A 57,671-nucleotide genomic window follows, 5' to 3' on the forward strand; every position below is an offset into this window, starting at 1 on the left:
TCATAAATGTTACGTTGGCTTCATTTCGAAAGAAATGAATGTTTTATTGTTGACGTTTTTGTTTGTTTAGTTTTCAAAGAACTATCTTGCGTTGCCGCTCAAAAGCGACTTTCTTAATATATCACAGGGTGTTCATTAATGTCAACACCTTTTTTCAAACCGTCGACTGCAGAAAGCTTTTTAAAGATGTTTCGCAGCGACGGTTATTAATATACCAAGTATCCGAGAAAAGGTCAATAGCTTTTTTTGTTTTTTTACGATAGTTTTTCACTAACGCGATAGCAGCGATGAAAAACCCCTTGCCCTTTGGTTTCGAGATTAACAATTTCTAATAAGTGTTTTTCGATTAGATATTCAAGAAGTACAGCCATATCCACTGAATAAGGTCGCAATTCATCCTCACTCATGATTTCACTGAACATCCAATATTTCTTTGTACTCAATACTTCTAATAAATGCGCTGAACCGATCTTAGTCCTAGAATAGATTAAAAATTCGCTGGCAAGGAATAAGAGTTCAAGCCGTTGTTCAAGCGTTTCCTCACTATTAACCAGTTCCACATATAATTTATAAATTTCCGGTTCGATTTGTTTTACTTGCTGCCAAACAGTCAGTTCCGGATGCAGGCCATTTTCGATGATCGCCAGCCGTGCCAAGTGATGAAGTGAATGTACCACATGATTGTAGGCATCAAGATACTGTTTATGCTCAAAAAGTGCCTTCCCGTCAACATAACGGCGAATTAGTTTGGCGAATTCCAAGCCCATCTTTATTTTTCGTCCATTAAACGGGAATTCTTGTAACTCTGTTTTCAAGTTGGCAATATATTCATTGCGGTCAAATAGAATCTTCGAATCATGCAACCATTCAAAAATTTTGCGATTCGTCCCTAATAATAACCATTGTTGCAGTTGTTCGATTGTTATAACATGCATCGCTGCTTTTTTTTCATCGTAGGAGTAAAGTTTGGTGTATACCGGCTGCTCCGCTTCCTTGACAATCACCAATAAAATCACGTCAAATGAATCGGTTGTTTGACTTGTTCTTTGCTTTTTTTCTACCAATAATATCCCTAAGGTATTTAACTGGCTTGCCCTTTCTTGATAGATGGGCCGAAGAATGTCTTCCATTCCATTTACCTCCAATATCCTCGTTAGCAATATATGTTCGACAGCAATAGGAAATATCCTGCTAAAATTTAAGACAAAATTCGACATTCTTCATTAGTTTCCTTTTTTCTCTTCTCGCTAAATTATGTTATAGTTGGTCTAGGAGGGAGACTCATGGCGAAATATTCAAGTAAAATAAATAAAATAAGGTCCTTTGCACTAGGTTTAATTTTTGCCGGCTTTATTGTTATGTACGCGGGTATTTATTTTCGTACATCACCAATTATTATGACCATTTTCATGATTCTTGGTCTACTATTTATAATTGCAAGTACAGTGGTTTATTTTTGGATTGGCATGCTGTCAACTAGAACGATACAGGTTAAATGTCCAAATTGCGGAAAACATACTAAAATGCTCGGCAGAGTCGATATGTGCATGTATTGCAACGAGCCGTTAACCCTTGATCCTACCCTCGAGGGGAAAGAATTTAACGAAGACTACAATACATCTAAAAGTAAAAAAGGATGACCTAAGCTCGAAAGCTTTGGTCACCCTTTTTATTAATACCAAAAAGGCCGATTCTGTTCAATCAGCCTTTACATAATTTAATGAACTTCTTTACTGGAACACTCCGGACAAGTACCGTAGATTTCCATACGGTGATTTGCCACCTTAAATCCAGTCACATGTGTTGCCAAGTGCTCGACCTCATCTAGTCCTGGATAATGAAAATCAACAATTTTCCCGCATTCCTCACAAATGACATGATAATGATGTGAGGTGACAAAATCAAAGCGGCTTGAGGAATCACCATAGGTTAATTCTTTTACAAGACCTACTTCACGAAATACCCGTAAATTATTGTAAACTGTTGCCACACTCATATTTGGAAATTTGCCTTCAAGAGCTTTATAAATCTCATCCGCAGTAGGATGTGACATCGAGTTTATTAAATATTCAAGTATCGCATGACGTTGTGGAGTAATACGAACTCCGGTATCCTTCAAGGTATCCAACGCTTCTTTTAATTGGTTCATCGCCATGCACCTTCCTTCTAAAAAAGATTCTTATTTTATAATTGTTATAATTAGTTTACTAGGTATTTTGTACTTTTGTCAACATTGTAATACCACTAACATAATGTTTTTAACTATTTCTATACATTTTTAGTGCCAATTTACAAACAGTTCATGACTTCTATATTAACTATGCAAGGTTTGTTCGTTCGCACCTAGTTTATGGTTCACATACCGCGCCGTTACAAACAATAAATCGGAAAGCCGGTTTAAATAAGCCAATACAAGCGGGTTCGCCTCTTCCCCCAAGCCGACTGCACATCTTTCCGCGCGTCTTGCAATGGTACGGGCTACATGAAACGCTGCCCCTGCTGGATGTCCACCAGGCAAAATAAAGTTTGTTAACGCTGGTAGCGTTCCATCCCATTCATCTATCATTTTTTCCATTTCTTCAATATCCGCCGCGGACAGCGACCACTTAACCTCTTTCCCCTTTGGTGTCGCTAGTTCTGCGCCAACATGGAATAGGTTCGTTTGTATTTTATGATAAACTTTTTCAATTATTTCTTTTCCTTGAAAATTTTCCTTACTTAAATGGCTAAGGGCAAGTCCGATCATTGAATTTGTTTCATCGCAGGTGCCATACGCTTCCACCCGCAGGTCGTTTTTTGCCACCCTTTGCCCGTAAATGAGCGAAGTCGTTCCCTTATCGCCCGTTTTCGTATAGATTTTCATCACCGCTCCCCCTTTAATCATCACAATTTTTTAACTTTATCATATCACCTATATTGTTTTTAAGAAAATGCAAACACTGTCGCCATTAAAAAAAGGGCCGCTCGCGACCCTAAAAAAATTATCTGAGGAGGTATGCCCTAATAAAATGATATTCAAAACCGGTATTCTTGCATTGGACAAATGCCTTTTTCGACGAAAATAGGCGTTAAAAAGACTTAAAGATTTTCCCTGATAAATGCCAACGCTTCCTCCACATGGCCTTTCACTTGGACCTTGCGCCATTCCTTGGCTACTCTTCCTTCTTTATCCACCACAAAGGTGGATCGTTCAATGCCCATGTACTCTTTACCAAAGTTTTTCTTTAGTTTCCAAACGCCATAAGCTTCTGCCACCTGGTGATCCGTATCCGCCAGCAACAGGAACGGCAAACTGTATTTCTCGACAAACTTTTGGTGCCGCGCGATCGGATCGGGGCTGATTCCCAATATGACCGCATTCAAATCGGCAAACTCCTGGTACTTGTCCCTGAAATCGCAGGCTTCTGTGGTACACCCTGGTGTCATATCTTTCGGATAAAAGTAGATGACAACATTTTTTCCGTGCAGGTCAGATAACGTTAATGTTTCTCCCGTTTGGGCTTCCAATGTAAAATCCGGCGCTTTGGTTCCGATTTCAACTGTCATGCCATTCACTCCTTTTGAAAAATATTCCTATTTATAGGCTACCGATTGTTTTATGATATTGCAACTTTCTTGTCCTATTTTTCGCGTTCAAACATTACTCTCGCAACAAACGCTGCCGGCAGCGTGTACCCAATCAGCGCCTCAATCGCTGCAATGAACCGGCCGATTCCATGCGGGATAACATCCCCGTTGCCAACCGAAAACAGCATCATCGAACTAAAATAAAAGCTCGTTTCAAAAATGCTATAATGCTTTTCATTATTTGCTTCCCTTAATACCGACATTCCCATTAACTCAAAAATTAAATAAATAAGACCAAACCCGATGATTAACGTCAGATAAACGGTCGCCAAATAGAAAAAGTTATCTAATGAAACTATTTTTCCTTTAATTGTATTTGGAATAAACAGCGTGCGAATACTCATAAAAATGCAAAATATTACGATTGGCAGCAGGAAAAAAACCACGGAGCGACCACCTCAAAAATAGAATAACAGCTACTCTATTCCTATGCGGGCTCGGCCGATAAAATATCAAAAACCGGACAAGTTGCCCGGTTTTTGATGTGGCGCTAATTCCCTGCACCGCGGTATTTTTTGACGCCCTGATTCCAAAGCAGGACGGAAAGCACAAAAAAGATGATCCCAATCAGCGGTGTTAAAAACGAATACCAATACCATTCTTTTTTTTCAAGAAAAAAAGCAGCAGGATAGACACCGGCAAAAGCAAACGGCAGGATCCAGGTGAGCACGAACCGAATCAGTTTGTTGTAAATGTTGACGGGGTAGCGCCCGTAGTTGCTGATGTTGTACATCATTGGCATCAGCGACGTTCTTGCATCCGCCCAAAAGCTGATGCAGGCCAGCATAATGAAAATGCCGCCGTAAACGAGCGCCCCGCCAATTACGAACACGATAAATAGGATTGGTTCATACCATTCAATGGTGAGCCCGAGCCTGCTGCCGGCATAAAGCATAACTGCTATGCCGGTAATTCCTCCTAAAAGTGATTCCAGTTCCAGCCGCTCCAGGATAATCTGAAACAGGCTGTGAATCGGCCTGGTCAGGATGCGGTCAAATTCCCCTTTGACAATGTAACGTTCATTAAAATCCCAGATGTTAAAAAACGCCGAGAACACCGCGAACGGTACGAGGAAAAACCCGTAAATAAAAATGATTTCATCCCTGCTCCAGCCACTCAACAAGTCCGTGTGTCCAAACACCACTAATATAAAAATAAGGTTGATGGCCTGCGACAGCAAATCCGAAAAAAATTCAACAAACAAATCGGTCCGATATTGTAGTCTTGTTTTGATATATTGTGACATGTATTGAAAAAACATTGATACGTAGAACACAGCTTACCCCCCTTGAATCACAAGCTGCTTTTTCGCGATGACCCATAACCACTGAATCGGGACATATAGAATAAGTACCCAAAGGAATTGCTGGCCAAGTGCTGCGATCGCTTGCTGATGTGTAAAGCCTTCAGTGTAAATCATGCTCGGGATATAGCTAATGCCCTGAAATGGCAGGTATTTCATGATTTCCTGGGCCCAGCCTGGGAAAAAGCTCATCGGCAAAATCAGCCCGGAGAACAGGTCAATCACCACGCGTTTGGCGCGAATCAGGCCTGTATTATTATATAAGAAGAAAGTCGTTATTCCTGTTAACAAGTTCAGTTCGGTATTGATGAAAAAGCTCAATAGAATCGAGATGGCAAACAACCCCCAGACACCGAGATCCCAGGTAAATTGTATCGGGAAAACGAAATAAACGATGATGAGTCCGGGCAGAGAGAAGAAGAACAACCGAAAAATCCCTTCCCCGAGCGCTTGCATTGTTTTCATCCCCATGTAGTTGTAGGGCCTGATTAACTCAACCGCCACTTTTCCCTCTTTGATTTCCATCGCCATTTCCCGATCGAGGTTGTTGAAATAAAACGCGCGCGCCATCCAGGAAATGGCCACGTAGGTTGTCATTTGGGCAATAGACAGCCCTTGAATATCCGCTTTTGCCCCATATATCGCCTTCCATAAAAAGTAATAAGCCCCAATGTTGATGCTGTAAATAAGGATTCCGGTATAATAATTCGTCCGGTACGCAAGCATCATTAAGAAACGGATGCGAATCATTTCCAAGTATTTATCCAACTTCTACTGCACCCTTTTCATAAATATTGCGGATAATTTCTTCCGTCGAGGTTTCGTTGATTTTGATGTCCTTGATTTTGTAATTTGCCACGATTTTGGCTATCAGCATCGAGACGAGTTCATCGTGATCTTCTACGTTAGCCGTAAAAATATGCTCTTTTTCATCAAGAGCCCATTTAACCGGAAGCCCGGTGGTGAGAGTTTTGACTGCTTGCAGGTCTACATTTTCAAGAAATTGAAATTGTAGCTCTTTGCCGTCTCCCAAATTTTCCTTGAGATGTTTTAGTGCCCCGTCGTAGATAATCTTTCCCTCATCGAGCATGATGACGCGGTCGCACAACGCCTCGATATCGGAAAGGTCATGCGTGGTTAATAGAATCGTTGTGTTATATTTCTCGTTGATTTCCTTTAAAAATTCACGGATTTTTAATTTTACGAGCACATCAAGGCCAATCGTCGGCTCGTCTAGGAATAAGAGCGGCGGGTTGTGAATTAGTGCGGCCGCGAGTTCACAGCGCATCCGCTGACCGAGCGATAATTTTCTGACCGGCTTGTCGAGTAGCGGTTCGATATCGAGCGTTTTGATGACATGGTTCATATGGTCGTCGTAATGCTCGTCGGTAACCTTATATACCTTTTTGAGCAGGCGGAACGATTCCTGGACTGCAATATCCCACCAGAGCTGCGAGCGCTGCCCAAAGACGACACCGATGGTTTGCACGAATTGTTCTCGCTGCTTGTGCGGGTTCATGCCGTTCACGATGATTTTGCCCGATGTTGGCGTTAAGATTCCCGTTAGCATTTTGATGGTCGTTGATTTACCTGCGCCGTTTTCGCCGATGTAACCGACCATTTCTCCTTGGTTAACAGTGAAGCTGATGTCGTTCACCGCTGGAACGACTTTATAATTTCTTGTGAAAAGGTCACGGAACGCCCCTGCCAAGCCGGAACGGCTGGAATAGGACTTGAATTCTTTTCGTAAGGTAGATACTTCAATTGCACGTTGTGTCATTTTTGAAACCTCCAGTTGCGGCTTGCTTACCCTAATGTTTTAGTTTAGCCAAATTGAGGTGGGAACACAACTTTGGAGCATTGGAGTGTTGGGGTGTGGCCAGGATAAGGATGATGGTATATTAGACAAATTGCGTTTGAATTTTGAGAAAGTGTCTTTTAGAAGTGGGCTATTAGACAGGTTGTGGTTGATTCTATCGCAAAGTGTCTTTTTAGAGGGCTTCTAATAGACAGGTTTGAGGCATAGTTCTGGAAAAGTGTCTTTTAGAGGGCTCCTATTAGACTGGTTGAGGCATGTTTCAGGCAAAGTGTCTTTTAGAGGGCTCCTATTAGACAGGTTGTGATTGATTTCATGGCAAAGTATCTATTAGAAGGCTTGTAAAAGACATTATTACCCCTTCTTCATGTTAAAGTGTCTTTCATCCAAATCATTGGCGACATTTCTGATGATTTTCCAAACGAAACTGTCGGCTATAAGCCTCATTGACGACAGTTTTTTAAATTTCTTATGCAAAAGTGTCGGCTATAGCACCTATTGACGACACTTTTCCAAATTTATCAAGCAATACTGTCAGCAAAAGCCCTATTGACAACACTTTTTCATATTTCTTAAGCAAACCTGTCGGCTATAGCACCTATTGACGACACTTTTTTAAATTTCTGAAGCAAAACTGTCGCCTATAGCCCTCATTGGCGACAGTTTTTTAAAACTCCCAAGCGGAACTGTCGTCAACAGAGGATCTTGAAGACAAAAATGGTAATTTTGCAGTTAAAATTGTTTTCAACAAAGTTGATGAAAGACATTTCTATCATAACCTCAGAGTGAAACGACCTTCATAAAGCCTATGAAAGACATTTCAACCTGTCCCCCGGACAAAACGTCCTTCATCAAGCCGATGAAAGACATTACCCACCCAGTCACCCCCCGAACTGTCCCTCATCACTCCTATGAAAGACATTACCTCCCAGCCAATAAAAAAATGTCCTTCGTCCTTGTCTCACCCAAATAGTCGAAACATTAATACAACAAAATCGTGATAGAATATGTAAGGAAACGAAAAAAGGAGGTAATTATTGTGCATTTTACCAATTCTGAACGATTACATAACGAAGCGCTCCAGCATATTGTCGGCGGTGTCAACAGCCCGTCACGTTCATATAAAGCTGTAGGTGGCGGTGCTCCGGTTGTGATGGAGCGGGCCCAGGGCGCTTATTTCTGGGATGTCGACGGCAACCAGTATATCGACTACCTGGCGGCATATGGCCCGATCATCACTGGCCATGCGCACCCGCATATTACCGAGGCCATTAAGCGTGCAGCGGAAACGGGGGTCCTATACGGCACGCCGACTCCGCATGAAGTGAAATTTGCCAAAATGCTGAAGGAAGCGATACCCTCATTAGACAAGGTTCGCTTCGTCAACTCCGGGACGGAGGCGGTCATGACAACCATCCGCGTGGCCCGTGCTTACACCGGCCGAGACAAAATCATCAAATTTGCCGGCTGTTATCACGGTCACTCTGACTTGGTCCTTGTTGCAGCAGGGTCCGGCCCTTCTACGCTTGGAACACCGGATTCCGCCGGGGTGCCGAAATCCATCGCCCAAGAAGTGATTACTGTCCCATTTAACGACATCGAACCATTCAAGCAAGCTCTAGAAAAATGGGGCGACCAAATCGCCGCTGTTCTCGTCGAGCCAATTGTCGGCAACTTCGGGATTGTCGAGCCAAACCCTGGTTTCCTTGAGCAAGTTAACAAGCTTACCCACGAAGCAGGTGCACTTGTCATTTACGACGAGGTCATCACCGCGTTCCGTTTCATGTACGGCGGTGCCCAGGACCTTCTCGGCATCAAGCCGGACTTAACCGCACTTGGAAAAATCATTGGCGGCGGACTCCCAATCGGCGCATACGGTGGCCGCAAAGAAATAATGGAAAAAGTGGCCCCGCTCGGCCCGGCTTACCAAGCCGGCACGATGGCCGGAAACCCTGCTTCCATGCTTGCTGGAATAGCCTGCCTTGAAGTGTTGAAACAGCCAGGAGTGTATGACTACGTGGACCGCCTTGGCGCGATGCTTGAAGAAGGAATCTTGGCGGCGGCAAAAGAATTCGATATCGAGATTACCATCAACCGCTTAAAAGGTGCGTTCACCGTTTATTTTACAAATGAAAAAATCGAGAACTATGAGCAAGCCGAAAACACCGATGGAGAAATGTTCGGTAAATTTTTCAAATTGATGCTTCACCAAGGAATTAACCTTGCGCCATCCAAATATGAAGCATGGTTCCTAACCATCGCCCATACAGAAGAAGACGTGGAAGCGACTCTCCATGCAGTCAGAAATGCATTTTCATCACTAAAACAGTAATAAATATACAAATTTTATGCAAAAAAGGAGAGCTGCCCAGGCTCTCTTTTTATTTCACGTAAATTTGAAAACGTTTACAATAACAGCTTTTCATCTGTTTTTTCGATTAAACTAATGCTAAATCTATATCCAAAATACTGAATATTTATTTGATGTCTGAAAATTCTTATGATAATATTAGACTATTATTTTTGCTTTTTTATCCATTTACAATTTTACCTCACTAAAGCACCAAATTATTTCTCAAATTTATCGTTTCATAGGAGGTGAAGCGGCTTCCTTTAGTACCACTAAAGAAGCCCGAATAAATGATACAAAGATGGACCCCTTCCCTATTTAAAGATTTCCACAAGCAGGAACACGATGCATGCGGAATCGTCGCCAGCCTTGAAAAAAGCAAAATTCCGACCAGGAAAAATATCTTCAACTGCATTAACGCGCTTGTGACCATGAATCACCGTGCTGGTTTTATCAACGATGAAGGGGACGGCGTGGGGATTCATGTCGATATCCCAACCGAGCTCTGGAAGGAAAAACTGCGCCAGGCCGACCTTGATCCATCACTTGTGGAAAAAGAAGAATTCTCAGTCGGACATGTGTTTATTAGCAAAAATGTAAACTGGGAATCTACGAGACAAGAATTAATCAACAAACTAACAAAACACCAGCTACAACTAGTTTTTGAAACCAACAAAGTGACCGACTCCACTAAATTAGGGCCAATTGCAATCCAAGAAAATCCTGTATTTTGGCAGTTTGCCTGCCTATCCGATAAAACCGGCGATGAATTAAACAAGGTTTTGTTTGAAGCTCTGGTAGATTTTGAGACAAACGAGAATGTTCACGTAGCCTCATTAAGTCAAAATCATGCCGTATACAAAGTTATGGGAGCCGGTGATATTCTGCCACGTTACTATCATGACCTTGCCAGCCCGCTTGTCGCTTCAACAATGACGCTCGGCCATAACCGCTACTCCACCAATACACTATCAAGCTTTTTCCGGGTCCAGCCGTTCAGCGTCCTTGGACATAACGGTGAAATCAATACGATTGCCAAGCTGCGCGACGAGGCCAAAATGATTGGCGTGCAGCTCGTGAAGGACGGCAGTGACTCGCAGGATTTAAGCCGGACAATGGAAACTTTAATCTGCCGTGAGGGCTATTCATTGTTTGAAGCGATGGACCTGCTGTTTCCGCCAATTAATAATGAAATCAAGGCATATCCAGAACATTTGCAAGATTTATATACTTATTTGCGCGAGGCATGGGGCCACTTCGCTCAGGGCCCTGCGGGGATCATCTCCCGCTATGGCGATGAAGCCGTGTTTAGTGTCGACGCTTTGGGCCTACGCCCGCTTTGGATGCTGGAAACCGATACATCCTACCTGTTCTCCTCTGAACCAGGAATTATTCCATCCAGTGAGTATGTGAGCGAGCCAAAGCCGCTCTCCCCTGGCGAGAAGGTAGGTTTTAAATGGATCGGTTCAGAGTTAGCACTTTATGACCATAGTGACTATCAAAATGAAGTTTATAACCGCTTTTCAAAACGGCTCCTGCTTAACGAAGCACGATTCCGGCTGCAGCCACCGTTGTTAAGCAAAACCGTTACGATGAGTTATCCGGACAAAATCCATAACGGCCAATATAAAGCGTTCGGCTGGGAACGGGACCATATCCAGTTGATTGAACAAATGGCGGAAAAAGGTGTCGAGCCGATTCGCTCGCTTGGTCATGATGCCCCTCTGGCGGCGCTTAATCCTGAACGCGTCAACATTGCGGATTATATCAAGGAAAGCGTAGCAGTCGTGACCAATCCAGCGATTGACCGGGACCGGGAAACCGAGCATTTTTCCACACGCGTCATCATTGGGAAACGTCCGGTTTTAAACGCTGCCCAAGAAACTGGGACTGTGATTGAACTGACAACTCCGATTCTGTTGGAAGGCAAAGCCGGCTTTAGTTGTTCAGAAACGATGGGACAGCCAAGCTTTGACCAAGTGGTTCAGTATTTCCAAGAACAAAAATTGGCTGCTTATATTTCGACCACTTTTTCAAAAAATGAAACAATCGGTGATGCACTTGATAGACTCGCCACTGAAGCTGTTCATGCTGTCAAGCAGGGAAAAACCTTGCTTATTCTCGATGATGCGAAAGCCCATCAGGACGATTCCTATTGGCTCGACCCTCATCTGGTCACATCAGCGATCGACCAGGCATTGGTCAAGGAGGACCTTCGCCGCGATTGCTCGCTGTTGCTGCGTTCGGCCGCGATTCGCTCCTTGCACGATTGTGTAACCGTGTTTGGCTTAGGTGCGGATTTAATCAGCCCATATTATATGTTCCTGACGGTTCTCGGCGAAACGACCGCACCGCTTGTTAACCTGTACATCGCTTTGAGCAAGGGTCTTGAAAAAGTGATTTCAACCATCGGCATTCATGAACTGCGTGGCTATGGACGCCTGTTCTCGAGCATCGGCCTGAACCAAGAAGTTGCTGAGGTATTAAATGTCGTGAACTTCTTTGGCTCCTCCGAGCTTGAGAGCAATTTTGAAGCGATGAAGCAGGATGCCTTTAAACGGGCTGAGGATTACCAAAACGAGAAAGAACGTGTCGGAAAAACATTCCACCTGTTCCCGCGGATTTGGAAGGCAATTGGGGAAGTGGCGGCAACCGGCGATTACAGTGTGTACCGTGAAAAAATTTACGAGCAAGAAACTGAAAATCCAACGACCATTCGCCATTTGGTCGGTTTAAAGAATAGCGAAAATCCTGTGTCACCTAGCGAAGTCAATATTACTGTCGGCGATCATGATCTGCCGTTTTTGATTTCTTCCATGTCCTTTGGCTCTCAAAACGAGATTGCCTTTAGGGCTTATGCAGAGGGGGCAGACCGCTTAAACATGGTCAGCTTGAACGGGGAAGGCGGCGAAATCAAGGATATGCTAGGGAAATATCCGAGAACCCGTGGGCAGCAAATTGCCTCGGGTCGATTTGGTGTCAACGCCGAACTGTTAAACTCTTCGAATTTATTGGAAATAAAAATTGGCCAGGGTGCGAAGCCTGGTGAAGGCGGCCATTTGCCTGGATCGAAGGTTACCGCCAAGGTCGCGGCGGCCCGTAATGCGACACTTGGTTCAGACCTGATTTCACCATCAAACAACCATGATATTTATTCAATTGAAGATTTGGCGCAAATGATTCAAGAATTAAAAACAGCCAATGACAAGGCAAAGATTGCCGTTAAAGTGCCGGTTGTTCCAAACATTGGCACCATTGCTGTCGGGATTGCCAAAGCGGGCGCTGATATCATTACCCTAAGCGGTTTTGACGGCGGGACCGGTGCCGCAAGAATCCATGCGCTGCAACATGTCGGCCTTCCGGTTGAAATCGGGGTTAAGGCGGCCCATAACGCCCTGCTAGAAAGCGGATTGCGCCATAAGGTGGAGCTTTGGGCAGACGGCGGGATGAAGAGTGCGATGGATGTTGTTAAAATCATGCTGCTTGGTGCGAACCGGGTTGGTTTTGGAACACTGGCGATGCTGTCAATCGGCTGTACCACCTGTCGCGGCTGTCATTTGGATACCTGTCATGTCGGGATTGCCACGCAAATTGAGTCGGAAGCACAGGCGAAAGAGCATGGACTGCGCCGCTTCGTCCCACGTCAGTTTGACTTGGCGGTTCAGGGCATCATGAATCTGTTTACCGCATTCGGCAACGAGGTAAAAGCACTTGCTGCTTCCCTAGGAATTCGCAACCTACAAGAGGCTGTCGGCCATTCCGAGTTTTTGGAACAGGTAAAGGGCCAGAATCAGCTTAATCTATCCTACTTGCTGAAACCGCTGGAAATTAGCCAGTTCACCAGAATCGAAGCTTCCAAGACAGCAGCCGAAACCCAAATGCAGGTCGCAGCCGGTGCAGAGTATCACGATGCAAGTGTCGAACAGCTTCATGCTTCAAGAGAGTTTGTCAGTGTCACTTCCGAACAGCGGGTATTGGGTAGCAGGGTGTCTTGCCACCGCGTACGCGGCAGACTCGATGGATCCTACAAGCAGTTGCCAAGTGTGCAGCTTAAGTATAAGGATGGCTCTATTCCAGGCAACGGCCTCGGGGCCTACAACAGCGAAGGCATTGACATTACTGTCAATGGCGGCGGCCAGGACGGTGTTGGGAAAACTTCCTTCGGCGGCAGCATTTATATATTGAAGTCAAAAGGGAAAAATGGCGAATATCTAAATGGCTCTGTCGGAAAAGGTTTTGGCTATGGGGCCCAAAAAGGCCTACTAGTTGCTCAAGGCAATGCCGATGCCCGTGCCGGAATCAGGCTTTCAGGGGCAGATTTGATCATCGCCGGAAAGCTGAAAAAGCCGCTTCCGGAAAAAGAGGCAGGCAATATCGGCGCCAATGCCAATATCAAGGGCTTTGCCTTTGAATATATGACCAACGGCCGCGGCCTTGTGCTTGGCGATCCAGGTCCATGGATTTGTGCAGGGATGACAGGCGGTGTCGTCTATATCCGCCATCAGCCGGAAATGGGACTGACCAAGGATGCGATTAAACGCCGAATTGCAAAAGGCGCGAAGGTCTCCGTTCTCGATCTATCCGAAAAAGGAATGCAGGATATCGAAGAACTGTTAACCAAATATCGTGATTTACTCGAGCAGAATGGACAGTCACATGAAGCAGACCAGCTTCGTCCATTGTTAGCCGCTCCGGAACAGCATTTCGTTCAGATCAGCCCGGTAAAAGAACAGGCCGACCCAGCTGTTTCAACCGAGTAAAATTCAAAAAAGCATCCGCACGTTTGTTGCTGCGGATGCTTTTTTTGGGATTCGCGGATATATTCGGATTTTCGCGGATAAAATGATTTTTTCGCGGATATATCGAAATTATCGCGGATATATTCATATAATCGCGGATATCCTCCATTTTTTCGCAGATATATTTCCATCCATGCCCCATTTGCATAAATATGTCATATAATATCCCTTGCCAATGCAAATAAATCCATGTATGATACAATATTGTTTAACATTGAACTAAGATTATTTTTTGGAAAGGAAATATTTTAATAATGAAGTTAGGTGCCCGCATTTTTAAAACGGGAATTGCTATTGTTTTATCGCTTTACTTAGCGCAATTGCTGCACTCACCCTCTCCGGTATTTGCAGCCATAGCCGCGATCTTTGCCATACAGCCAACGATTTATCGTTCCTTTTTGACGATTATCGAACAAATCCAGGGGAATTTGATTGGCGCGATCATGGCCGTTGTTTTTGTATTATTGCTCGGAAATCATTTTATAGTGATTGGTCTCGCTGCCATTATTGTGATTACTGTTAATCTTAAACTGAAACTTGGAAACACGATCGGATTGGCGCTCGTGACGCTCATTTCGATAATGGAATCGCCTGGCGGCAACTTTTTGACATTTGCCGGCATCCGCTTTTCCACGATCATGATTGGGGTATTTTCGGCGTTTATCGTAAATCTCGTGTTCATGCCGCCAAAATATGAAAATAAGCTTTATCATAAAATCGTCGATACCACCGGGGAAATCATCAAGTGGATTCGCCTAAGTACCCGTCAGGATTTTGATCATCAGCTTCTGAAAACCGATATTGGCAAATTAAAAAACGATATTAAAGAGATGGAACAGTTTTATTCTCTGTATAAGGAAGAAAGAGACTATTTTAAAAAACATCACTTAGACAAGTCCCGTAAGCTGGTGGTTTTCCGGCAAATGACGGTCACCGCCAAAAGAGCCCTAGATACGTTAAAAAGATTGCATCGCTTTGAAAATGAAATGCTAATGCTGTCGGAGGAGTTTCGGTCTGTGCTGCAGGAGCAAGTGGATAACCTTATATATTTTCACGAACAGCTGATGCTGCGCTTCATCGGAAAGGTGCCAACTCCGCCCTCAAACCAGGAGGAGAAGGTAACAATCAATAAAGAAGAGCTGTTTCACTTCTTTTTGCAGCATCAAAAGGAAATCGACGAGGAGAACAATCCGCAACTATACCATACAATGCAAATTGTCGCATCGATTATTGACTACAGCGAGCAGGTAGAACATTTGGATGTGTTAATCACTAGTTTTCATTACTACCATAACAACGAGATTTCCATTGAAGAACAAGATGATTAAAAAACCCGAAGCAGTTCCGACACTGCTTCGGGTTTTTGGGCGACGCTAAACGGTCGCTTCCTCATTTTTCTTTTCGATTTGCTGCACCTGAAATAATTTATAATAATTGCCTTGCTTCGCCATCAACTCATCATGCGTCCCGATTTCAACGATTTGGCCGTGTTCAATTAACACAATCCGGTCGGCATGGGTAATCGTTGAAAGACGGTGCGCGACAATAAAGGTCGTCCTGTCCTTCGCCAATTCATCGAGTGCTTCTTGAATGTAATGCTCGCTCTCCAAGTCGAGTGCCGAAGTTGCCTCATCGAGAATCAAGATTGGCGGATTTTTCAAAAATACACGGGCAATCGCGACTCGTTGCTTTTGGCCGCCAGATAGCTTAACTCCCCGCTCACCAACCTTTGTACCATATCCTTCGGGAAGATGCAGAATAAACTCGTCAGCATTCGCTGCCTTAGCAGCCCGAAATACCTCTTCATCGGATGCCCCCGGTTTCCCCAACAAAATATTCTCTTTAACTGACTCGCTGAATAGAATATTGTCCTGAAAAACAACGCCGATTTTATCCCGTAATGACTGCACCTTGAACTCACGAATATCACGGCCATCAAGCAGAATCCTTCCTTGGGTGACATCGTAAAACCTCGGTATCAGACTGACCAGCGTCGATTTTCCGCCGCCGCTCATGCCTACGAGGGCGATCGTTTCGCCTTTTTTTACCTCTAAGGAAATATTTTTCAGCACCAGTTCTTGGCCTTCGTCATAGGCAAACGAAACATCTTCAAAGGTGATATTCCCTTTAACATTGCTGCATTCGACCGCATCAGGAGCATCGACAACATCATATTTTTCATCGAGAAATTCAAACACCCGGTCCATCGAAGCAAACGATTGGGTGATCGTTGTCGAGGAGTTGACCAACCGGCGCAGCGGGCTATATAGCTTATCGATATAGGCGAAAAACGCCACCATCGTTCCTAACGAAAGCTGACCATGAATAACAAGATAGGCAGAGTAGCCAATCACAAGTAACGGAGCAATGTCTGTAATCGTATTGACAACCGCAAATGACTTGGCATTCCAGCTTGTGTGCTGAAGCGCCTTCTCAAGGAAGTTTTTATTCTGTTTATCAAACTGAGTCTGCTCATAGCCCTCAATCGCAAAGCTCTTGATCACCGGCATTCCCTGGACCCGTTCATGAAGATAGCTTTGCACCTCGGCTAGCGCTTGGGAGCGGACCCTTGTCAATCGGCGCAAGTTCCCAAAAAAGTATCTAATCGAAAAAGCATACAGCGGGAACAGCAAAATCGAAACGATTGTCAATTTTACATTCATCGAAAACATCAGAATAATGGCAATGACAATTGTGGCGATATCAAGCCAAAGGTTCATTAACCCGGTCACGACGAAGGTCTTTGTCTGCTCGACGTCATTGATCACACGTGAAATGATTTCCCCTGCCCGTGTATTGGCATAATATTTAAAGCTTAATTTTTGAATATGCTTATACATCTTATTACGGATGTCATATAAGATTTTGTTCGATGTCCACTGGGCAAAATACTGGCGGTAATACTCAATTGGCGGCCTGAGAATGACAAATATGATAATCATAATTCCCATAAGCAGGAGCAGTTTGTGAATTTTATCACCAGTGGCCAGTTTTGTATTCCCTACGATATCATCGACCACGTATTTTATTAAAATTGGAATAATGAGCGGGATAGAAAATTTTACAATACCAATAACGATGGTGGCAATGATTTGCCATTTATATGGTTTTACAAATTGAAGATAACGCCTGATGCTATCCAAACCTTTCCCCCCTTTCCTTTTTCAGCAAAAACACCTGTTGACCTTCATCAACAGGCGTTTGAACCAATACACGAATTACCGTCTGTATGTTAAATACCGTTCATACCAGATATCGATAAAATCCGGTGCAAATGGGCCGCTGCGCTGGCGAATCCACTGAATCAGTTTATCGACATTCCGCTTTAGAATTTGGTCAATCACATCTGGATAATTCATTTCGCGGCGATGACGTTCATACTCATCCTCGTCCAGTAAATTAAAGGTCATATCAGGAAACACTTTAATATCAAGATCATAGTCAATATACTTCAGTGCCTCACCATCAAAAATAAACGGCGAACTGATGTTGCAATAGTAATAAATCCCGTCTTCACGAATCATGCCAATAACATTAAACCAATATTGCGAATGGAAGTAACAAATAGCCGGTTCCCTTGTAATCCACGTTCTTCCATCTGATTCGGTAACAAGCGTTCGATCATTAGCGGCAATTACTAAATTTTGCGACCCTTTTAAAACAGTTGTTTCTTCCCAGACGCGATGGATGTGCCCATTGTGTTTATAGCTATGTATTTGTATTGGTTCACCTTCGATGGGTACGCCCATTTTCTCCCCCTACCTTCATCTTGACCTTTGCCACCTAATCCGAACATATAATAAACGACAAAAGGCAACAAAGAAAATTCCTATTTTCTATTATTATAACGGTTGAAGTCTAAATTTAAAACAAAAGAGCCATAATTCAATAGGCTCTTTGTAAAAATTTGCTCTTTTTTTTGATTATACAGTGGCCGGGAAATTCATTTCCCGGTAAGAATTGATGACCTCTTCCGTTTGTTTTTCAAAAATTAACTGGATTTCTTTCAATTCTTTCTTCATCATTTGTATATCTGCTTGGATGGTTTCAAGATCGGTTTCATTTTGTAATGCTTGCAGTTCGGCCTCGATTTCCTGGCAGCGCTCAAGCTCAGCTTGCAAAAACAACAGTTTTTCCATCGTGACCATCTGTTCGGAAACTAATCGGTTAAATTGATTCATGTTCCTCACCGCCTTCTTTTGTGTACCTAATATGTATTCTCGAAAAAATAATCATTTTCCTTTGACAACTTCTGTTGAAAAAAAAGAAGTTTTGTCGAGTGGTGAGTGCGACACACAAAAAAGAAGGCACTCAATATCGAGTATGAGCGCCTCCTAACGTAAGTATTCTTTTATTAGCTTTGGCCGAATTGACCATTTCCAGCGTTGCCGCCTTGTTGTGCAGAGCGAGCATTTCGTTGTCTAACTTCTTGTGCATTTGTTTCACTTGCAAACTCAGTGCCAAATTGGCCAGATGCACCAGCACCAGCAGCACCAGCACCAGCACCAGCATTTCCGCCTCTTTGAGCAGAAGCTTGGTTTTGTTGTCTAACTTCTTGTGCATTTGTTTCACTTGCAAACTCAGTGCCGAATTGACCTGCACCGCCTGCACCTTGAGACTGGGCATTTTGTTGTCTCACTTGCTGAATGTTAGTTCCAGCAGAAGTTTTGTTAGGCTGTTGATTGAAATTTGCCATTGTTATCACCTCCACGAATTTAATTTGCCCGTCTTCGTGGAGATTATCCGAAGATTTTTATTGAATAATTTTAGACAAGTAAGGATATTCCGCCATCCACAATAATCGTCTGACCACGAATCATACTTGACTCATCAGATAGCAGGAACATCACGCTATTTACAATATCATCTATTTCCACCATGCGTCCTGCCGGTGTTTTTTCCGCCGCATCACGGAGCATTTCCTCACGGTTTGGAAAATGCTTTAAGGCTTCTGTATCGACTGCACCACCTGAAACCGCATTGACGACGATATTTTTTGAAGCCAATTCAACGGCCAGATATCTAGTAAGGGCTTCAAGTGCCGCTTTTGACACACCAACGGCCGTATAGTTTTCCAAGTAGCGGATGGAACCGAGAGAGCTGATGCTGACAATTTTCCCGCCGCCGTTTTTCTCCATTAGCTTGGCCGCTTCCTGGGCGCAAAACAGGAGTGCCTTGCTGTTAATATTTAAGGTCCAGTCCCAGTGTGATTCTTCGAGTTCCATCGCCGGGCGCTGAACTCCTGATGCGGCATTGTTGACAAATATATCTAGCCGACCAAATTCCTGGTCGATTTGTGCAAACATATCTTTAATTTTGGAAACATCGCCAACATTGGCTTTTACCACTAGTACTTTTCTACCCAACGCTTTTATTTGCTCAGCTGTTTCTAGTGCTCCTGATTTGCTTCGCGCATAATTAATTACAATATCGTATCCGGCCTCGGCCAGGCGAAGTGCGGTTGCTTTGCCGATTCCTCTGCTGCTGCCGGTGATTAGTGCTACTTTTTGTGTCATTTTTTTCCCTTCCAATCTTTTTTATGTATCGCTACCATTTTAGCCTTTCCGTGAATAGATGACAATTTTTATATAAAAACTAAGTGGTGATTACGTTTGAAAGGAAGTTTTTGAATGTACGAAGGCAGGGATATGACCGAATTGTCGATGATGGCAAAATCAGATTGGAACGATTCAGAGCTTTTCTTTTTTCATCACGCCCTACAGCAAATGACCCCATATTTAAACAGTGAAGGGCAATCGATTCACAGGCAGATTGTCGAAGAAATTCAAAATCGGGGCGGGTTGAATAACTAAAAAAAATGAACGCCGTCAAAGATTTCGGCGTTCATTCTTTCATATATCCTGATAGAGCTTAAACATCTTCTGATACGGAACAGGGAAAGCATAATCGGTAATCTCATCTTCCGGCACCAATTTCCATTCGCTGCTTTCTTTAATGTCGGAATTTATTTTTCCGACATATACCTTCAAATTCCAGATAAGATGCGAGAACACATGTTCAATCTGGCCAATAATCTGGTCAAGACTGATTTTTAAATCTAGGGTTTCATCAAACAATGCTACAACTTGCTCGCGTTCGTGTTGTAATGGATGTAGAATTTCGATAGTTGGAAACTCCCATAAATTCGCCAGCAGTCCTTCAGAAGGGCGCTTATGGATTAAAATCCTCCCTTTCTCGTCAACCAAAATGGCTGAGGCCAACTCCACATTCCGGGTTTTCGTTTTCTTCGTTTTGATTGGCAGTTCGGACTGTACCCCTTCTTCAAATCCCTGACAGTGATCGCGTACCGGACACAACAGACAGGCAGGAGATGTTGGGGTACAAATTAGTGCACCCAATTCCATCATCGCTTGGTTGAACGAGGATGGGTCATCATGAGAAATCAACTCGCGAACCGCTTCCTCAAACACCTTCCTGGACGAAGGCTTGGCAATATCTACCCAAATCGAAAGAATCCTTGATAGGACACGCATGACATTCCCATCGACGGCGGGTTCTGGAATTCCGTAAGCGATGCTCAAAATGGCTCCGGCGGTATAGGGGCCGACGCCTTTTAACCCGCTAATTTCTTCGGGGGTACTCGGTACCTCGCCATTATATTTTTCCTTTACTTCCCTTACCGCAGACTGTAAATTCCTAACCCGGGAATAATAACCGAGTCCCTCCCAGGCCTTTAAGACCTTATCTTCTTCGGCGTCCGCCAAATCGTCAATCGTTGGAAACCATTCAATAAACCGATTGAAATAAGGAATGACTGTATCGACCCTTGTTTGCTGCAGCATAATCTCGGAAACCCAAACCTTGTAAGGATCGCGGTCCTTTCGCCATGGCAGGTCACGCTGCTCCGCTTTAAACCATGAAATTAAATCATTTTGAAATGCATTTATATTGATTTTTTTGACATTTTCTAGTTCAATTGACATAACATTTACTCCTTTATTAGTAAACCACATGAAATTAGGGAATATAATAATAAAAGCGGAAGCGCCTTGACCAGCCCCGACAAGCATAAGGCGAGCCGGCAGGAAGGTTGTTTTTTAACCTTCATGACGGATTGACTTATGACCTCGAGGGGCTAGGCGCTGGAGCTAGACAATAATAAGTAATTCTGTATTACGATAAGTCAAAAAAATGTTTTTGACAAGAATTTTACAAGGGGGAAAACTTTTTGGATACTGGAACTCATGTTGTGATGGGGATTGCTCTTGGCGGTTTGGCAACACTCGATCCGGCAGTTGCGGCCAGCCATGCGACCACAACCAGTGTTTTAATAGCAACGATTGCTGGTTCACAAATACCAGATATTGATACAGTGTTAAAATTGCGAAATAATGCCATTTACATTCGTAATCATCGCGGTGTTACCCATTCCATACCTGCGGTTTTGTTGTGGCCGCTTCTGATAACGGCAGTTATTTATCTGTTCATACCAGATGCGAATCTCCTGCACCTATGGGCTTGGGCCTTTGCGGCCGTGTTTATCCATGTCTTTGTTGATATTTTTAATGCCTATGGAACTCAGGCGCTTCGGCCGTTTTCAGCCAAATGGGTCGCGCTTGGGGTGATTAACACATTTGACCCGTTTATATTTGCGATCCACATTATCGGTATCATCCTTTGGATTGCCGGTGCCAATCCAGGCTATACCTTCCTTTTGATGTATGCCATCATTATTGGCTATTATATGAGTCGATACCAAGCAAAAAGGCGGGTGCTGGTTGAGGTTCGCTCCCTCATACCAGATGCAACTGAAATCATTATCGCTCCGACGATGAGGTTTCATCAATGGAAGATAGCGGCAATGAACGAGCACATCTTTTTTGTAGGACGTTCAGTAAATGGCAAGGTGGAAATCTTGGACCGCTTTAGAAGGGTCCCTGTACCAATGACACCGGTTATTGAAGCAGCCAAAAAGGACGAAAATATAGCGGCATTTCTGTCGTTTTCGCCAGTCTACCGTTGGGAAGTGGATGAATACGACACCTATTACGAGGTTCGGTTTATCGACTTGCGCTACCGTAGCAACGGCCATTATCCGTTTGTCGCAGTTGTTCAATTAGACTTAGACTTCAATCCGATTTCTTCTTACACCGGATGGGTGTTCAGCGAGAAAAAGCTGCGGAAAAAGTTAGGAATCCTTCCTAGCTAAATGAAAACTCGCCGGCTATTGCAGCCGACGAGTTTTTGTTTTAATGAAGCATTTTGTCCGATTGATCAAAGTATTTTTCAAATTTAGGATTCGTTGCCGCAAATTCATGAAGCTTGTCCCCATAATTTTCAATCCACTGTTTGACAATCCGTTCGGTCATTTCGCTGCCCATGTATTCCTGACCAGCACGAGCAGATGTGGTTTCAAAGTCCTCCCACAGAAGTTCAACCCAAGTCCTGGCTTGGTTATAGGAGAGCTGGTCATTTTTTTCAAGCAGCAGCTTGGTCAGTTTTTCATGATAGTCGTTCATCAATAAGCCCCTTTGCCATTTTCTTTTAACATAAGGAAAAAAATAAAGTCCATACTAATGGTACGTGTTAAGCATTGAACCGCACCTTTGCTTTTCACGTTCTGGAGTCCATTAATGGAGGTACAGCATGAGAAATAAACAGACCGGTTTCCCGAATCAAAATAATAACAAGCTCGAGGGAGAGCCACGCGCGAAAGCGGAATACGCATCCCGTCGAGCGGACGGCACCATCAACACACATCCTCAGGAGCGGATGCGCGCATCAGGCGAGCGCGATGATGAATCACCGCAGGTTTGGAAATAGGTTGTAATTACGGCAAGCCAGAGATACCTGCCTCTGGCTTGTCAAACCACTATTTCAGCGATTTAAGCAAAGAAATCGGCAGCGCCTCTTCCTTTCCGTCACCTTTCAGGCGGTAGCCCCAGGCAAAAACGCCATTTAAATATTCGATTTTAAAGTATTCGCCAGGTGCACCCTCTATTTCATAAATTTCGCCCGGATTAAACATTTTTGGGTCAAGCATGTAAGCACGAGCCATATGTACCTTGCGTTCGAGCACGGCAAACTCATTTACCATCCCCATTTGCTCCGCTTTACGCGCTTGCTCTTGTAGTTTGGCTATTTCCTGCCGCAGTTCATGCTGTGTCATTTCACTATATCGTTTCTCCTGCTGCATCCTCGTTCACCCCTTCTCTTTATTTTAGTATAATTATTTTTGTAAAATTAATAAAGTATTAACGGAGGCTACTATGAATTCACTAATCGTTACAGGCGGGGGTTCAGGATTGGGGAAGGAACTCGCCCTGCTTTTTTCACAAAAAGGCTTTCATATCTTACTGGCAGGAAGAACAGTTGAAAAATTAACCGGAGTGAAACACGAAATTGAGGCCAGCGGCGGAAGTGCCGATACCCTTCAGTTGGATGTTAGCAATGGCGAAGAGGTTTCGAGGGTAATTGGCAACGCCGGCAAAAAATATGATATTCACGGTGTTGTAAATAATGCGGGGGTGGGCCATTTCGGACCGTTCGTGGAAATTTCCGAAAAGCAAATAAACGAAATGCTCGATACAAACGTAATCGGTACCATTCTCGTGACGAAAACTGTTTTGCCATTGTTGGTGGACAAGGGTGAAGGCCGGGTCATGAATATTATTTCAACGGCCGGTTTGCGCGGAAAAGTTAATGAGGCTGTTTATTGTGCCAGCAAATTCGCTGTCCGCGGCTTTACCGAAGCACTGCAGAAGGAGTATGAAGGCAGCAATATCAAATTTAATGCAGTCTACATGGGCGGCATGAATACCCCATTTTGGGATGCAGGTGACTATGTGAAGGACCCATCCCGGCTGCCGTCAGCCAAATCCGTAGCTGAAGTTATAATGGTACAGATCGACCAGGATACGATTATTATTGAAAGCAAAAAATAATATTGCGCGTTTTATCAGTAGAGGAAAGACATTTTGTTCCGCTATTTTAGTGATTTTGTCGTTCATCGGCTTGATGAAGTACATTATCAGGTTTTCTGCGTGGTTTTTGTACTTCATCGGATTGATGAACGACACTTTGCAGTTTCTCTGGGTGGTTTTTGTACTTCATCGGCTTGATGAAGTACATTTTGCAGGTTCTCTGGGTGGCTTTTGTACTTCATCGGATTAATGAAGGACACTTTGACCAGGTTCCTAAATAATTTGTTTTTCATCAGTTCCCTAAAAGACATTTCTGCAAGAAAGTTAGCTGTTTTGTCTATTAGAGGCGTTCTATTAGACACTTTCGCGCTGTCCTCGCCTATTTTGTCTCTTAGAAACCGGCTATTAGACACTTTCGCAGCTATCCACGCCTATTTGTCTTTTAAAACATCCCTATTACCCTTAGGAATTTTCAAGTTCCCCAAGATATTTCTCAATTAAATCCATCGAAAAGCCTTTCCGATATAAGGCCTGCTTCATTTTTTGCTGAAATTCATACCCGCTCAATTGTCTGTATTTCCGAAGTGCCTTTTCCCCTTGGAAGCGGATTGCCTCCATTTCCTCATCCCCGTTATCCGTTTCGGTTTCGCTAATGGCGATTTGAATGACTTCAAAGGAATACCCTTTTCGAAGCAGCGTTTGTTCAAGCTTTTGCTTTTGGATGCGCATTGACTCCTTGGAGTTTTTATTGAAAAATTTTCCGGCAATTTTGACCGCTTTTTCGATTTGTTGCTCCAATGGAAACGCCCTCAGGGCATTGGACAAAATTTGCTCGCTGATTCCCTTTTCCTTCAGTTCTTGCTTGACGGTATCCGGCCCCTTGTCCGTCGTATTGGCCTGGGTCCGGACATAGGCCAAAGCAAATTCTTCATCATTGAGATATTTCTGGGCTGTTAGTTTATGCAGCACCTCGTGGATGACCGGCTCTTCCACCTCTTTTTTCTGCAGATAATCGCGGACTTCTTTTTCAGCCCTCATCCTTCGTGCGAGATAGTTTATCGCGAGGTTATAGGACTTGCGAATATCATCCTGATACTGAATTTCCATTAATGAAAACTCATCGATTTCCATGCCTTTTTTCAGCTGAAACTTAATCAACACATCGCTGTCGACACTGAAGGCAAATTCCTCGCCGCTTCCCCGGTCCATAAACACATTAAAGCGGTCCTGATTTTTTTGCTGGGTGGTTATTTTTGTAATAATGCCCATCTTGTTCACTTCACCATAAATCTGCAAGGAAACCCCACCGTTCACACATGGTGCGGAATTGCCGACTCCTTTCGTTTGTTTATAAAATAGCAATATCCATCAAAACGCTGTACAAGCTGACAGCATTTTACCTGAATCCCTTGTGCTATTCGCTTTCCGGTCATATCTTTGATATCCACATAACCACTGGAACGCATAGCAATTTGCCCGAACCAAGTTCCCAGATATTTACCTCTCTGCACAATCGCTTTGACCATATCTCCCGACATAAAGCCATGGATCATTTTGACTCTCGGTAACTGACGGATAGGAAAACCGTATTTATCTGTTCCCGATCGATACCTTGAGCCTCGTCCTTTGGCTTTGATTTGTAACACATAGTTAGTTTTAAAGTGTATTGGGGTGGAAGGAGTAGACTCTCCGATACAAACCGCATCGTAGTAATGTTCCTTAGGAAATTCATGTTGTATCCGTTGCATTTTTGTTCTTGCCCCGGTTCCACACTCCACCTTTAAATCAGTGGTCAAAAGCATTTGATAAAGTTTCCAACGGGTTGAATTGACAACTGCAGTATCTTTCAAAGGTTTCTGTAACTGTTTTTTGATAGGGTCAAAACTGGATAAAATTCGTTTGCTCCGCTTATCCTTTTTCTTGATTAATTGGATTGCCCATTCATCCAAGGTTAAGGTATCTTTTTCCTCGTTAAACTCTCGACAGGCAAGAGTCAAGTTGCTGACTCGATCGGAACCTCCCCTTGATTTCGGATAAACGTGTTCAATTTCCAATGGAGCATCTTTGGTTCCGCAATAAGCACATTGCCAACCGAACTTCTCTAAAAGATATTCTCGGACTTCGTATCCTTGTAAGGTCCCTTTTTGATACTCAAGCCCGCTGATTTCAGGGTTCATCATCCTTTGAGTATCAAATTTGACTAATTCTAAGCTGATATCTGTCAAAGGAATTAGTTTTTTCAACCGATTAGTCCATGAAATTACATTGTCCACCCTCGACTGTAGGGAAGGGGGCAACCACCCTTCGGACCGTTTACGGTTCAAAAATCTAGCTTGACGGTAACGGGTCTTACGATTCCGTCTTGATTTTCTATAAGAACGACGGGCTTCTAACTTTTGTTTGATGTCTGTTTTGTGGTGGAGTTCCGCTAAGAACACCACTTCATTCTTCTTCATGATGCTGATTCCTGTTATTTTGGAACCAACATCCATTTTGATTCGATAGGTTTGTTGATTCAAAGAAATATCTTTCCTATCCTTTAATCGAATAGTAAACGGAAACTTCTTATGAACTACGGCTTTCCCTTTCTTGAGTAACCTTCTTGCCTTTGCAGGATGGCAAGGGTTTAACGGTTGTTTATTCGCATTTAACACAAAGACCATCCGACTCGGCTCCTTTTTAAAGATTGTGAATCTTTCTCCGTTTGCACGGGTAACACAACCGTAAGGCTGTTCCCTTCGTTAGGGTTGGACAGGCTTGTCGTGAATCCCACACCGCTCGCTAACACCCTTGCTTGCTTTTAATGAGATTCCATAGAGCCAAGGACTAGGGAAGTATCCTTGGGTATGATGACCAAACCAACGTAGTTTCCTAAAAGAAACTGAAACTGGACAACTGCGGGCTTACTTTCACAAGCCCCCGCTTTTTTGGGGCGTGGGTAGTTGACTTTGCCATATTCTTCTTAAAAATATTATACAATATTTTTAAGGGGGGACGAAGCTGAAATGATGATAGCAATTGCGGGGGGAACGGGATTTGTCGGTAAAGCTTTGGTCAGGGATTTGGTGCAAAATGGTCATGAGGTTATTGTCTTAACCAGAAAGCCTTCTAACGGAACGGGAAAATTCCGCTATGTCCAGTGGCTTACGGAACATTCCAATCCGGCTTCCGCGCTGGAAGGTACCGACATTTTTATTAATCTGGCTGGTGAATCGATTAATAGCGGGCGCTGGACTGACCAAAGAAAGAAAAGAATTTTGGACAGCAGACTGGCAGCAGTCAGAGAACTTTTAAGCATCATGACTAAAATGAAGCGAAAACCTCAAGCCTTCATTAATGCCAGCGCGATTGGGTTTTATGGAACATCGCAGGATAAAACGTTTACTGAGAAGGATCCAGGCTCTGGGGAGGATTTTTTATCAAAAACAGTTATCGCGTGGGAACAGGAAGCGGCTAAAGCCGAAGAATTGGGAGTGCGGACGGTCTTTTGCCGGTTTGGGATCATTTTGGACAAACGTGAGGGCGCGCTTTCGAAAATGATTTTTCCCTACCAAGCCTTTATCGGCGGGACAATGGGCTCTGGGAAGCAATGGATGTCCTGGATCCATATTGAAGATGTGGTAAAAGGCATTGAATTTGTAATGGCAAACCGGAATTTCAATGGTCCAGTGAATTTTACTGCCCCTGCACCAGTGACAATGAACGAGTTTGGCAAGTCATTATCTGAGTTGCTGCGGCGGCCGCATTGGCTTCCGGTTCCGGGTTTTGCGCTTCGGATTTTGTTAGGTGAGATGAGCACATTGGTTATCGAAGGACAAAGAGTGCTGCCAAATGAATTGTTAAAACATGGCTATGATTTTAAATATACCGAATTAAAAATTGCGTTAAAAAATATATTTTCTTAAAAAACGGTATCATTCCTTTTTTAAAAGGCAAAAATGGAAACGTGTACATGATGTACCATTTTTACCTGCTTAAAATAAATTTGGAAGGGATGAATCATGATGTCTGAAAACAAAAAGCGCAATAAGGATCGTGAACGTACAAATTTAACAAGCATGCAAGAAGTGGCCTATGGCCATGAATTTAAAATGGCTGACCGCGCCGGCGGCTATTCAAATCGTAAGGGCAGATAATAAGATCATAAAACTTAATTAATTTTTTCCATTAATGGACCCCTTCTATTTGGTAAAGCTATTAAGGGGAGCTTCTTACGGCTCCACCAGCAACCAACTGAAAGGGGTTTTTTTCATGGGCCGTTCACACGGACATAAGACTCGTGACAAAAATAAAGCTTCACTTCCACAGGTGCCGAAAAACATGAAATCCGACGGGCATGATGTAGAATTCTCTAAAGAAATGGCTGACGGAGCGGATATGGAGGCCCAAGCACGGGCGAATGCCGCCAATCAGCGCGTAAGAAATCGGAAAAAATAATGCTGATTACGACGCTAATTTGTCTATTACTTAGAAAAAGGCGGCGGACTGCCAAGGCATTAGCGAAATAAATCGAGGCTTTCCAACCGGCGGGACCGGCGAGGGGACTAATCTTTTGCCAAAAAAAAGAAGAAGCAGGATTCCTGCTTCTTTTATAATGAAAAAAGGGGGAAATCATATGAATCATGAGTTCTAAAGAGAGGTATCCGTTATTAAAACGGCTAGAACTCAGCACTGCTGTAATTCCCATAGATCAAGTTGGCTTACCACTCTTGTCTATAGTTTTACTATACTCCGAGGACCCCTTTTAAACAACGGATTTCACAGTTTTTTAACATATTTATGGTGGAAATTTGACTAGATTGTGAACTAACCAATGTGGTTATGTTATAAACCCGAAGTTATTTAAACCACCACTGCTTCTTTCTGTTCAACTTCTCCGAGAATCGCAAAATAGCGAATACTCTCCAGCTGCTCCAAATCGGATTTGGCTGCCTTGATGACCCTGATTCCGTTTCCGACTTCATCAATGATTGTCACAGTAGGCAGTATGTCATGAAGACCTTGAACTAACCACAATTCTTGTTTCTTTTCCTCATTCTGCTCACAATATTCTGTCGTGGTTTGCGCGTACTTTTTCCTCGCGGAACGGTTTTGGTAGACGTAAACCAAATCTTCAATGACCGCACTAGCCGTTGGGAACATTCCGGCGCCTGGTCCCTGCAGGGTAATCCGACCGACAATGTCGGAGTACACATTGACCGCATTTTCAACCCCTTCGACATGATAAAAGGGATGCTCATTGCCAACTAGTACCGGTTTCACAGAGGCCTTGATTTGTCCTGCTTCCTTCGACAGGCTGGCAACATGTTTAAAGCGGAGGTCCAGTTTTGTGGCAGCATCAATCAATTCGCTGGTGATACCGGTGATACCCACACGTTCTACCTTAGGCCATTCGGGCTCTTCCCCAAAGGCGATTCGGCTCAGAATCATCGTTTTATAAAAAGCATCAAAGCCCTCAACGTCATTGGTTGGGTCTGCCTCCGCATAGCCATTTTTCTGGGCCTGTGCCAGGCTTTCTGCAAATGAATGCTGCTTTTCCCGCATTTCGGTCAGGATAAAATTCGACGTCCCATTTAAGATTCCTTGAATCTGTTGGACACGGTTAATTTTTAACAATTGCCTTAAGGTTTGAATAACTGGAATGCCCCCGGCCACCGTAGCTTCAAAGCCGATAGAAACGTTGTTTTTCTCAGCCAACTCCTGGAGTTCGCTTCCATGGTGGGCAAACATTTCCTTATTGGCGGTAATGATGTGGCAGCCGCGCTCGATTGCCTGCTTTAAGTAGGTAAAAGTCGGCTCTTTGTCAACGATTGCCTCAATCACAATATCGAGCTGCGGCAATTGCAGGATTTCCTCGAAGTCTGTGGTGAGTAATACGTCCGGCGCAATATCCCTTTTCTTCTGTTTATTTCTGATCAGAACGGCAGCCACTTCCACCTTTTTCCCCAAAACACCAGCCAACTCGTCCCCGTGGGAAATAATCGTCCGATAAGCCCCTTCTCCCACCGTACCAAAACCGAGAATAGCCACCTTTAACACTGCCATTTCATTCCCTCCTTTTTATAAAAAATAAAAACCCCCTTCGATAAGAAGAGGGCGTTATAGTCCTCCTCTTATCTGTCAGGTTAAAGATAACCTGCAGGAATTAGCACCTTTTCAAGGAATACCTTGAAGGTTGCCGGGCTTCATCGGGCCTAGTCCCTCCGCCTCTCTGGATAAGAGATTTATATTTTTAAATTTTCATTCATTTTGTAAGTTATAAAAAAAATATTAGCTGAATCTTCCAATAAAGTCAATAGTTAAAGTGGCAATAATGGAATGGATTCCTGTTGGCTTAGTTTTTCGACCATATCCAGCCATTCCTTTGGTTTGTTTGACAATACAGAGTAATACGTCGGCAGGAAGTCTTTGACAAGAGTTGCCGGGAGTTTGTCAACCTCTTCATTGGTCGGCATGAAGCAAAGGTCGAGACCTGAGACGGCTTCCCCATTGTTTTCCCATGAAGGATGGACATAGTTCAGGTCCAGACGCTTATAGCCTAGGTGTGACAGCACTTCACGGCGAACATACGGATCCATCACCTTGACGCCGCCAAACTGATGGTGCTCTACCCGGTATGGGTCATAAATTTCGGCAAACATGCCAAATAATTCTTTGCCATTTTCTTTTGCCAGCTGCTGCAGGTCTTTCAGGCGGTTTTGCGCCAAGAAACGGCCAAGGCTCAAGCCCGGTTTGCTGATGATCGTAAAATCAGTCATCGCAATGTTCCAGTCGGGATAATAGCGGTACTCGGTTGCACCGACCACTTCGTCGTTGTTGATAGCAACGAATACTCGGATCGATGGGTCCTCGAGCGGCTCCTTCCACAGGTCATATTCCAAAACCTCTTCCGGCGGGAAAATTTTCCCCATTAGATCGTGAAGTTTTTTAAAATTTTGGTCATAGATACTCGTAATACGTTTGTATTCCATTGGTTTTCGGACCTCCTAATTGTTTGCCTATTGTTAACACGCTATTTGAATGGATTTTTCCATTCCATTAATGCTGCGTAGTTACAGGATTCTTCGTCATCAAGGTAGTTCTCAGCGATACCCAGCGGCACGCGGCCGCAGCGCAGCAAAAAGCTGATCACCGGGTCCTTTAGCTGGCCATTGATGATGGCAGACAAATATTCGTTCGCTGTCATTTTTTCCGCAAACTTGTGATAGCCGGGCATCCGCCCGCCGCCAAGCAGACGGTCATAGCCTCTTTCAATGACAACATGATACATGGCCTGCATCATCAGTTTGCCGAGCCCAAGCTTGCGGTACTTGGGTCGGACGCTAATGTCGACAATGTACAGTGTATTGCCGTTCGGATTATGGTTGCGGATGTATCCGTGGTCGGTGATTTCCTCCCAGTTGTGGTTGAGTTCATTTGGATCAAAGTCAACCACTAGACCTGTGAGTGACCCGGCCAGTTCACCATCGATTTCAACGCACAAAGCCCCCTCTGGAAAACGGGTAACATGGTTGATCAATTGCTCTTTATTCCACCACAATTCCGAGGGAAACGGTGGAGGGAAGCATTCCGCCTGAATCGCGATGAGTTGGTCAAAATCATCCTTCGTGTAATTACGGATGCAAATCGGCAGCGGCCGGTCTTGGTCATAAACGTAAAATTCACTTCGGTACATCGGCCTCACCCCTATTGCCAGTCTGTGTATAAATCCGTTCTGCGGTCACGCCAGGTGGTGACAGAGCCACGCTCTCTTACTTCGTACAGCAGTTCAAGGTCGAGGTCAGCAGTGACAACCATATCGTCGTTGATTTCCCCTTGGACCTGAATGCCCTGCGGCGGGAACGGGATGTCATTAGGAGTAATGACGACAGCCTGGCCGAAGTTGGCACGCATGAAGTCCACGGTAGGCAGCGCCCCAACGGTCCCAGTGAGGACGACATACACCTGATTTTCGATGGCCCGGGCATGACTGGTATAGCGAACGCGGTGGAAGCCGTGGCGGTCATCGGTACAGGATGGACAGAAAATCACGTCCGCGCCTTTGGCCTTCGCCATCCTAACGATTTCCGGAAATTCGATATCATAGCAAGTAAGCAAGGCAATTTTCCCCTTCTCGGTTTCAAAAATTTGAAATGAGTCACCTGGCGCCATATTCCATTCTTTGACTTCGGTTGGGGTAATATGAAGCTTGGCCTGCTCGCCGATTCTGCCGTCCGGGTAGAAAAGGTGCGCCGTATTGTACAGTTTTCCGTCTTTTTCGATGACATGCGTTCCGGCGATAATATGCATGTTCGTTTCTTTGGCGAACTTGGTGAACAGCTCTTTGTATTGCTCAGTAAAGCTTGGCAGGTCGTTAATGGTCAGGCTTTGTCCTTGGCCGTTGCCGATGGACAGTAGCTGGGTCGTAAAGAATTCCGGAAACAGGACAAATTCCGCCCCAAATTCCTCGGCTGTTTTTATGTAATGCTCGCACTGGGCGGCGAATTCCTCGAAGGATTTTATTGTGTGAAGATGGTACTGGACTGCGGATACTCTCAGTTTCATTTGCGTAGCCTCCTTGTTAGGTGGTTTGTTAATTTCTAATGGAAATTATCTACTATTTAGGGAGGGAATACAAATGAAAAGCGTTTTTTTATATTAGTTTCCATTATATGGAATTCAAAAGACAAAACACTACAAAAACGGATGCAAAAAGTCTTTAAGACAGCCTCTTAAAGACAAAACTGCATGAAAAAGTGCTGGAAGTGTCTTTGTGTTACCATTTTTTTGCAAAAAACACATATTCCGTGCCCAAATCCTCATTCTTAACTCTTTTTGTACGTCACGCCATTAAAAAAACCACCTCTAACAAAGGTGGTCAAAAATTTATTGCCCCAGTTTTCCCTCTGCCAACTTAATCTGCGCAAGAACCTGCTCCGGTGAAGTCCCGCCAAAGCTATTCCGTACCGCTACAACATTCTCCGGAGCTAAAACCTCGTAAATGTCGTCCCCGAACAGCGCGCTAAATTCCTTATACTCATCCATGCTCAAATCCAACAAAAACTTGCCGGACTGGATGGCGTATAAAACAATTTTTCCAATCACTTCATGGGCCTCACGGAACGGAAGGCCTTTGGTGACCAAGTAATCGGCAATATCGGTCGCATTAGAGAAATCATTGTTGATCGCTTTGCGCATGACATCCTTCCGAACGGTCATACTTTCTATCATCGGTGCCAGCAGCTTCAATGACCCTTCCAGTGTTTCCACCGTGTCAAACATGCCTTCCTTGTCTTCCTGGAGGTCCTTGTTATACGCAAGCGGTAACCCTTTTAGCACCGTCAACAAGCCTACTAAATTGCCATATACACGGCCGGTTTTCCCACGAAGTAGTTCCGGCACATCCGGGTTCTTTTTCTGCGGCATGATGCTTGAGCCGGTACAGAACGAGTCATCAAGTTCGATAAACTGGAATTCCTGGCTTGACCAAATCACGAATTCCTCCGACAATCGGGAAATATGGGTCATGATAATCGAGCCAATCGAGAGAAACTCAAGGATAAAATCACGGTCGCTGACGGCATCCATACTATTCGGATAGACAGTTTCAAAGCCCAGCTGCTCGGCGACCAGCTCGCGTTTAATCGGGAAAGTTGTCCCAGCCAAAGCACCAGAACCAAGCGGCAGCCAATTGACCCGTTTCAATGAATCCAGCAATCTCTCTTTATCGCGCTGGAACATCCAGAAATATGCCATTAAATGATGGGCGAACGATACCGGCTGGGCACGTTGCAGGTGGGTGTAGCCAGGAATCAGTGTCTCCACATGCTCCTTCGCCTGACCGACGATCGCCTTCTGGACATCCTCAACCAATTTAATCAGCTCAGTTGTTTTTGTCCGCAAATAGAGATGCATGTCGGTGGCAACCTGATCGTTCCGGCTGCGTCCGGTATGAAGCTTGCCTCCAACAGGCCCAATCTCTTCAATTAATTGTCTCTCGATATTCATATGAATATCCTCGTCTTCGACCAAAAACTCCACTTCGCCGCGGTCGACTTTTTCCTTAATCGTCAACAAGCCTGCTTTAATTTTTTCGGCATCTTCCAATGGGATGATGCCACATTCGCCAAGCATTTGAACATGGGCAAGGCTCCCGGCGATATCCTCTTTAGCCAGCTTTTGGTCAAAGGCTATCGATGCTGTGAACTCCTCAACCAGCTTGTTAGTTTCCTTTGTAAAACGTCCGCCCCATAACTTTGACATTTAAAAATCCTCCTAAAAGATGGAGCCCCCGAACATAAAACTTCGAGGGCACTCCGCTCCGATTCCTATTTTAAAACTGACTCTTTCTTATTTACCTCGGAATAAACCTTCGTCGGCAGTCCCCAAAGCTTGATGAAACCAACCGCCGCATCATGATCAAAGGCATCGCCTTTTGTATACGTGGCCAATTCCTCATTATAGAGGCTGTACGGAGATTTGCGGCCGACAACGGTATGATTGCCTTTATGAAGCTTAACGCGAATGGTACCTGACACCACATTTTGTGTTTCTTCAATGAATGCATCTAATGCAGCTTTTAATGGTGAATACCAAAGTCCGTCGTAAATGATTTTCGCCATTTTCTGGTCAATCTGGGTTTTAAATTCGGTAACCTCACGCGGTAATGTTAAAAATTCCAATTCCTTATGGGCATTGATTAAAATTACCGCTGCTGGATTCTCGTAAACTTCACGTGACTTGATTCCTACCAATCTATTTTCAATATGGTCGATCCGACCGACACCGTGTTTACCGCCAAGTGTATTCAACGTTTCAATTAATTGAACAAGCGGTAATTTTTCGCCATTAAGGGCAACTGGAACTCCCTGTTCGAAGTCAATTTCCACATACTCCGCGGCATCAGGAGTTAATTCGATTGGATTCGTCCAGTCGTAAGCCGCTTCAGGTGCTTCGGCCCATGGATTCTCTAGAACCCCCGCCTCGCAGGCACGTCCCCAAATGTTTGCGTCAATGGAGAACGGATTATCCAAATCTACCGGAATTGGAATCCCATTTTGTTCGGCATACGCGATTTCCTCGTCACGGGTCATGCCCCATTCACGGACCGGTGCCACCACTTTTAAGCTCGGATTTAACGCTTGAACGGAAACCTCAAAACGAACTTGGTCGTTTCCTTTGCCGGTACAGCCATGGGCTACAGCGGCAGCGCCCTCTTGTTCCGCAACATCAACCAATAATTTGGAAATTAATGGTCTTGATAATGCCGAAGATATTGGGTATTTTCCTTCATATAAACAATTAGCCTTTAAGGCTGGTAAAATATACTCTTTAGCAAGCATTTCTTTAGCGTCCACCATGATCGCCTTGATGGCGCCGACGTTCAATGCCTTATTTTTGATAGCTTCCAAGTCTTTACCTTCGCCAACATCCAGCCCTAACGCGATTACGTCATAACCATACTTCTCCTGAATCCATTTCACCGAAACAGATGTATCTAAACCGCCTGAATAGGCTAACACGATTTTTTCCTTTGCCATTGTAACGCTCCTTACCATCTTGGGTTCGTATTATTATTCAATCATAGGTATTATTATACATACTTTTTCAAAAAAATCTACTATTAAGCTAGTAATAATTTTAAAATTGCTTTTTGGGCATGCAGGCGGTTTTCGGCTTCATCAAAAACAACCGAATGCGGACCATCAATAATTTCTGCGGATACCTCTTCGCCGCGATGCGCCGGGAGACAATGCAAGAAGATGAAATCGTCTTTTGCATGCTTGCATAAGTCTTCATTTACCTGGTAGCCTTGGAATGCCTCCAAGCGCTTTTCCGTTTCCGCTTCCTGCCCCATCGAAGTCCACACATCTGTTACGATGACATCTGCCCCTGTAACAGCCTTCAGTGGGTCATTCGTAATCATGACGGCGCTGCCCGTTTGTTTGCCAACCTTGATGGCGTTTTCGACAACCGCCCCATTTGGCAAATACCCTGGCGGTGAGGCTACGCTAATATCCATTCCCACCTTGACCGCCCCTTCGAGTAAGGAATGGGGCATGTTGTTATTACCATCACCGATATAAGCTAGTTTCAGCCCCGATAATTTACCTTTATGCTCTAGAATCGTTAACAAGTCGGCCATTACCTGTGTCGGGTGCTGCAGGTCGGTCAGTCCATTGATAACCGGCACGGTTGCATGCTCCGCCAATTCCTCCACCGAGTCGTGGCCGAATGTTCGGATCATAATCCCATCTACATAACGGGACAGCACCTTTGCTGTATCGGAAATACTTTCGCCTCGGCCCAATTGAATATCCTTGGAGCTTAAAAAAATCGCATGACCACCGAGCTGGAGCATGCCAACCTCAAATGAGACCCTGGTACGGGTGGATGATTTTTCAAAAATCATCCCCAATACCTTTCCATTCAAATATGGCTGCGGTTTACCTTGCTTTTGCAATCCCTTCAGTTCCTGGGCAACATCGAGCATATATAAAATTTCTTCACTGGTAAAATCAGAAATCTGTAAAAAGTCTTTTCCTTGTAAATTTATTTTAGTAGCCTCGAGCATGGACAATCCCTCTCTTTTCCAATTGGTAGAACTCGCTGACGGTCATAACTTCAAAATCTGACCCCTCCGGCAGCCCAATCATCGCTTTTACGGTATCGAGATGTGTAAACACCGGCACCTTGTAGCGGACGGCGTGCTCGCGGATTTGGAAGCCAAATTTCTGTTTGTTACGGCCTTGATTCGGAATATTGATAACCGCTTTTACCTTGTTATTTTTGAAAAAGTTTAGGACATCGCCTTCGTCCTTAACCACTTTTTCAACTATGATGCCATGGTTTTGCAGATATTCCGCAGTCCCTTCGGTAGCGGCAAGCTTATTTGTTTTAAGCAGTTCTTCGATAATCGGAAGGCTCACCGGTTTTTCGCGATCAGATACGGAACATAAGATATAATTTCCTTCCCCAAGCGAAGTCATCGCTTTTTCAAACGCTTCTTGATAGCTTTTGCCAAGGCCGAGCGCTTCTCCGGTCGATTTCATTTCCGGCCCGAGCACGTGGTCCACTCCTTTAAGCTTACTGGAGGAGAAAACTGGCGCTTTGACGGAAAAATAACTCGGTTCTGGCTGGAGTCCTGGAGCATAACCAGATAGCGAATCTCCCAACTGGACACCGACGGCCAGTTCAATCATCGGAATTCCGGTCACTTTGCTGATAATTGGCACTGTTCGTGACGAGCGTGGGTTCACTTCAAGGACATAAACCGTATCTCCGTGGATGACGAATTGAATGTTCATCATTCCGACGATTTGGGCTGCTTTGGCAATCCTGTCGGCGTAATCTATTAATGTTTCTTTCATTTTTTCAGTAATCGTAATCGGCGGGAACAGCGAAATGCTGTCACCGGAGTGGACGCCCGCTTTTTCAATATGCTCAAAGATGCCCGGTACGACAATCTGCTTTCCATTGCTGATGACATCAATCTCGCATTCCAGCCCTGGAACATATTTATCTACCAATAACGGCCACATTTTTTCGTGTGACTCAAGCTGTTTGATATACCCCGTTAATTCGTCTTCTGAAAAAATCGTAAACATAGCCTGGCCGCCGATTACATAGGATGGCCTTACTAGAACGGGATACCCGAGCTCTGCAGCACCTGCGAATAATTCATCTGGTGTTTCAGCCGTTTTTCCTTCAATATGTGGAATCTCCAGTTCCTCGAGCAACTGATAAAATTCTTTGCGATCCTCCAAGCGGTCAACATCCTTGACCGAGGTGCCCAAAATTTTAATCCCCTCGTCTTCTAAATCGTGGGCCAGGTTAATTGCCGTTTGCCCGCCAAATTGAATCAGGACGCCTTCAACCTGTTCTTTTTCGATTACATGAAGAACATCCTCGGCCGCGAGCGGTTCGAAGTAGAGGCTGTCGGCAACGGAGTAATCAGTGCTCACGGTTTCAGGGTTATTGTTGATGACAACCGCGGCGTAGCCTTTTTTCTTAAGGGCTTTCGCGGCATGCACGGAACAGTAATCGAACTCAATTCCTTGGCCAATACGGATTGGACCACTGCCAATGACCAGGATTTTTTTCTTATCTGTCGGCTCCACTTCATCAAATCCGTGCCAGGTGGAATAGTAGTATGGTGTAACGGCATCAAATTCAGCTGAGCATGTGTCGACCATTTTATAGCCCGGCTTCCAGTTGAGTTCCTTCCACTTGCTTCTGATTTGTTCTTCAGGAATATGATAAATTTGCGATAATAGCTTGTCGGCAATGTTATGACGTTTAGCCAGCTTCAGTAGCTCAAGCGGGACATTGCTCCATTTGTAAGTTGCCAGTTCAGTTTCTAAAGCGACAACTGAGTTGATTTTGTGTAAAAACCACGGGTCGATCTGGGTCAATTGCTGGACTTTTTCAAGGGTGTAGCCTCTTTTAAAAGCTTCGGCAATCACGAACAGCCGTTGATCGTTGGCTGTTTCGAGGAGCGGTTCCAGATCTGTTTCTTTTAAATATCCGGCTCGGCACAGACCGTACATATTCATTTCCATTGAGCGAATCGCTTTATTTAGCGCCCCTTCGAAGGTCCGATCAATGGCCATGACTTCGCCGGTGGCTTTCATTTGCGTTCCTAGCGTTCTATCCGCTTCGGGGAACTTGTCAAACGGGAAGCGCGGCAGTTTGACGACAATATAATCAATTGCCGGCTCAAACGAGGCAAAGGTATTGCCTGTTATTGGATTCACAATTTCATCCAAGTGATAGCCAATCGCGCACTTCGCCGCCATCCTCGCAATTGGATAACCGGTGGCTTTTGAGGCAAGCGCCGATGAGCGGCTGACCCTTGGATTGACTTCAATGATGTAATATTGATTGGATTCGGGATGGAGCGCGAACTGAATATTGCAGCCTCCAATAATCTCCAACTCACGAATTACCTTTATCGAAACGTCACGGAGCATTTGATACTGGACATCTGTCAGTGTTTGCGACGGGGCGACTACAATGGAATCGCCGGTATGAACGCCGACTGGGTCCATGTTCTCCATATTGCAAACGATGATGCACGTATCATTGGCATCGCGCATGACCTCATATTCAATTTCCTTCCAGCCTTTGATGCTTTTCTCGACTAATACCTGGTGAATCGGGCTGGCTGCCAGACCTTTTTTCAAAACGACTTCCAGGTCCTCTTCGTTATAGGCAAAGCCGCCGCCCTCTCCTCCAAGCGTATAGGCTGGGCGTATGATAACCGGGTAGCCGATTTCTCCGACGAACTGGAGTCCCTCTTCATAGCTGTGAATGATGGCGGATTCCGGAATCGGTTCGCTGATTTGCAGCATCAGATTCCGGAAACGTTCACGGTCCTCGCCGTTTTTTATTGACTCCACGGAAGTTCCGAGAAGTTCGACATTGTATTTTTCAAGAATCCTTTGTTCAAAAAGCTGAACGGCGAGGTTCAAGCCGGTTTGGCCGCCAAGCGTGCCGATCACCCCATCCGGCTTTTCTTTTTGGATGATTTTTTCAATACTTTCAACGGTTAGCGGTTCGATATATACCTTATCGGCAACAGCCTCATCAGTCATGATTGTTGCCGGGTTATTGTTGATCAGGACTACTTCAAGCCCTTCTTCCTTCAGGGCGATGCACGCCTGTGTGCCGGCATAGTCGAATTCTGCCGCCTGCCCGATGACAATCGGGCCTGAGCCAATCACAAGCACTTTTTTCAGTTTTTTATTTAACGGCATAACGTGTCTCTCCCAATGATGCAATCTGTGTAACGAATTCTGTTAAAATATGTGCGGTATCACTTGGCCCCGGATGGGCTTCCGGGTGGAATTGCACAGTTTGAATCGGAAACGTTTTATGCTGCAACCCTTCGATCGACTTGTCGTTCACATTCCGGTAAGTAACGTCAAACACCTTACCGTCAATGCTGTTATCAACGACCACATAGCCGTGGTTCTGGGCCGTGATTTTCACTTTCCCGGTTGTCAGTTCCTTCACTGGATGGTTTCCACCGCGATGGCCGTAGGCGAGCTTTTCAGTTTTGGCGCCATAGGCAAGGGCGATTAATTGGTGCCCTAGACAAATTCCGAGTGTAGGATACTGCTGGCTGATCTTTTTAATTTCCGGGAACCATTTCTTTAGGGACATCGGGTCGCCAGGGCCGTTGCTGATCAAGACACCGTCCGGATTCAGGGCTTTAATTTTTTCAAAAGACGTATTGTAAGGAACGACGCTGACAGCGCATCCTTCAGAAAGCAAGGCGTTCAGGATTGACTTCTTGAAACCAAAATCCATCAGGACCACATGCGGCCCGCTGTTTTTGAAAAATTGTGTCTTCTTCGTTGATACTTGGTCCACCCAGAGTGGAGTTTTCTCTATTGTTGGAAAGCTTGCGTCTGACGTTTTGCTTAAAAACCCTTTAACCGTTCCCCGGCTCCGAATGGTTTTTACAAGCAGTCTTGTGTCAACTCCGGCAATCCCCGGAACGCCCGCCTGCTTTAGTTTTTCGGAAAATTTCTGGAATGACTGATAATGGCTCGGCGTTTCGCATAGGTCGCCGATCACGACACCTGCAAGGGCAGGTGAAATGCTTTCATCGTCCAGGGCGTTGATGCCGTAGTTTCCGATGATTGGATAGCAAAACGTGATGATTTGACCGGCATAGGATGGGTCGGTAATGATTTCCTGATAACCGGTCATACTTGTGTTAAAAACAACTTCGCCGAGAGAGTCTTTGTCTGCCCCAATCAAAATACCTTCAAATACTTCTCCTGTTTCCAAAGTAAGATATCCTTGTTCCAACTAGCCTCACTCGCCTTTCTCTAAACTTTGGAACGTTTCTTCCAGCTTTATAGTGAATTCGTTGATTTCGTCCGTTGTGACAGTCAATGGCGGTAAAATCCGCACCACATTTGGTCCCGCTGTTAAAATGAGCAGGTTGTGGTCGATCGCTTTCTTAGCAATCGCTGATGCATCGTTTTCGACTACCAAACCTTTAAGCAGACCTTTGCCACGGATGTCTTTGATAAAATCATACTTTTGTTTCAAACCTTCTAACTGAAGGTCAAGGTATGAGGCCATTTCATTTGCGTTGGTAAGCACATTGCTTTCAAGTATATGCGATAAAGTTGCTAGGCCAGCTGCCGTAGCTAGCGGATTTCCGCCAAAAGTGCTGCCGTGGCTGCCAGGTTCGAAGCCTTTTGCCGCTTCTTCCTTGGCGATGATTGCCCCGATTGGGAAACCTGAACCAAGTCCCTTTGCAATGCTGATCACGTCCGGCTCGATTGAATATTGCTCGTATGCAAAAAGTGTCCCTGTACGGCCGATGCCTGTTTGGATTTCATCGACCATCAAAAGGATGTCTTGCTGCTCACAAATTTGGGCGAGATTTTGCACCCAGATTGGGTCTGCAGGAATGACGCCGCCTTCGCCTTGAACCAATTCGAGGAGAACCCCTGCCGGCTTTTTTGATTCTAGTTCATCAAGCGCTTCGATATCGTTGTACGGCAGGTAGCTGAATCCTGGCATTAATGGGGCAAACCCTTGCTGGATTTTTTCCTGGCCGGTCGCTGTTAATGTCGCCAATGTCCTCCCGTGAAACGATTGGTTGAAGGTGACAACTTCAGATGAACCGTTCCCCTTCACTTTGTTCGCATATCTTCTGGCAAGCTTGATGGCCGCTTCATTTGCTTCCGCTCCGCTGTTACAGAAAAAAACCTGATCGCCGCAGCTGTTGGCTGTAAGCAGGGCTGCAAGTTGCTCCTGATTCGGGATGTTGTATAGATTGGAACAGTGCCACAGGTTTTGCAGCTGTTCTTCGAGTTTTTCTTTAACTGGATCCGGTACATGGCCGAGGTTGCAGGTGGCAATGCCGGAGGTGAAATCTAATAATTGTGTGCCTTTATCATCCCAGACATAGCTGCCTTTCCCCTTGACCAGGGTCACAGGAAAACGGGCGTAGGTTGGCATAACTGGTGAGAGTTGCGAGACGGTATTTTGGTTTGACATTACGCTATCTCCTCTTCTAAAACGATTTTGGTTCCGATTTGTTTTCCGTTCACGTAATCTAGTAAACTGCTTTTCTCGAAACCGTTTATGATGGCAACTTCACGAATATTGTGGACAAGACCATCGATGGCGGCTTTAACCTTCGGAATCATTCCGCCGTATATGGTTTGATTTTCAATCATTTCTTCGATAATTGCTTTAGAGACTTTGTCTACTTTTGTCTTTACGCCATTTTTTTCGACGAGGATCCCCGGGATATCGCTAATAAAGCATAGGTTCGCTCCGAGTGACTTGGCGATTGCGGATGCGGCAATGTCGCCGTTGATGTTATAGCGTTGGCCGGTAGAATCAATTCCAATTGGAGAGATAACAGGAATGTAACCTTGCTTCACAATTCCCTCAATTACAGTTTGATTTACTTCCACTACTTCACCGACAAATCCCAATGTTTGGGCATCTGATGTCGGTACGGCTTTAAGTAGGTTCCCATCCACACCACTAATCCCAAATGCACTGCCTTGAACTTCTGCAATGTTTCTAACAACCTGCTTATTTACCATCCCGCTCAGGACCATTTCCACAATGTCGAGAACATCGTGGTTAGTTACCCGGAGGCCATTGATGAACTTCGTTTCGATGTTTAAACTTTTTAAAAGTTGATTGATTAAGGGACCGCCACCATGGACCAGAACCGGAGTCCACTCCCCAGCCTGTTGCATCTGGACAATATCCTCATAAAACGACCTTGGCAGATTTTCTAACACGCTTCCGCCGCACTTGATCACTAAGTATTTCATTTCAGCTACACACCCCTTTTATGTGCGGTAGGATGCGTTGATTTTTACATAATCATAAGTAAGGTCGCATCCCCATGCGGTGGCACTGAAGTCACCTTGATTTAATTCAACCGAAATCTTGACATTGTCTGATTCCATATACTTTTTAACTTCTTCCTCAACGAAGACACTTGGCATGCCATTCTCAAATACTTTATATGGACCAATGGCTACTTGTATTTTGTTTGGCTCAATTGGAACACCACTATATCCAGCTGCAGTCACAATTCTACCCCAGTTTGGATCGGTTCCATAAATGGCCGTTTTTACGAGATTGGAAGAAATAATTGATTTGCCTACCACTGTGGCAGCTTCTTTACTGAAGGCTCCATTCACTTCGACTTCAACAAGCTTGGTAGCCCCTTCTCCGTCTCGGGCAATTTTTTTTGCGAGGGATTCACTGACCATTTTCAAACCGCTCACAAAAGTATCCCATTCCGGATGGTCCTTTGTTAGCTGGTCATTTCCTGCCAAACCATTGGCCATGACCAACACCATGTCATTCGTGCTCGTATCTCCATCAACAGTAATCATGTTAAAGGTTTGGTTGGTGATATCCCGAAGCGCTGTTAACAGGTCTTCATGGGCAACGTTTGCATCCGTTGTGACAAAGCCGAGCATGGTGGCCATGTTTGGGTGAATCATTCCGGAACCTTTTGCGGCACCGCCGATGCTGATGGTTTTGCCGTCAATTTGCAGTTGAACTGCAGTGTGCTTTACGCAGGTATCAGTTGTCAGGATTGCTTGCAGGAAATTGTCTTGAGCTTCATATTCATCAAGGAGAATTTCACTAATTCCTGCCTGAATTTTATCCATGGGCAGCAATTCGCCGATTACACCTGTCGATGTGACTGCAACATGATGGTCTTTTACACCAAGTTGTACAGCAAACTGTTTTTGCATTGCATAGGCATCCTTTAACCCTTGCTCTCCGGTGCACGCATTGGCATTCCCTGAATTTACAAGAATTGCTTGAATCTTGTTTTCTTTTGCGATGCTTTCTTGTGTCACTAATAATGGTGCTGCTTGAAAAATATTCGTTGTGTAAACTCCAGCAACCAATGCCGGGACCTCTGAAACAATATAACCGAGATCAAGCCGTTTCCGTTTAACCCCGCAATGTATACCTCCCGCCTTAAACCCTTGCGCCAAGGTAACTCCTTCTTCTTCAAGTACAACTATCTTCTGACTGAATGTGGCTTGAATCAATGTAATTTCCCCCTTTTTGGTCCCTGTTCGTTAATAAAGCTCTTTACCTAGTAAGCTATTTTTTCATCATGGATATATTGGTACGTCACCAAGTCCCATCCTGACATCCCAGCCAAACATGATGTTTGCGTTCTGGATTGCCTGGCCTGCGGCACCTTTGACCAAATTGTCGATTACTGAAATAATGGTCAATCGGTTGGTCCGTGGGTCGACATGAAGGCCGATATCGCAGTAATTGCTGCCCCATACCTCTTTTGTTGCAGGAATAGTTCCAACCGGTCTGATCCTTACAAAAGGTTTATTTTTATAAAATTCATCGTATATTTGATGAACGTTTTCTGTAGAGAGTTTGTTTTTCAACTTTACATAGGTTGTGCACATGATTCCGCGAGTCATCGGTACAAGGTGGGTTGTGAAAGTGACAGTGATGGGATTCCCGCTTTCATCTGAAAGAACCTGTTCGATTTCTGGTATATGCTGATGGGCGCCAAGTTTGTAAGCCTTCAGATTTTCGTTGATTTCAGCGTAGTGGGCGGTTAACGAAAGTCCTCTCCCTGCTCCGCTTACACCAGACTTTGCGTCTATGATTATAGATTCATGGTCTGCAAGTTTTGATTTTAAAATTGGAATCAACCCTAAGCTTGCCGCTGTTGGGTAGCAACCTGGATTGGCAATTAAATTAGCTTTTTTTATTTTTTCTTCATATAGTTCACTTAATCCATAAACTGCCTCATTAAGGTAATTTTCTGGTGGCGAAGAATGCTTATACCAAGTTTCATATTCTTCTGCTGACCTTAGCCGAAAGTCCCCGGATAAATCGATACATTTCATACCGTATTCCCTGAGCTGAGGAACAAGATTTCCACTCACCCCCGAAGGAGTTGCCAGAAAAACGAGATCATTCGTTTCGGACAAACTTTTTGGGTCGAATTTTTCCAAAGGTTGTTCTATCAACCCCGATAAATGAGGATAAGCATCACTAAAGCTATTGCCTGCTTGAGAGTTAGAAACTACAGTACCAATTTGGAAATTTGGATGCTTTTTTAAAAGCCTTATTAACTCAACCGCTCCATAACCAGTACCGCCAATAATCGCAGCCTTCAATATTTCTCACTCCCGCGTTGTTTTATAATGAATTATTATACATACATGTATATAATTATTCAATAAATAAATTGCTTATTTTTTCATTATTTATTTAATTTTTAGATACCTATTTTTGTAAACGCTTTCAGAATTATGTTTATATTTATACAATCTTTATGCATAGAGGCAAAAAAAAGAGACCCGCAAGGTCCCTAATAACGCGATTTTATAAATTTGAGTGCAAAATATTTAAAACCCTTTTTAATTCTTCAACAGCCACCTGTCCAGGTGCTGAAGCCTTTTTGGCAGAAGCAAATGTAATGGATGAGCCAAATACCTCTCCAGCCATTCTGCTTATCAGACCTTGTCCACCCATTGAAATGGTAATGATCGGTCGATCAGCATACTCCTTGTACATGGTGTTGGTTGCATCCAGCAATGTTAGGACATCCTCTGTACTAGAAGGCATGACGGCAATTTTGGGAATGTCGCCTCCCAATTCTTGAGCACGGCGTAGTCTGGCCACGATTTCTTCTTTTGGAGGGGTTTTGTTAAAATCGTGATTTGAAACTATAACGAAAGTTTCGTTTTTATGAACATATTCTATCAGGGATTGGATATCGTTTTCTTCATTAAATAGCTCCACATCGATGAAGTCAGCCAAGCCTGATTGGGCCACTGCTTTGTTAAGTTCAAAATAAAATTGGTTGCTGACTTCTTTTTCACCACCTTCACGTTTACTTCTAAAGGTGAAGATCATTGGAGCTTCATTTAAAATCGTACGAATCTGGAAAAATGCATCCTTTACTTTTTCGATCTGTTCTACATTCTCAAAAAAGTCCACTCGCCACTCGACTAGGTCAAATTCCAATGTCTTTAAAAATTGGGCTTCCTCTATTAAGTCAGTCAGCGTTCGGCCAACCAATGGGACGCAGATTTTCGTAGCCCCTTCGCCAATTGTTATTCCTCTAACTTTAAAAACCTTCTTCATGATAAGACACCTTCTTTATAAAGTTGCTAAAATTTCATCAGCAATTTCTTCCGGATTCTTATAATCTACCTTTATTTTAATATGATGGTTTACGTATACTTCCTGCCTATTTTGATAAAGTTCTAAGGTCTCTTCTATTGATTTGCCTTGGAGTACAGGGCGGTTATCAATAATTAGGTCCAGTCTTTCCTTCCAACTCTCAAAAGATATATCTAGGAAAATGACAGTTGAATTAGATAAGCATGCACTTCGAATTTCTTCTTGTAAAAAAGCTCCCCCGCCTAAAGAAAGTACTAAGTTCGTTTTTCCTGATAAATCGGTTATTACGCTTTTTTCCTTTTCCCTGAAAACCTTTTCCCCATATTTGTTAAAGACTTGGGGAATTGGCATGTTAAATTCCTTTTCAATTACTTCATCAGTATCTATAAATTTCCGATTAAGTTTCTGGGCGACAAGCTTTCCCACCGTTGTCTTGCCGGCACCCATAAATCCTATAAAAACAATACTTTTTCCACTATGTACCATTAAAAGTTTCCATCCATTTCCTTTTGATTTATAAGCTTTTTTTAATCCATTTTTTGGATATTAAAAACAACGACTGAGAGCCTAGTACCGTTAAGGGGACAATCAGGTCCCATAACATAAGGTCCCAGGGTAATAGGGAATATTCGCCATTAACCTTAAATAATAGTATAACTAGCATTGAAGGAATTAGTGAAATCAATACCCAGTAGATAAATAACTTTACCTCTTCCTTATTTATATAATGAACAACCAGAAAACACAGAATTATCATTATTAAATTAGCTATTAGAGAAACAAAAGAAAATACAAAAGTGATACTACCTCCAAGAAATAATGTAAAAAGAGTTATAACCGCCAAAACAAATGGAACACCAAGATACCTCATTCTACATCTCATCCTTCAAATACCTTTGTTTGTATGTTTTCATGCGCAATTATTATTATTATTGCTCTCATGCAACCTTACTACTAAACCCGTACTAACGTATGAGGGACATCTAGCTTCATTCGCTTCCGGATTTGTCCTTCATCCTGCCTAAGAAGAAAGAATTTGCATTGAGTAAGATACTCTATATATTACACCAAACACAATAAAAAACGTAAATATTCTGCAAAGTCAGCAAATGGTGCCTGACACCAATCGCGTTACTACCAACTTGTTAATAGTGATTTCCCTCTCCTGTATACCAAAAAGAGGCCCTCTCCAGAGCCTCCATGTTTATTGCTTCATTTTCGGGTCCAACACGTCTCGTAGCCCGTCCCCCATCAAGTTAAACCCAAGTACGGTCAGCATAATGGCTATGCCCGGGAAAAACAGTGTCCACGGTGCCTGGGTAATGTAATTTTTTGAGTCGGCGAGCATTTTGCCCCACTCGGGTTCCGGCGGCTGGGCACCCAATCCCAGGAAGCCAAGTGCAGCGGCTTCAATAATCGCGGTGGCAATTGCCAGCGTCGCTTGCACGATCACTGGTGAGATACTATTCGGCAAAATATGCCGGAACAGAATTCTCGAGTCCTTCATCCCGATGGCACGGGCTGCCATGATATATTCCTCCTGCTTCACACTTAGCACCTTCGAGCGGACCAACCGGCCAAAGTTCGGCACATTGATGACGGCAATCGCAATCAATGCATTCTGTAGAGATGGCCCCAAAATCGATACAACCGCAATCGCCAAGAGAATACTCGGAAACGCAAGCATAATATCGAAAATTCGCGAAATAATCCCGTCGACCCAACTGCCATAGTAACCAGCGACGATGCCAAGCAGCGTCCCGACGACAACGGATCCTAAAACGGAGAAGAACCCGACCCATAATGAGATACGCGCCCCATATAAGATTCTTGAAAAAATATCGCGGCCAAAATCATCGGTTCCAAACCAATGCTTGCTCGACGGCGCCTGCATCCGGTCAGCCAGCACCTGTTCCTTAAACCCATAGGGTGCAATCCAAGGTGCGATAATCGCGATGACGATAAAAAATAGGACAATCCCTAGCCCAATCACGGCCAGTTTATTTTTATAAAAAGATAGTAACGCTTCCTTCCAAGGGGGTACCAATTTTTCTTCAGCGGGCATCATCGAGATATCGGCTGCATTTTTTGCAAGTTCTGCCATTCTTTATCCCTCCCCTATTTATTGTATTTGATTCTCGGGTCGACAAAGACATACAGAAGATCGACAACCAAGTTAATCAAAACAAAGATCGCAGCAATAATTAAAATCCCTGACTGGATAACTGGATAATCGCGATAGGCAATCGCTTCGTACAAATAACGGCCTATGCCCGGCCACCCAAAGATCGTTTCCGTCAGAATCGCTCCGCCCAACAGAAGTCCGGTTTGCAGTCCGATAACGGTCAAAACGGGGATAATTGCATTTTTCAAAGAATGCTTGTACACGACCCAGAACATTCTTAATCCCTTGGCTCTTGCTGTCCGTACATAATCGGACTTCATGACCTCAAGCATCGTTGCCCGGGTCATTCTCGCAATAATCGCCATCGGAATCGTTGCGAGCGCTGCGCTCGGCATAATCAAATGCTTTAATACGGTTATAAATTGATCAGTTCTTCCTTGAAGCAAAGCGTCGATGAGATAGAAATTTGTTACAGCCGTAACAGGATCGCGAACATTTACCCGGCCTGTCGTTGGAAGCCAGCCCAATTCAATGGAAAAAGCCCATTGAAACATTAAGCCGAGCCAAAAAATCGGCATTGAAACTCCGATTAGTGCTAGCACCATTGCGCCATAATCAAACCATGATCGAGAAAACCAGGCACTGATAATACCGGCATTAACCCCCACCACGACCGCAATGATCATCGCCACAAGCGTCAATTCAGCTGTCGCAGCTAGGAATGGCCAAATTTCCACATTTATCGGACCTCTTGTCCTTAATGAAGTCCCCAAATCACCCTGAAGCAGATTTCCAAGATAGTCAAAATATTGTATGTACCATGGCCGGTCCAGCCCCAGTTCTCTTGTTAACGTGGCAATCGCTTCGGCCGTGGCCTTTTGTCCAAGGATGACCTGGGCGGGATCTCCCGGAATCGCATGAATAATGGCAAAAACAACGAGCGTCATCCCAAATAAAACAGGTATTAAAGATAGCACGCGGCGAATCGTATAAGTGAACATTTTTTTCACCTCTTTTTTGAAAAAAAGGAGAGGCAGAACTACCTCCCCTTCCTGGAATCATTATTTGAACTCAACTTTTGTCAAAGCTTCAGAACCGGTTGGATGTGGTAAGTAACCTGAAACATCCTTTGCGGCAGCAAGCAATGGTCTGGAATGCACAAGCGGCACCCACGGAGCATCCTCTTTAATGATGACTTGCGCTTTCTTGTATAGCTCATTTCGTTTGTCTTTGTCAGGTTCCTGCTGAGCTGCAATCAAGATATCATGAAGCTCGTCATTGCTGTAATAAGCATAGTTGTTGCTTCCAATGCTATCCTTATCAAGCAATGTATAGAGGAAGTTATCAGCGTCGCCATTGTCACCGGTCCAGCCAAGCATGAACATATCAAACTCGCCTTTTCTGGCTTGCTCCAAATATGTCGCCCATTCAGCAGATTTGATATTGGCCTTCACACCAATTTTGCTCAAGCTATCTTGGATAACCTCAGCAACCTTTTGTGCTTCTGGCATGTATGGACGGGCAACAGGCATGGCCCAGAGGTTGATTTCAAAGCCTTTCTCAAAACCGGCTTCCTTCAATAAGGCCTTTGCTTTTTCCAAATCATATGGGTAATCCTTGATCTCGTCGTTATAGCCATCAATGTTTGACGGCATTGGGTTGATCGCCGGTACTGCTTTTCCGGCATAGAACGCCTCAATTAGCGATTTCTTATCGATCGCATGGTTAATCGCCTGACGAACGAGCTTGTTATCAAACGGTTTCCGTGTAGTTGTCATACCGAGGTAACCAACGTTCATAGTCGGACGTTCAATGACCTGTAGGTTCGCATTCGAAGTGACAGTTTTCTCGTCTGAATAGTTTAAACCATCCATAATGTCAATTTCTCCATTGGCAAGAGCGTTCAAGCGCGCTGTGTTTTCAGGAATCACCCGGTAAATAAGTTTATTTAACTTTGGCAGTCCTTTTTGCCAGTAATCAGGGTTCTTTTCAAGCGTGACAGTATCGTTTTGTTTCCATTCCACGAACTTGAATGGACCTGTGCCAACTGGATGGCTTCTGAAATCATCGCCATATTTTTTAACTGCAGCCGGGCTTGCCATACCAAATGGAGACATGGCGAGATTCCAGAGGAACGGTCCAAGAGGTCTAGTTAACACAAATTGAACTGTATGCTCGTCAAGCGCTTTTACCTCTTTAATCACGTGGCCTGGATCACCTTTATAGCCGCCAAAGTTGGCGTAGTATGGGAATTTCTCTTCATCCCCGCCCGCCCAGCGTTCAAAGTTGAAGACAACCGCCTCGGCGTTAAAATCAGTTCCGTCATGGAATTTTACACCCTTACGAAGCTTGAAGGTGTACGTCAATCCATCTTCTGATGGCTCCCATGATTCAGCAAGTCCAGGATGAATGGTTGTATCCTGCTCACCAAACTCGACCAATGTTTCAAACATGTTCTCAGTTACCTTGAAGGCTTCACCTTCAGTAGTTGTGATTGGATCTAGTGATGTGGAATCACCGCCGCGTCCAAAAACGAGAGTATCCTTTGTAGAACCGGAACCTGAACCGCCGTTTGACGCAGGCTCTTTCTTGCCGCCTGTTTCTTCCGTTTTGCCGCTGCAGCCAACAAGAAACATGCTAATGGCCATAATGGCAATCAACAGCATTTTAAACGTATTCTTCTTCATTCTGTTTCCCCCTTTGTAAAAATTTTATTTATATCATCATTGCGCCTTTCACTTGTTATATAAGTGACAGGCAACATAATGACCGTTAAAATTGTGTTCTGCAGGTCTGGATGATTTGCAAATATCCATCACCTGCGAACACCTTGTGTGGAAAGCGCAGCCAGACGGCGGATTAGCCGGGCTGGGCAGCTCGCCTTCGATTAAAATAGGCTGCTTTTTTAAATCTGGATCCGGCACTGGGACCGCTGACAGTAATGCTTTTGTGTACGGATGCATCGGATTTTCATAAAGTTCTTCACTATCTGCCAATTCTATTAATCTGCCTAAATACATCACGCCGACCCGATCGCTAATATGACGGACAACCCCTAGGTCGTGGGCAATGAAAATGTAGGTTAGTTTAAACTCCTCCTGAATATCTTTCATTAAGTTGAGAACCTGCGCCTGAATCGAAACATCAAGGGCTGAAACCGGCTCATCGGCAATAATCAGCTTTGGTTTAGTCATTAACGCTCTGGCAATACCAATCCGCTGGCGCTGGCCGCCGCTGAATTGGTGCGGGTACCGCTTGGCATGATAGCTGCTTAAGCCGACAACCTCTAGCATCTCTTTAACCCGTTTTTGCCGTTCCTCCTTTGTCCCGATTCCATGAACAATCAGCGGCTCTTCGAGAATTTGCTCAACAGAATGCCGGGGATTGAGCGAGGCATATGGGTCCTGGAACACCATCTGGATATCGCGGCGGATTTTTCGCAGCTCATGCTTCGACATTTTCGTAATCTCTTTATCTTCAAAAATAATTCTCCCGTCACTGGCTTCGATTAACCGCATGAGCAGCCGGCCAGTCGTTGATTTTCCGCAGCCGGACTCTCCTACGATTCCCAGAGTCTCGCCTTTTTTCACGTAAAAGGAAACATCATCGACCGCCTTGACCTCACCCGTTTTTTTGCCAAACAGGCCACTTGTGATCGGAAAGTATTTTTTCAAGCCATTCACTTCAAGAAGTAACTCTGGCATGGTGTTCACTCCCTTCCTTCATGGTGTGCAGGAAACAGCGGACTTCGTGTCCATCTTTTTCCGAATGATATAAATCGGGTGTGGCCACGTGGCACTTTTCAAAGCGGTCTGCGCATCGTGCCGCAAAGCGGCAGCCCTGTTGGATCGTTCCCGGTACAGGCACCGTGCCGGGAATACTGTATAACCGTTCCTTCTTGCCTCTTAAGTCTGGAACCGATTTCAACAATCCCTTTGTATAAGGATGCTGCGGGTCTTTTAGGATTTTTCGAACGTCCCCCTGCTCGACAATTTGGCCGGCGTACATGACAATGACGCGCTCACAAATTTCCGCGACAACCCCCAAATCATGGGTAATTAATATGATGGAGGTGTTCGTTTTTTTATTTAAGTCTTTCATTAAGGCGAGGATTTGCGCCTGTATCGTCACATCAAGCGCCGTTGTTGGCTCGTCCGCAATCAGCACCCTCGGATTGCACGCCATCGCCATCGCAATCATCACCCGCTGCCGCATGCCACCGGACAGCTGGTGCGGATGCTCAGTTAGGATCCCTTCTGCCCTCGGGATTCCAACCAGTTTAAGTAATTCTATACTGCGAACTTTTGCCTCTCTTTTGGAGAGGTTTGTATGTAATCGGATGGCTTCACTGAGCTGATTGCCAATTGTAAACAACGGGTTTAACGAGGTCATCGGTTCCTGAAAAATCATCGAGACCTGATTGCCACGAATTTTTCTCCATTCTTTTTCTGAGATATGGGTGAGGTTTTTCCCTTCAAAAATTATTTCTCCCTTTTCTATTTTTCCGGGCGGTGAAGGGATCAGGCCCATGGCTGCCAGTGATGTCACGCTTTTGCCGCTTCCGGATTCGCCGACAATCCCCAGAATCTCTCCTTCTTTTAGTTCGAAGCTGATTCCATCTACTGCCGGGAGCAGCCTTTTTCCCGATTGGAAGGATACTTTCAAATCATTTATTTGCAGGATTGATTGTTTGTCCATATTGCTTACACCTTCTTACTTTCGATTCTAGTAACCAACTATTGTTTTACATTTCGAAATGATTAAAATTTATTCAATATTATGACCATTATGGCATATACCATGGTGAGAATATTGTAGAAATTTGTATGAGAAAATTAGGATGTTTTGTCTAAAAATGTAAAAAGGCGCCTGACACCCGTTATGGGGGTCAGGCACCTTGTTCCTTTTATTGCTTTTGACCTGTATAAATGAGAATCGCATCCCGCAGGAATTCAGCAGTTCCCGGTTGTTCCTTGTCGTAATAGGCAGTGAACCGTTCGTCATCTACATACATTTGTGCAAGTCCTGCGTGTGCCTCTTTACTATATTCTTTCCAATAATAGGTGAGCCATTTTTTGTGAAGGTCAGCCGCTTTTTGTGCCAATTCTCCTGCAGGGTCACCTGTTTTAAATGCTTCTGCAAGAGTTTGTGTTACTCGTTCTGTTAACGTTGTCACTTCCTCATATTGCTCCTGCGTCATGTTCATGAGCTTGGCATTGGATTGGTCCACTTTTTCGTCCCCGTATTTCTCTCGAACTTCCTTACCGTACTTATTCTCGTTATCCTCTATCAGCTTTTTCTTGAAGCCTTCAAATTTCTCTTTATTTGACATGTTCATTCTCCCTTCTGTCGCCGCTATGGTCTTTTCGACATTGGCAATCAATTGATCCAATTGCTTTCGTTTTACGAGGAGCTGCTGGCGATGTTCCTTGAGCGCTTTGTTGCCGTCAAAGAGGGGATCGGTCACGATAGTTTTAATATGGTCAAGGCTTAAACCTAATTCCCGGTAGAAGAGGATTTGCTGCAGACGATCCACTTCCTGTTGACCATAAATCCGATACCCTGACGAATTGATCCTTGCCGGCTTAAGAATCCCCATTTCATCATAGTATCTTAGTGTCCTCGCGCTCACCCCCGCCAAACTGGCAAGCTTCTGAACCGTATACTCCATGCTGTTCACCTCCTCAATCACAACAATACACCTTTACGCAACGTCAAAGTCAACAACTAGTATGCCTATTTTTTTGGAAGTAACCAAAGAGGGCGGCTGTCCACCCCACGAAGACAAATGTCCACGAGTGGTGCCTGACACCAATCCTACTATCCCCCTTATTTTAATAGTGGAAACTTTAAAATTCAGAATTTTAAATTTATTAATTGTTTATGTATACCTTTTCACAAAAAATAGTAGTACAATTGAACTATAGGATATCACATTCTCCAACTCTACTCCCCGTTACTTTCTGGCAGCAAATTTATTCAGAAAGGAGGGATTTCTATGCATGCCACTCGTCCTCTCGTGCAAATCTTTGGGTTAACCTTCGACCTCTCTATTATTATTACCAGCACCATTGCCGCCCTTGTAGTTCTCGTATTCGCGTATGCCTGCACACGGCACATAACGGCAAAAAAACCCGGCAAAATGCAGAACCTTTTGGAATGGGTGATCGAATTTGTCCAAAATATCATGGTGAACTCCATGGGAAGAAAAGACAATATGTTCATTCTTGCCGGGGGTGTGGGACTGATTCTCTATTTGTTCATCGCCAATATTATGGGCGTCCCCTTCTCCTTCATCGCGGGAGCAGACCATGCCACATGGTGGAAATCGCCAACTGCCGATGCCCATGTCACGATGACGCTTGCGATTATGATGATTGTCTACACCCATTTCATCCACATCCGCCTCCATGGGCTTAAAAATTACTTCCTGAGCTTTTTCAAACCATTTAAGGCCCTGTTCGCGATTAACATTTTGGAGCAGTTTTGTACGACGCTTACTCTCGGGCTCCGATTATTTGGGAATATTTATGCCGGGGAAGTGATGCTCGGCATTCTCGCCGCTGCCGCTATGAAAGGATTTCAATCCGGCATCTTTATTGGCATCGGGTCCAGTCTGCTTGCCGCGATTCCAATGATGATTTGGCAGGTATTTTGCCTGTTCATCGGAGCAATTCAGGCGTACATTTTCGTAACGCTGTTTATGGTTTATATTGGTCAACGGGTAAATGAGGCCACCACGTAAGGGTAGGAGGTGTGAAAAATGGGGGAATTTGAAATTTTCGGGATGCCGGTATCATTGGGGACGATGATTTTTCAAGCTGTCATCTTTACCGCGTTAATTTGGATCCTTAAGCAAAAGTTTCTCTCCAAACTCGTGGGCGCGATGGAAAGTCGAAGAGAATCGATCGATAACCAGCTTAATCTGGCGGAAACTTACAAACACGAAGCAGAGGCAGAACTGTTGAAGCAACGGGAAATGACGGAAAAAGCGACGCAGGATGCCAAGCAAATCATAGCGAAAGCTCGCGAGGAAGCGAACATAATAGTAAAAGCAGCTAGAAAAGAAGCCTTCACCATCCGAACAGAAGCCTATGAAAACGAACGTCGGGCGTTGAAAGGACGTGGCGCATCATGAAGTACGAGTTCGTCAAAGAACACGGGAAGTTAATCGAAAAAATCGTCATTGATAACGAACCGAAATGGGTCTATGTCCAATATACGAAAGGGAATCTTGAAAAGTTTGCCTATACATTGAAAAATAATCCTGAAGGTACATCTCATATCGTCGAGAATTTTATGGAGGGGCTCCCGATTTCAGAAGAATTGAAGACGGATGTGAGCAGATTCCTAGCTACGCTGAATACTAGCACCGAAACAAATTTCCAGGCGTTTATAAACTTTCTGGTGCAAACCTTGTCGCTCCACCTGATGGTGGGTATCGCCCTGGCTTTATCGATTTACGGCGGCTATCAGTTGGGGACAAAATTGGATGCACAGTTGGAAATTTATCCGGGTTTCACGATTATTGGGATCTTTTTAGGAATTGCCATTGGAAGTTTGGTTGGCTACGTGATGATGTTAAAATACCTTGGCACCCATGGAGAGAAAGGCAAAATTCCACCAGTGAAAATCGGAGTAAAGAAAAAGCCTGAAACCGGGCACTGGCCTATTATAAGCGTAACCATTTCCGATATCCGCGAAGCGGTTCGCCTATTCGCAGCCGATCTGCCAAAAGGGATTAATCGAACGATTTTAATAAAAGATGACTATAGCATTGATTCCGAACAACTGGCACCGTATCTTGGCGGTGTTCCCAATCGGCCGTTTTATATGTCAAAAGAGACATTCACTATTTACGAGGAGATGGAAAAGGACATCCCACCCCTCCTAGATAAGGTTCAAATAGCGGTCAATTTGTTCTATAAAGTAAACAAAATATACCCGATCCGGCCATACGATCCGCAATACCGGGTCAACTACCACCAGCTGCTGCAAGGCCATTACCTCGATGGCATGCCGCCAATTGATTTTTATTTCACCGACTATGACGGATTGATTACCGACCAGAAACCAGAGAAGAAGCTGGTCGGCGGGTAGGTAATTGGATCTCGGCAGGTTTTTGTGAACCTGTCTTTTTTCTGTTATTTTGGCGCTGCGAGTTCCCACAAGGATGGCTCCTTCAATTTTTGTTTTTCCCGATGACGCCTGAGTTCTGGAGGAAAGCTTTTCCAATTTTTATAGTCATTGTTTGTCCCCCTTGCTGCATAGAGTTTATAAAGGAGGCTGGGACAAACGTGAAAACTTCTTTTTCAACCATAAATTTGATTCGTTATACAGTAGCTTTTGTTTTTATTGTTTCTGGACTAATGAAATTACTGAATGCCGACTTGGCCAATCATTTTATGAACATCGGACTCCCTTATCCCGAGTTGATGCTAAAAATCGTCATCCTCCTGGAAATCGGCTGCGGAGCGTTGATTCTGGCAAATAAATATGTCAAAAATGCGGTTATCCCTTTAATCGCGATTATAATTGCCGCGATCCTGTTAACCAAACTGCCGCTGCTAAGCTCGGGGATCTTGCAGTTTGCCTTTAATGCACGCCTGGACATCGTGATGCTGGTTTTGTTGATTGCTTTATATAAAAGGTATCCTTGAGTTTTGTGCCAGATTGCCTGGGAGCGGTCTGGTTTTTATTTTTCAAAAAAAGTCTCTTAGAGAGATTCTAAGAGACTTTTTTGAGTATTATCTGTCGTAAAAACGGAGACCTCTTGTAAACTGTTTACCAAAATTCGGATCTGCCACTACTGCGGGATTCAGGATGTCATCCCCTTTAGGCTTAACCCCTTCTTCCACCCATTTAACAAGATCGGAGAATCCTTCTACCTCCTCCTGTTTATTAAATCCACAATGCTGAATGTCCCTAATAGCTCTTGGAACGAAGAGGTCAGAGTTGCCCTTCTCCGCTATTCTTTCGGCGTAGATTTGCTCCATACTGAATGGAACAAACAGGTCGCCAATATTATGCATCGCAAGTACTGGAATTTTAATATTACCAGTCACCTTTGGTACCCCTGTTAACCCTTGCTGTTTCGATGAAGGATCAGCTGCAACACGTATGACGGACTCATTTAATGCCTTTTCTTCAGGGGATAATGCTGGGTCATTATCCAACTGGTAAACCATATCAGTTGTATTGACTATATTACCAGGCGCCACACCGTAGCCAGGGGCTGTGGTATGTTGACCAAGCAAGAAACTCTTATAGTTTTCGAAAGCTAAGTCAAATAATGGGCGATCCCCGCCAGACATGTTCTCGGTGACAGCTTTTAGTTTGTTATATAAAATGTTTTGATTTAGGATTCCATTTTGGAATTCCATTTTTGCCATAATAGTCGGGACTGTCTCTGTTGCATAGGTGGAACTTGCTGGGAACTGTTGCTTTTCTTTTTCAATGCCAACAAGTGCCTGCGCAACAATGTTATAGCTTGCAAAATAATCAAACAGCTCCGTATCCCCAGTTACTCCGCACATTGGGAACGCGCCGTCATAGGCCTTCGGATACTGCTCCGCAAGAACAGCGGTAACATGGCCGCCC

At 44.3% G+C, this 57,671-nt stretch carries 55 protein-coding genes and 1 riboswitch (1 of these 56 running past the window's edge); of the genes, 15 read left to right on the top strand and 40 right to left on the bottom strand.

Annotated features, from left to right (window positions below):
• Positions 1-254: 254 nt before the first annotated feature.
• Positions 255-1,130 carry a nucleotidyltransferase-like protein gene (locus AR334_RS03920; protein ID WP_066305265.1) on the bottom strand — a complete coding sequence of 292 codons (876 nt, stop codon included), beginning with the start codon at positions 1,128-1,130 and terminating at the stop codon, positions 255-257.
• A gap of 153 nt (positions 1,131-1,283) precedes the next feature.
• Between AR334_RS03920 and AR334_RS03925 the strand changes: the two genes are divergently transcribed.
• A complete protein-coding gene (locus AR334_RS03925; protein WP_066305266.1) occupies positions 1,284-1,640 on the top strand; it encodes a YgzB family protein in 357 nt (118 codons plus the stop codon).
• Positions 1,641-1,717: 77 nt separating this feature from the next.
• On the opposite strand, the gene perR is transcribed toward AR334_RS03925, so the two are convergent.
• From perR to AR334_RS03960, 7 genes are all read right to left on the bottom strand, one after another.
• Complete coding sequence (gene perR, locus AR334_RS03930; protein WP_066305267.1) at positions 1,718-2,155, bottom strand: peroxide-responsive transcriptional repressor PerR; 438 nt, start codon at positions 2,153-2,155, stop codon at positions 1,718-1,720.
• Positions 2,156-2,314: 159 nt separating this feature from the next.
• Positions 2,315-2,863 (bottom strand): cob(I)yrinic acid a,c-diamide adenosyltransferase, encoded by a 549-nt coding sequence (locus tag AR334_RS03935; protein WP_066305269.1) that lies wholly within the window; start codon positions 2,861-2,863, stop codon positions 2,315-2,317.
• A gap of 215 nt (positions 2,864-3,078) precedes the next feature.
• Entirely contained in the window at positions 3,079-3,546 is a 468-nt protein-coding gene (gene bcp, locus AR334_RS03940) for a thioredoxin-dependent thiol peroxidase (RefSeq protein WP_066305272.1), read from the bottom strand.
• A gap of 74 nt (positions 3,547-3,620) precedes the next feature.
• Positions 3,621-4,013 (bottom strand): ion channel, encoded by a 393-nt coding sequence (locus AR334_RS03945; protein WP_066305275.1) that lies wholly within the window; start codon positions 4,011-4,013, stop codon positions 3,621-3,623.
• Positions 4,014-4,117: 104 nt separating this feature from the next.
• Positions 4,118-4,903, bottom strand: a complete 786-nt coding sequence (locus AR334_RS03950) for an ABC transporter permease (protein WP_066305277.1) — start codon at positions 4,901-4,903, stop codon at positions 4,118-4,120.
• A 3-nt stretch (positions 4,904-4,906) separates the two neighbouring features.
• A complete protein-coding gene (locus AR334_RS03955; RefSeq protein WP_066305279.1) occupies positions 4,907-5,698 on the bottom strand; it encodes an ABC-2 family transporter protein in 792 nt (263 codons plus the stop codon).
• Positions 5,691-6,710, bottom strand: coding sequence for an ATP-binding cassette domain-containing protein (locus AR334_RS03960; protein WP_066305282.1), 1,020 nt, complete (start codon positions 6,708-6,710; stop codon positions 5,691-5,693). The genes AR334_RS03955 and AR334_RS03960 overlap by 8 nt, the downstream gene beginning before the upstream one ends.
• Positions 6,711-7,785: 1,075 nt before the next feature.
• Between AR334_RS03960 and AR334_RS03965 the strand changes: the two genes are divergently transcribed.
• The 3 genes from AR334_RS03965 (at position 7,786) to AR334_RS03975 (ending at position 15,223) form a co-directional block, all read left to right on the top strand.
• A complete protein-coding gene (locus AR334_RS03965) occupies positions 7,786-9,078 on the top strand; it encodes a glutamate-1-semialdehyde 2,1-aminomutase (RefSeq protein WP_066305284.1) in 1,293 nt (430 codons plus the stop codon).
• Between the two features lie 308 nt (positions 9,079-9,386).
• Positions 9,387-13,856: a glutamate synthase-related protein gene (locus AR334_RS03970; protein WP_066305287.1), complete on the top strand. Its 4,470-nt coding sequence runs from the start codon at positions 9,387-9,389 to the stop codon at positions 13,854-13,856.
• A gap of 293 nt (positions 13,857-14,149) precedes the next feature.
• Positions 14,150-15,223 (top strand): aromatic acid exporter family protein, encoded by a 1,074-nt coding sequence (locus AR334_RS03975; protein ID WP_066305290.1) that lies wholly within the window; start codon positions 14,150-14,152, stop codon positions 15,221-15,223.
• A 45-nt stretch (positions 15,224-15,268) separates the two neighbouring features.
• Here the strand turns inward: AR334_RS03975 and AR334_RS03980 are convergent, their stop codons facing one another.
• The 5 genes from AR334_RS03980 to fabL form a co-directional block, all read right to left on the bottom strand.
• Positions 15,269-17,038 carry an ABC transporter ATP-binding protein gene (locus tag AR334_RS03980; RefSeq protein ID WP_066305295.1) on the bottom strand — a complete coding sequence of 590 codons (1,770 nt, stop codon included), beginning with the start codon at positions 17,036-17,038 and terminating at the stop codon, positions 15,269-15,271.
• A 75-nt stretch (positions 17,039-17,113) separates the two neighbouring features.
• Entirely contained in the window at positions 17,114-17,644 is a 531-nt protein-coding gene (locus tag AR334_RS03985) for a DUF402 domain-containing protein (protein ID WP_066305298.1), read from the bottom strand.
• Positions 17,645-17,818: 174 nt separating this feature from the next.
• A complete protein-coding gene (locus AR334_RS03990; protein ID WP_066305301.1) occupies positions 17,819-18,076 on the bottom strand; it encodes a YgaB family protein in 258 nt (85 codons plus the stop codon).
• A 173-nt stretch (positions 18,077-18,249) separates the two neighbouring features.
• Positions 18,250-18,591 carry a gamma-type small acid-soluble spore protein gene (locus AR334_RS03995; protein ID WP_066305307.1) on the bottom strand — a complete coding sequence of 114 codons (342 nt, stop codon included), beginning with the start codon at positions 18,589-18,591 and terminating at the stop codon, positions 18,250-18,252.
• A 70-nt stretch (positions 18,592-18,661) separates the two neighbouring features.
• Complete coding sequence (gene fabL, locus AR334_RS04000) at positions 18,662-19,411, bottom strand: enoyl-[acyl-carrier-protein] reductase FabL (RefSeq protein ID WP_066305314.1); 750 nt, start codon at positions 19,409-19,411, stop codon at positions 18,662-18,664.
• A gap of 114 nt (positions 19,412-19,525) precedes the next feature.
• Between fabL and AR334_RS04005 the strand changes: the two genes are divergently transcribed.
• Positions 19,526-19,708, top strand: a complete 183-nt coding sequence (locus tag AR334_RS04005) for a hypothetical protein (protein ID WP_066305317.1) — start codon at positions 19,526-19,528, stop codon at positions 19,706-19,708.
• Positions 19,709-19,747: 39 nt separating this feature from the next.
• Here the strand turns inward: AR334_RS04005 and mutY are convergent, their stop codons facing one another.
• Entirely contained in the window at positions 19,748-20,839 is a 1,092-nt protein-coding gene (gene mutY / locus AR334_RS04010; RefSeq protein WP_066305320.1) for an A/G-specific adenine glycosylase, read from the bottom strand.
• 245 nt (positions 20,840-21,084) lie between these two features.
• Between mutY and AR334_RS04015 the strand changes: the two genes are divergently transcribed.
• Positions 21,085-22,065 (top strand): metal-dependent hydrolase, encoded by a 981-nt coding sequence (locus AR334_RS04015; protein ID WP_066305324.1) that lies wholly within the window; start codon positions 21,085-21,087, stop codon positions 22,063-22,065.
• 40 nt (positions 22,066-22,105) lie between these two features.
• Here the strand turns inward: AR334_RS04015 and AR334_RS04020 are convergent, their stop codons facing one another.
• Positions 22,106-22,375, bottom strand: coding sequence for a YfhJ family protein (locus AR334_RS04020; protein ID WP_066305327.1), 270 nt, complete (start codon positions 22,373-22,375; stop codon positions 22,106-22,108).
• A 127-nt stretch (positions 22,376-22,502) separates the two neighbouring features.
• On the opposite strand from AR334_RS04020, the gene AR334_RS04025 reads away from it, so the two are divergent.
• Positions 22,503-22,679 (top strand): small, acid-soluble spore protein K, encoded by a 177-nt coding sequence (locus tag AR334_RS04025; protein WP_066305329.1) that lies wholly within the window; start codon positions 22,503-22,505, stop codon positions 22,677-22,679.
• A gap of 49 nt (positions 22,680-22,728) precedes the next feature.
• Here AR334_RS04025 and AR334_RS04030 read toward each other — a convergent pair whose 3' ends face one another.
• A complete protein-coding gene (locus AR334_RS04030; protein WP_066305337.1) occupies positions 22,729-23,052 on the bottom strand; it encodes a YfhH family protein in 324 nt (107 codons plus the stop codon).
• Positions 23,053-23,125: 73 nt separating this feature from the next.
• Between AR334_RS04030 and AR334_RS04035 the strand changes: the two genes are divergently transcribed.
• Positions 23,126-23,800: an SDR family oxidoreductase gene (locus tag AR334_RS04035; protein WP_066305339.1), complete on the top strand. Its 675-nt coding sequence runs from the start codon at positions 23,126-23,128 to the stop codon at positions 23,798-23,800.
• A 441-nt stretch (positions 23,801-24,241) separates the two neighbouring features.
• Here AR334_RS04035 and recX read toward each other — a convergent pair whose 3' ends face one another.
• Together recX and iscB are read right to left on the bottom strand one after the other, a co-directional pair.
• A complete protein-coding gene (gene recX, locus AR334_RS04045) occupies positions 24,242-25,048 on the bottom strand; it encodes a recombination regulator RecX (RefSeq protein WP_066307640.1) in 807 nt (268 codons plus the stop codon).
• Positions 25,049-25,089: 41 nt separating this feature from the next.
• Entirely contained in the window at positions 25,090-26,442 is a 1,353-nt protein-coding gene (iscB, locus tag AR334_RS04050; RefSeq protein ID WP_066305345.1) for an RNA-guided endonuclease IscB, read from the bottom strand.
• Between the two features lie 342 nt (positions 26,443-26,784).
• Here iscB and AR334_RS04055 point away from each other — a divergent pair, with 342 nt between their 5' ends.
• The 3 genes from AR334_RS04055 to AR334_RS04060 all read left to right on the top strand — a co-directional run bounded on the left by AR334_RS04055 (position 26,785) and on the right by AR334_RS04060 (position 28,216).
• Positions 26,785-27,684, top strand: a complete 900-nt coding sequence (locus AR334_RS04055; protein ID WP_066305349.1) for a TIGR01777 family oxidoreductase — start codon at positions 26,785-26,787, stop codon at positions 27,682-27,684.
• A 99-nt stretch (positions 27,685-27,783) separates the two neighbouring features.
• Positions 27,784-27,915 (top strand): YfhE family protein, encoded by a 132-nt coding sequence (locus AR334_RS28715; protein ID WP_082692829.1) that lies wholly within the window; start codon positions 27,784-27,786, stop codon positions 27,913-27,915.
• Between the two features lie 115 nt (positions 27,916-28,030).
• Positions 28,031-28,216 (top strand): YfhD family protein, encoded by a 186-nt coding sequence (locus AR334_RS04060; RefSeq protein WP_066305352.1) that lies wholly within the window; start codon positions 28,031-28,033, stop codon positions 28,214-28,216.
• Positions 28,217-28,621: 405 nt separating this feature from the next.
• Here AR334_RS04060 and AR334_RS04065 read toward each other — a convergent pair whose 3' ends face one another.
• The 21 genes from AR334_RS04065 to AR334_RS04170 form a co-directional block, all read right to left on the bottom strand.
• Positions 28,622-29,824 (bottom strand): homoserine dehydrogenase, encoded by a 1,203-nt coding sequence (locus AR334_RS04065; protein ID WP_066305361.1) that lies wholly within the window; start codon positions 29,822-29,824, stop codon positions 28,622-28,624.
• Between the two features lie 65 nt (positions 29,825-29,889).
• A riboswitch (SAM riboswitch) is annotated at positions 29,890-30,001 on the bottom strand.
• A 77-nt stretch (positions 30,002-30,078) separates the two neighbouring features.
• Positions 30,079-30,750, bottom strand: a complete 672-nt coding sequence (locus tag AR334_RS04070) for a GNAT family acetyltransferase (protein WP_066305364.1) — start codon at positions 30,748-30,750, stop codon at positions 30,079-30,081.
• Between the two features lie 41 nt (positions 30,751-30,791).
• On the bottom strand, positions 30,792-31,454 hold the full coding sequence (locus tag AR334_RS04075; protein ID WP_066305370.1) for a GNAT family N-acetyltransferase: 663 nt from the start codon (positions 31,452-31,454) through the stop codon (positions 30,792-30,794).
• An 11-nt stretch (positions 31,455-31,465) separates the two neighbouring features.
• Positions 31,466-32,323, bottom strand: coding sequence for a carbon-nitrogen hydrolase family protein (locus AR334_RS04080; protein WP_066305372.1), 858 nt, complete (start codon positions 32,321-32,323; stop codon positions 31,466-31,468).
• Positions 32,324-32,644: 321 nt separating this feature from the next.
• Positions 32,645-34,021 carry an argininosuccinate lyase gene (gene argH, locus AR334_RS04085; RefSeq protein WP_066305376.1) on the bottom strand — a complete coding sequence of 459 codons (1,377 nt, stop codon included), beginning with the start codon at positions 34,019-34,021 and terminating at the stop codon, positions 32,645-32,647.
• Positions 34,022-34,086: 65 nt separating this feature from the next.
• Positions 34,087-35,298, bottom strand: coding sequence for an argininosuccinate synthase (locus AR334_RS04090; protein WP_066305378.1), 1,212 nt, complete (start codon positions 35,296-35,298; stop codon positions 34,087-34,089).
• Positions 35,299-35,381: 83 nt separating this feature from the next.
• Positions 35,382-36,332: an ornithine carbamoyltransferase gene (argF, locus tag AR334_RS04095; RefSeq protein ID WP_066305380.1), complete on the bottom strand. Its 951-nt coding sequence runs from the start codon at positions 36,330-36,332 to the stop codon at positions 35,382-35,384.
• Positions 36,316-39,516, bottom strand: a complete 3,201-nt coding sequence (gene carB / locus AR334_RS04100) for a carbamoyl-phosphate synthase (glutamine-hydrolyzing) large subunit (RefSeq protein ID WP_066305388.1) — start codon at positions 39,514-39,516, stop codon at positions 36,316-36,318. Before carB ends, argF begins: the two co-directional genes overlap by 17 nt.
• Positions 39,503-40,579 carry a carbamoyl phosphate synthase small subunit gene (locus AR334_RS04105; protein WP_066305390.1) on the bottom strand — a complete coding sequence of 359 codons (1,077 nt, stop codon included), beginning with the start codon at positions 40,577-40,579 and terminating at the stop codon, positions 39,503-39,505. The genes carB and AR334_RS04105 overlap by 14 nt, the downstream gene beginning before the upstream one ends.
• Positions 40,580-40,585: 6 nt before the next feature.
• The gene (locus tag AR334_RS04110; protein ID WP_066305392.1) at positions 40,586-41,785 is read right to left on the bottom strand and encodes an acetylornithine transaminase; all 1,200 of its coding nucleotides are present in this window, start codon (positions 41,783-41,785) and stop codon (positions 40,586-40,588) included.
• Positions 41,785-42,582 (bottom strand): acetylglutamate kinase, encoded by a 798-nt coding sequence (argB, locus tag AR334_RS04115; protein WP_066305397.1) that lies wholly within the window; start codon positions 42,580-42,582, stop codon positions 41,785-41,787. The genes AR334_RS04110 and argB overlap by 1 nt, the downstream gene beginning before the upstream one ends.
• 18 nt (positions 42,583-42,600) lie before the next feature.
• The gene (gene argJ, locus AR334_RS04120) at positions 42,601-43,827 is read right to left on the bottom strand and encodes a bifunctional ornithine acetyltransferase/N-acetylglutamate synthase (protein WP_066307642.1); all 1,227 of its coding nucleotides are present in this window, start codon (positions 43,825-43,827) and stop codon (positions 42,601-42,603) included.
• A 69-nt stretch (positions 43,828-43,896) separates the two neighbouring features.
• Positions 43,897-44,934, bottom strand: coding sequence for an N-acetyl-gamma-glutamyl-phosphate reductase (gene argC / locus AR334_RS04125; RefSeq protein WP_066305400.1), 1,038 nt, complete (start codon positions 44,932-44,934; stop codon positions 43,897-43,899).
• 208 nt (positions 44,935-45,142) lie between these two features.
• Complete coding sequence (gene aroD, locus AR334_RS04130) at positions 45,143-45,907, bottom strand: type I 3-dehydroquinate dehydratase (protein ID WP_066305411.1); 765 nt, start codon at positions 45,905-45,907, stop codon at positions 45,143-45,145.
• Between the two features lie 15 nt (positions 45,908-45,922).
• Entirely contained in the window at positions 45,923-46,432 is a 510-nt protein-coding gene (locus tag AR334_RS04135) for a shikimate kinase (protein WP_066305415.1), read from the bottom strand.
• A 718-nt stretch (positions 46,433-47,150) separates the two neighbouring features.
• Complete coding sequence (nikC, locus tag AR334_RS04145; RefSeq protein WP_066305423.1) at positions 47,151-48,050, bottom strand: nickel transporter permease; 900 nt, start codon at positions 48,048-48,050, stop codon at positions 47,151-47,153.
• 14 nt (positions 48,051-48,064) lie between these two features.
• The gene (locus AR334_RS04150; RefSeq protein WP_066305426.1) at positions 48,065-49,072 is read right to left on the bottom strand and encodes an ABC transporter permease; all 1,008 of its coding nucleotides are present in this window, start codon (positions 49,070-49,072) and stop codon (positions 48,065-48,067) included.
• A 60-nt stretch (positions 49,073-49,132) separates the two neighbouring features.
• Positions 49,133-50,758, bottom strand: coding sequence for an ABC transporter substrate-binding protein (locus AR334_RS04155; protein WP_066305433.1), 1,626 nt, complete (start codon positions 50,756-50,758; stop codon positions 49,133-49,135).
• A 48-nt stretch (positions 50,759-50,806) separates the two neighbouring features.
• The gene (locus AR334_RS04160; protein WP_066305442.1) at positions 50,807-51,775 is read right to left on the bottom strand and encodes an ABC transporter ATP-binding protein; all 969 of its coding nucleotides are present in this window, start codon (positions 51,773-51,775) and stop codon (positions 50,807-50,809) included.
• Positions 51,756-52,769: an ABC transporter ATP-binding protein gene (locus AR334_RS04165; RefSeq protein WP_066305445.1), complete on the bottom strand. Its 1,014-nt coding sequence runs from the start codon at positions 52,767-52,769 to the stop codon at positions 51,756-51,758. Before AR334_RS04165 ends, AR334_RS04160 begins: the two co-directional genes overlap by 20 nt.
• Before the next feature lie 208 nt (positions 52,770-52,977).
• A complete protein-coding gene (locus AR334_RS04170) occupies positions 52,978-53,742 on the bottom strand; it encodes a MerR family transcriptional regulator (RefSeq protein WP_066305449.1) in 765 nt (254 codons plus the stop codon).
• A 327-nt stretch (positions 53,743-54,069) separates the two neighbouring features.
• On the opposite strand from AR334_RS04170, the gene atpB reads away from it, so the two are divergent.
• The 4 genes from atpB to AR334_RS04190 all read left to right on the top strand — a co-directional run bounded on the left by atpB (position 54,070) and on the right by AR334_RS04190 (position 56,731).
• Positions 54,070-54,816, top strand: coding sequence for a F0F1 ATP synthase subunit A (gene atpB, locus AR334_RS04175; RefSeq protein ID WP_066305451.1), 747 nt, complete (start codon positions 54,070-54,072; stop codon positions 54,814-54,816).
• 18 nt (positions 54,817-54,834) lie between these two features.
• Positions 54,835-55,209 carry an ATP synthase F0 subunit B gene (locus AR334_RS04180; RefSeq protein WP_066305453.1) on the top strand — a complete coding sequence of 125 codons (375 nt, stop codon included), beginning with the start codon at positions 54,835-54,837 and terminating at the stop codon, positions 55,207-55,209.
• On the top strand, positions 55,206-56,171 hold the full coding sequence (locus AR334_RS04185) for an AtpZ/AtpI family protein (protein WP_066305460.1): 966 nt from the start codon (positions 55,206-55,208) through the stop codon (positions 56,169-56,171). The genes AR334_RS04180 and AR334_RS04185 overlap by 4 nt, the downstream gene beginning before the upstream one ends.
• Before the next feature lie 197 nt (positions 56,172-56,368).
• A complete protein-coding gene (locus AR334_RS04190; RefSeq protein WP_066305463.1) occupies positions 56,369-56,731 on the top strand; it encodes a DoxX family protein in 363 nt (120 codons plus the stop codon).
• An 87-nt stretch (positions 56,732-56,818) separates the two neighbouring features.
• Here AR334_RS04190 and AR334_RS04195 read toward each other — a convergent pair whose 3' ends face one another.
• A protein-coding gene (locus AR334_RS04195) for a prolyl oligopeptidase family serine peptidase (RefSeq protein ID WP_066305466.1) crosses the window boundary here: on the bottom strand, positions 56,819-57,671 show its 3' portion. The gene runs 479 nt beyond the window's last position; the window shows 853 of its 1,332 coding nt (coding positions 480-1,332); the start codon falls outside the window, past its right edge — the gene reads right to left on this strand; the stop codon is at positions 56,819-56,821.

Source organism: Bacillus sp. FJAT-29814, assembly GCF_001510715.1.
Lineage (GTDB): Bacteria > Bacillota > Bacilli > Bacillales > Cytobacillaceae > Neobacillus.

Coding starts and splice junctions, on each gene's coding strand:
- AR334_RS03920 (WP_066305265.1), bottom strand. CDS start 1,130: ATGGAAGACATTCTTCGGCCCATCTATCAAGAAAGGGCAAGCCAGTTA.
- AR334_RS03925 (WP_066305266.1), top strand. CDS start 1,284: ATGGCGAAATATTCAAGTAAAATAAATAAAATAAGGTCCTTTGCACTA.
- perR (WP_066305267.1), bottom strand. CDS start 2,155: ATGGCGATGAACCAATTAAAAGAAGCGTTGGATACCTTGAAGGATACC.
- AR334_RS03935 (WP_066305269.1), bottom strand. CDS start 2,863: ATGAAAATCTATACGAAAACGGGCGATAAGGGAACGACTTCGCTCATT.
- bcp (WP_066305272.1), bottom strand. CDS start 3,546: ATGACAGTTGAAATCGGAACCAAAGCGCCGGATTTTACATTGGAAGCC.
- AR334_RS03960 (WP_066305282.1), bottom strand. CDS start 6,710: ATGACACAACGTGCAATTGAAGTATCTACCTTACGAAAAGAATTCAAG.
- AR334_RS03970 (WP_066305287.1), top strand. CDS start 9,387: ATGATACAAAGATGGACCCCTTCCCTATTTAAAGATTTCCACAAGCAG.
- AR334_RS03975 (WP_066305290.1), top strand. CDS start 14,150: ATGAAGTTAGGTGCCCGCATTTTTAAAACGGGAATTGCTATTGTTTTA.
- AR334_RS03985 (WP_066305298.1), bottom strand. CDS start 17,644: ATGGGCGTACCCATCGAAGGTGAACCAATACAAATACATAGCTATAAA.
- AR334_RS03990 (WP_066305301.1), bottom strand. CDS start 18,076: ATGAATCAATTTAACCGATTAGTTTCCGAACAGATGGTCACGATGGAA.
- AR334_RS03995 (WP_066305307.1), bottom strand. CDS start 18,591: ATGGCAAATTTCAATCAACAGCCTAACAAAACTTCTGCTGGAACTAAC.
- fabL (WP_066305314.1), bottom strand. CDS start 19,411: ATGACACAAAAAGTAGCACTAATCACCGGCAGCAGCAGAGGAATCGGC.
- AR334_RS04005 (WP_066305317.1), top strand. CDS start 19,526: ATGTACGAAGGCAGGGATATGACCGAATTGTCGATGATGGCAAAATCA.
- mutY (WP_066305320.1), bottom strand. CDS start 20,839: ATGTCAATTGAACTAGAAAATGTCAAAAAAATCAATATAAATGCATTT.
- AR334_RS04020 (WP_066305327.1), bottom strand. CDS start 22,375: ATGAACGACTATCATGAAAAACTGACCAAGCTGCTGCTTGAAAAAAAT.
- AR334_RS04025 (WP_066305329.1), top strand. CDS start 22,503: ATGAGAAATAAACAGACCGGTTTCCCGAATCAAAATAATAACAAGCTC.
- AR334_RS04030 (WP_066305337.1), bottom strand. CDS start 23,052: ATGCAGCAGGAGAAACGATATAGTGAAATGACACAGCATGAACTGCGG.
- AR334_RS04035 (WP_066305339.1), top strand. CDS start 23,126: ATGAATTCACTAATCGTTACAGGCGGGGGTTCAGGATTGGGGAAGGAA.
- recX (WP_066307640.1), bottom strand. CDS start 25,048: ATGGGCATTATTACAAAAATAACCACCCAGCAAAAAAATCAGGACCGC.
- iscB (WP_066305345.1), bottom strand. CDS start 26,442: ATGGTCTTTGTGTTAAATGCGAATAAACAACCGTTAAACCCTTGCCAT.
- AR334_RS04055 (WP_066305349.1), top strand. CDS start 26,785: ATGATGATAGCAATTGCGGGGGGAACGGGATTTGTCGGTAAAGCTTTG.
- AR334_RS28715 (WP_082692829.1), top strand. CDS start 27,784: ATGTCTGAAAACAAAAAGCGCAATAAGGATCGTGAACGTACAAATTTA.
- AR334_RS04060 (WP_066305352.1), top strand. CDS start 28,031: ATGGGCCGTTCACACGGACATAAGACTCGTGACAAAAATAAAGCTTCA.
- AR334_RS04065 (WP_066305361.1), bottom strand. CDS start 29,824: ATGGCAGTGTTAAAGGTGGCTATTCTCGGTTTTGGTACGGTGGGAGAA.
- AR334_RS04070 (WP_066305364.1), bottom strand. CDS start 30,750: ATGGAATACAAACGTATTACGAGTATCTATGACCAAAATTTTAAAAAA.
- AR334_RS04075 (WP_066305370.1), bottom strand. CDS start 31,454: ATGTACCGAAGTGAATTTTACGTTTATGACCAAGACCGGCCGCTGCCG.
- AR334_RS04080 (WP_066305372.1), bottom strand. CDS start 32,323: ATGAAACTGAGAGTATCCGCAGTCCAGTACCATCTTCACACAATAAAA.
- argH (WP_066305376.1), bottom strand. CDS start 34,021: ATGTCAAAGTTATGGGGCGGACGTTTTACAAAGGAAACTAACAAGCTG.
- AR334_RS04090 (WP_066305378.1), bottom strand. CDS start 35,298: ATGGCAAAGGAAAAAATCGTGTTAGCCTATTCAGGCGGTTTAGATACA.
- argF (WP_066305380.1), bottom strand. CDS start 36,332: ATGCTCGAGGCTACTAAAATAAATTTACAAGGAAAAGACTTTTTACAG.
- carB (WP_066305388.1), bottom strand. CDS start 39,516: ATGCCGTTAAATAAAAAACTGAAAAAAGTGCTTGTGATTGGCTCAGGC.
- AR334_RS04110 (WP_066305392.1), bottom strand. CDS start 41,785: ATGTCAAACCAAAATACCGTCTCGCAACTCTCACCAGTTATGCCAACC.
- argB (WP_066305397.1), bottom strand. CDS start 42,582: ATGAAATACTTAGTGATCAAGTGCGGCGGAAGCGTGTTAGAAAATCTG.
- aroD (WP_066305411.1), bottom strand. CDS start 45,907: ATGAAGAAGGTTTTTAAAGTTAGAGGAATAACAATTGGCGAAGGGGCT.
- AR334_RS04135 (WP_066305415.1), bottom strand. CDS start 46,432: ATGGTACATAGTGGAAAAAGTATTGTTTTTATAGGATTTATGGGTGCC.
- nikC (WP_066305423.1), bottom strand. CDS start 48,050: ATGGCAGAACTTGCAAAAAATGCAGCCGATATCTCGATGATGCCCGCT.
- AR334_RS04150 (WP_066305426.1), bottom strand. CDS start 49,072: ATGTTCACTTATACGATTCGCCGCGTGCTATCTTTAATACCTGTTTTA.
- AR334_RS04155 (WP_066305433.1), bottom strand. CDS start 50,758: ATGAAGAAGAATACGTTTAAAATGCTGTTGATTGCCATTATGGCCATT.
- AR334_RS04160 (WP_066305442.1), bottom strand. CDS start 51,775: ATGCCAGAGTTACTTCTTGAAGTGAATGGCTTGAAAAAATACTTTCCG.
- AR334_RS04165 (WP_066305445.1), bottom strand. CDS start 52,769: ATGGACAAACAATCAATCCTGCAAATAAATGATTTGAAAGTATCCTTC.
- AR334_RS04170 (WP_066305449.1), bottom strand. CDS start 53,742: ATGGAGTATACGGTTCAGAAGCTTGCCAGTTTGGCGGGGGTGAGCGCG.
- atpB (WP_066305451.1), top strand. CDS start 54,070: ATGCATGCCACTCGTCCTCTCGTGCAAATCTTTGGGTTAACCTTCGAC.
- AR334_RS04180 (WP_066305453.1), top strand. CDS start 54,835: ATGGGGGAATTTGAAATTTTCGGGATGCCGGTATCATTGGGGACGATG.
- AR334_RS04185 (WP_066305460.1), top strand. CDS start 55,206: ATGAAGTACGAGTTCGTCAAAGAACACGGGAAGTTAATCGAAAAAATC.